This is a genomic window from Stutzerimonas sp. LR2 (assembly GCF_055755175.1).
Window position 1 is genome coordinate 440238 of sequence record NZ_JBVTRR010000002.1, and the last position, 54485, is coordinate 494722.

Annotated in this window: 61 protein-coding genes (2 of these 61 cut by a window edge); 53 read left to right on the top strand and 8 right to left on the bottom strand. The window is 63.7% G+C overall.

Annotated elements, in window-relative coordinates:
* Positions 1-77: the final stretch of a metallophosphoesterase family protein gene (locus ACVRRC_RS08535; protein ID WP_472996996.1), read on the top strand. Its footprint begins 1834 nt before the window's first position; 77 of the gene's 1911 nt are visible here — the last part of the coding sequence; its start codon lies beyond the left edge, outside the window; its stop codon occupies positions 75-77.
* Positions 78-94: 17 nt separating this feature from the next.
* Here the strand turns inward: ACVRRC_RS08535 and ACVRRC_RS08540 are convergent, their stop codons facing one another.
* The 4 genes from ACVRRC_RS08540 to ACVRRC_RS08555 form a co-directional block, all read right to left on the bottom strand.
* Positions 95-742 carry a cation efflux transmembrane domain-containing protein gene (locus ACVRRC_RS08540; protein WP_011912781.1) on the bottom strand — a complete coding sequence of 216 codons (648 nt, stop codon included), beginning with the start codon at positions 740-742 and terminating at the stop codon, positions 95-97.
* 97 nt (positions 743-839) lie between these two features.
* The gene (locus ACVRRC_RS08545) at positions 840-2762 is read right to left on the bottom strand and encodes a methyl-accepting chemotaxis protein (RefSeq protein WP_048328833.1); all 1923 of its coding nucleotides are present in this window, start codon (positions 2760-2762) and stop codon (positions 840-842) included.
* Between the two features lie 180 nt (positions 2763-2942).
* A complete protein-coding gene (locus ACVRRC_RS08550) occupies positions 2943-4244 on the bottom strand; it encodes an SLC13 family permease (protein WP_048328834.1) in 1302 nt (433 codons plus the stop codon).
* Between the two features lie 31 nt (positions 4245-4275).
* The gene (locus ACVRRC_RS08555; protein WP_048328835.1) at positions 4276-5109 is read right to left on the bottom strand and encodes an amidohydrolase family protein; all 834 of its coding nucleotides are present in this window, start codon (positions 5107-5109) and stop codon (positions 4276-4278) included.
* A gap of 177 nt (positions 5110-5286) precedes the next feature.
* Between ACVRRC_RS08555 and ACVRRC_RS08560 the strand changes: the two genes are divergently transcribed.
* The 4 genes from ACVRRC_RS08560 to ACVRRC_RS08575 all read left to right on the top strand — a co-directional run bounded on the left by ACVRRC_RS08560 (position 5287) and on the right by ACVRRC_RS08575 (position 6945).
* Positions 5287-6024 carry a GntR family transcriptional regulator gene (locus ACVRRC_RS08560; RefSeq protein WP_048328836.1) on the top strand — a complete coding sequence of 246 codons (738 nt, stop codon included), beginning with the start codon at positions 5287-5289 and terminating at the stop codon, positions 6022-6024.
* Positions 6025-6070: 46 nt separating this feature from the next.
* On the top strand, positions 6071-6508 hold the full coding sequence (locus tag ACVRRC_RS08565; RefSeq protein WP_048328837.1) for a MerR family transcriptional regulator: 438 nt from the start codon (positions 6071-6073) through the stop codon (positions 6506-6508).
* 43 nt (positions 6509-6551) lie between these two features.
* On the top strand, positions 6552-6695 hold the full coding sequence (locus ACVRRC_RS08570) for a hypothetical protein (RefSeq protein WP_013982396.1): 144 nt from the start codon (positions 6552-6554) through the stop codon (positions 6693-6695).
* Positions 6696-6816: 121 nt separating this feature from the next.
* Positions 6817-6945, top strand: coding sequence for a hypothetical protein (locus ACVRRC_RS08575; RefSeq protein ID WP_019407085.1), 129 nt, complete (start codon positions 6817-6819; stop codon positions 6943-6945).
* A gap of 57 nt (positions 6946-7002) precedes the next feature.
* Here ACVRRC_RS08575 and ACVRRC_RS08580 read toward each other — a convergent pair whose 3' ends face one another.
* Positions 7003-8190 (bottom strand): benzoate/H(+) symporter BenE family transporter, encoded by a 1188-nt coding sequence (locus ACVRRC_RS08580; protein ID WP_045158433.1) that lies wholly within the window; start codon positions 8188-8190, stop codon positions 7003-7005.
* 246 nt (positions 8191-8436) lie between these two features.
* Between ACVRRC_RS08580 and fliE the strand changes: the two genes are divergently transcribed.
* The 18 genes from fliE (at position 8437) to flhB (ending at position 23918) form a co-directional block, all read left to right on the top strand.
* Entirely contained in the window at positions 8437-8766 is a 330-nt protein-coding gene (fliE, locus tag ACVRRC_RS08585) for a flagellar hook-basal body complex protein FliE (RefSeq protein ID WP_011913702.1), read from the top strand.
* A gap of 13 nt (positions 8767-8779) precedes the next feature.
* Positions 8780-10564, top strand: a complete 1785-nt coding sequence (gene fliF, locus ACVRRC_RS08590) for a flagellar basal-body MS-ring/collar protein FliF (RefSeq protein ID WP_013983230.1) — start codon at positions 8780-8782, stop codon at positions 10562-10564.
* Entirely contained in the window at positions 10557-11573 is a 1017-nt protein-coding gene (fliG, locus tag ACVRRC_RS08595) for a flagellar motor switch protein FliG (protein WP_472996859.1), read from the top strand. The genes fliF and fliG overlap by 8 nt, the downstream gene beginning before the upstream one ends.
* Before the next feature lie 19 nt (positions 11574-11592).
* Positions 11593-12369 carry a flagellar assembly protein FliH gene (fliH, locus tag ACVRRC_RS08600; RefSeq protein ID WP_011913699.1) on the top strand — a complete coding sequence of 259 codons (777 nt, stop codon included), beginning with the start codon at positions 11593-11595 and terminating at the stop codon, positions 12367-12369.
* On the top strand, positions 12359-13717 hold the full coding sequence (gene fliI / locus ACVRRC_RS08605) for a flagellar protein export ATPase FliI (protein ID WP_014597067.1): 1359 nt from the start codon (positions 12359-12361) through the stop codon (positions 13715-13717). The genes fliH and fliI overlap by 11 nt, the downstream gene beginning before the upstream one ends.
* Positions 13718-13720: 3 nt before the next feature.
* Entirely contained in the window at positions 13721-14173 is a 453-nt protein-coding gene (fliJ, locus tag ACVRRC_RS08610) for a flagellar export protein FliJ (RefSeq protein WP_011913697.1), read from the top strand.
* A 262-nt stretch (positions 14174-14435) separates the two neighbouring features.
* Entirely contained in the window at positions 14436-14741 is a 306-nt protein-coding gene (locus ACVRRC_RS08615; protein WP_011913696.1) for an STAS domain-containing protein, read from the top strand.
* Between the two features lies 1 nt (position 14742).
* Complete coding sequence (locus ACVRRC_RS08620) at positions 14743-16434, top strand: ATP-binding SpoIIE family protein phosphatase (RefSeq protein ID WP_196298790.1); 1692 nt, start codon at positions 14743-14745, stop codon at positions 16432-16434.
* 27 nt (positions 16435-16461) lie between these two features.
* Positions 16462-16812 carry an Hpt domain-containing protein gene (locus ACVRRC_RS08625; RefSeq protein WP_011913694.1) on the top strand — a complete coding sequence of 117 codons (351 nt, stop codon included), beginning with the start codon at positions 16462-16464 and terminating at the stop codon, positions 16810-16812.
* A gap of 158 nt (positions 16813-16970) precedes the next feature.
* Positions 16971-18200 (top strand): flagellar hook-length control protein FliK, encoded by a 1230-nt coding sequence (locus ACVRRC_RS08630; protein ID WP_045158431.1) that lies wholly within the window; start codon positions 16971-16973, stop codon positions 18198-18200.
* A 246-nt stretch (positions 18201-18446) separates the two neighbouring features.
* Positions 18447-18980 (top strand): flagellar basal body-associated protein FliL, encoded by a 534-nt coding sequence (gene fliL, locus ACVRRC_RS08635; protein ID WP_011913692.1) that lies wholly within the window; start codon positions 18447-18449, stop codon positions 18978-18980.
* Between the two features lie 13 nt (positions 18981-18993).
* Positions 18994-19965, top strand: coding sequence for a flagellar motor switch protein FliM (gene fliM / locus ACVRRC_RS08640; protein ID WP_013983226.1), 972 nt, complete (start codon positions 18994-18996; stop codon positions 19963-19965).
* Positions 19966-20005: 40 nt separating this feature from the next.
* Positions 20006-20488 (top strand): flagellar motor switch protein FliN, encoded by a 483-nt coding sequence (gene fliN, locus ACVRRC_RS08645; protein ID WP_013983225.1) that lies wholly within the window; start codon positions 20006-20008, stop codon positions 20486-20488.
* 1 nt (position 20489) lies between these two features.
* Positions 20490-20909 carry a flagellar biosynthetic protein FliO gene (gene fliO, locus ACVRRC_RS08650; protein WP_011913689.1) on the top strand — a complete coding sequence of 140 codons (420 nt, stop codon included), beginning with the start codon at positions 20490-20492 and terminating at the stop codon, positions 20907-20909.
* A complete protein-coding gene (gene fliP, locus ACVRRC_RS08655; protein WP_013983223.1) occupies positions 20909-21685 on the top strand; it encodes a flagellar type III secretion system pore protein FliP in 777 nt (258 codons plus the stop codon). Before fliO ends, fliP begins: the two co-directional genes overlap by 1 nt.
* 12 nt (positions 21686-21697) lie before the next feature.
* Positions 21698-21967 carry a flagellar biosynthesis protein FliQ gene (gene fliQ / locus ACVRRC_RS08660; RefSeq protein ID WP_011913687.1) on the top strand — a complete coding sequence of 90 codons (270 nt, stop codon included), beginning with the start codon at positions 21698-21700 and terminating at the stop codon, positions 21965-21967.
* A 4-nt stretch (positions 21968-21971) separates the two neighbouring features.
* Positions 21972-22748 (top strand): flagellar biosynthetic protein FliR, encoded by a 777-nt coding sequence (fliR, locus tag ACVRRC_RS08665; RefSeq protein ID WP_011913686.1) that lies wholly within the window; start codon positions 21972-21974, stop codon positions 22746-22748.
* A gap of 33 nt (positions 22749-22781) precedes the next feature.
* Positions 22782-23918, top strand: a complete 1137-nt coding sequence (flhB, locus tag ACVRRC_RS08670) for a flagellar biosynthesis protein FlhB (RefSeq protein ID WP_011913685.1) — start codon at positions 22782-22784, stop codon at positions 23916-23918.
* Positions 23919-23957: 39 nt separating this feature from the next.
* Here flhB and sodC read toward each other — a convergent pair whose 3' ends face one another.
* Positions 23958-24479 carry a superoxide dismutase family protein gene (sodC, locus tag ACVRRC_RS08675; protein ID WP_011913684.1) on the bottom strand — a complete coding sequence of 174 codons (522 nt, stop codon included), beginning with the start codon at positions 24477-24479 and terminating at the stop codon, positions 23958-23960.
* 218 nt (positions 24480-24697) lie between these two features.
* Here sodC and flhA point away from each other — a divergent pair, with 218 nt between their 5' ends.
* The 15 genes from flhA to ACVRRC_RS08750 all read left to right on the top strand — a co-directional run bounded on the left by flhA (position 24698) and on the right by ACVRRC_RS08750 (position 39390).
* Positions 24698-26818, top strand: a complete 2121-nt coding sequence (gene flhA / locus ACVRRC_RS08680; protein ID WP_017243981.1) for a flagellar biosynthesis protein FlhA — start codon at positions 24698-24700, stop codon at positions 26816-26818.
* A gap of 15 nt (positions 26819-26833) precedes the next feature.
* Positions 26834-28126 carry a flagellar biosynthesis protein FlhF gene (flhF, locus tag ACVRRC_RS08685; RefSeq protein WP_061373191.1) on the top strand — a complete coding sequence of 431 codons (1293 nt, stop codon included), beginning with the start codon at positions 26834-26836 and terminating at the stop codon, positions 28124-28126.
* Positions 28127-28217: 91 nt separating this feature from the next.
* Positions 28218-29045: a flagellar synthesis regulator FleN gene (gene fleN / locus ACVRRC_RS08690; protein ID WP_017243982.1), complete on the top strand. Its 828-nt coding sequence runs from the start codon at positions 28218-28220 to the stop codon at positions 29043-29045.
* 17 nt (positions 29046-29062) lie between these two features.
* Positions 29063-29788 carry an RNA polymerase sigma factor FliA gene (gene fliA, locus ACVRRC_RS08695; RefSeq protein WP_013983217.1) on the top strand — a complete coding sequence of 242 codons (726 nt, stop codon included), beginning with the start codon at positions 29063-29065 and terminating at the stop codon, positions 29786-29788.
* Between the two features lie 74 nt (positions 29789-29862).
* Positions 29863-30237: a chemotaxis response regulator CheY gene (locus tag ACVRRC_RS08700; protein WP_011913679.1), complete on the top strand. Its 375-nt coding sequence runs from the start codon at positions 29863-29865 to the stop codon at positions 30235-30237.
* 23 nt (positions 30238-30260) lie between these two features.
* Positions 30261-31055: a protein phosphatase CheZ gene (locus tag ACVRRC_RS08705; RefSeq protein ID WP_011913678.1), complete on the top strand. Its 795-nt coding sequence runs from the start codon at positions 30261-30263 to the stop codon at positions 31053-31055.
* Between the two features lie 11 nt (positions 31056-31066).
* Positions 31067-33304, top strand: coding sequence for a chemotaxis protein CheA (locus ACVRRC_RS08710; RefSeq protein ID WP_472996862.1), 2238 nt, complete (start codon positions 31067-31069; stop codon positions 33302-33304).
* A gap of 50 nt (positions 33305-33354) precedes the next feature.
* Entirely contained in the window at positions 33355-34473 is a 1119-nt protein-coding gene (locus tag ACVRRC_RS08715; RefSeq protein ID WP_011913676.1) for a protein-glutamate methylesterase/protein-glutamine glutaminase, read from the top strand.
* Positions 34473-35213 (top strand): flagellar motor protein, encoded by a 741-nt coding sequence (locus ACVRRC_RS08720; RefSeq protein ID WP_013983215.1) that lies wholly within the window; start codon positions 34473-34475, stop codon positions 35211-35213. The genes ACVRRC_RS08715 and ACVRRC_RS08720 overlap by 1 nt, the downstream gene beginning before the upstream one ends.
* A 5-nt stretch (positions 35214-35218) precedes the next feature.
* A complete protein-coding gene (gene motD, locus ACVRRC_RS08725; RefSeq protein WP_013983214.1) occupies positions 35219-36055 on the top strand; it encodes a flagellar motor protein MotD in 837 nt (278 codons plus the stop codon).
* Between the two features lie 86 nt (positions 36056-36141).
* A complete protein-coding gene (locus ACVRRC_RS08730) occupies positions 36142-36930 on the top strand; it encodes a ParA family protein (RefSeq protein WP_011913673.1) in 789 nt (262 codons plus the stop codon).
* An 86-nt stretch (positions 36931-37016) separates the two neighbouring features.
* On the top strand, positions 37017-37847 hold the full coding sequence (locus ACVRRC_RS08735; RefSeq protein ID WP_017243985.1) for a CheW domain-containing protein: 831 nt from the start codon (positions 37017-37019) through the stop codon (positions 37845-37847).
* A gap of 81 nt (positions 37848-37928) precedes the next feature.
* On the top strand, positions 37929-38408 hold the full coding sequence (locus tag ACVRRC_RS08740; RefSeq protein ID WP_003296576.1) for a chemotaxis protein CheW: 480 nt from the start codon (positions 37929-37931) through the stop codon (positions 38406-38408).
* A gap of 3 nt (positions 38409-38411) precedes the next feature.
* Complete coding sequence (locus ACVRRC_RS08745; protein ID WP_011913671.1) at positions 38412-38825, top strand: DUF2802 domain-containing protein; 414 nt, start codon at positions 38412-38414, stop codon at positions 38823-38825.
* 124 nt (positions 38826-38949) lie between these two features.
* Complete coding sequence (locus tag ACVRRC_RS08750; protein ID WP_011913670.1) at positions 38950-39390, top strand: rhodanese-like domain-containing protein; 441 nt, start codon at positions 38950-38952, stop codon at positions 39388-39390.
* Here ACVRRC_RS08750 and ACVRRC_RS08755 read toward each other — a convergent pair.
* Both ACVRRC_RS08755 and fliK read right to left on the bottom strand, forming a co-directional pair.
* The gene (locus ACVRRC_RS08755) at positions 39371-39703 is read right to left on the bottom strand and encodes an EscU/YscU/HrcU family type III secretion system export apparatus switch protein (protein WP_045158424.1); all 333 of its coding nucleotides are present in this window, start codon (positions 39701-39703) and stop codon (positions 39371-39373) included. The genes ACVRRC_RS08750 and ACVRRC_RS08755 overlap by 20 nt on opposite strands.
* Positions 39700-41226, bottom strand: a complete 1527-nt coding sequence (gene fliK, locus ACVRRC_RS08760) for a flagellar hook-length control protein FliK (RefSeq protein WP_472996866.1) — start codon at positions 41224-41226, stop codon at positions 39700-39702. Before fliK ends, ACVRRC_RS08755 begins: the two co-directional genes overlap by 4 nt.
* Before the next feature lie 136 nt (positions 41227-41362).
* On the opposite strand from fliK, the gene ccmA reads away from it, so the two are divergent.
* From ccmA to ACVRRC_RS08835, 15 genes are all read left to right on the top strand, one after another.
* Positions 41363-41998 carry a cytochrome c biogenesis heme-transporting ATPase CcmA gene (ccmA, locus tag ACVRRC_RS08765; RefSeq protein ID WP_011913667.1) on the top strand — a complete coding sequence of 212 codons (636 nt, stop codon included), beginning with the start codon at positions 41363-41365 and terminating at the stop codon, positions 41996-41998.
* A complete protein-coding gene (gene ccmB, locus ACVRRC_RS08770; protein WP_011913666.1) occupies positions 41995-42666 on the top strand; it encodes a heme exporter protein CcmB in 672 nt (223 codons plus the stop codon). The genes ccmA and ccmB overlap by 4 nt, the downstream gene beginning before the upstream one ends.
* Before the next feature lie 87 nt (positions 42667-42753).
* Positions 42754-43509, top strand: coding sequence for a heme ABC transporter permease (locus tag ACVRRC_RS08775; RefSeq protein ID WP_011913665.1), 756 nt, complete (start codon positions 42754-42756; stop codon positions 43507-43509).
* Positions 43506-43682: a heme exporter protein CcmD gene (ccmD, locus tag ACVRRC_RS08780; protein ID WP_011913664.1), complete on the top strand. Its 177-nt coding sequence runs from the start codon at positions 43506-43508 to the stop codon at positions 43680-43682. Before ACVRRC_RS08775 ends, ccmD begins: the two co-directional genes overlap by 4 nt.
* Positions 43679-44146, top strand: a complete 468-nt coding sequence (gene ccmE / locus ACVRRC_RS08785; RefSeq protein WP_011913663.1) for a cytochrome c maturation protein CcmE — start codon at positions 43679-43681, stop codon at positions 44144-44146. The genes ccmD and ccmE overlap by 4 nt, the downstream gene beginning before the upstream one ends.
* Positions 44143-46116 (top strand): heme lyase CcmF/NrfE family subunit, encoded by a 1974-nt coding sequence (locus ACVRRC_RS08790; protein WP_472996869.1) that lies wholly within the window; start codon positions 44143-44145, stop codon positions 46114-46116. The genes ccmE and ACVRRC_RS08790 overlap by 4 nt, the downstream gene beginning before the upstream one ends.
* A gap of 1 nt (position 46117) precedes the next feature.
* Positions 46118-46648 carry a DsbE family thiol:disulfide interchange protein gene (locus tag ACVRRC_RS08795; RefSeq protein ID WP_014597050.1) on the top strand — a complete coding sequence of 177 codons (531 nt, stop codon included), beginning with the start codon at positions 46118-46120 and terminating at the stop codon, positions 46646-46648.
* Positions 46645-47118: a cytochrome c-type biogenesis protein gene (locus ACVRRC_RS08800; protein ID WP_011913660.1), complete on the top strand. Its 474-nt coding sequence runs from the start codon at positions 46645-46647 to the stop codon at positions 47116-47118. Before ACVRRC_RS08795 ends, ACVRRC_RS08800 begins: the two co-directional genes overlap by 4 nt.
* Positions 47115-48335, top strand: a complete 1221-nt coding sequence (gene ccmI, locus ACVRRC_RS08805; RefSeq protein WP_472996870.1) for a c-type cytochrome biogenesis protein CcmI — start codon at positions 47115-47117, stop codon at positions 48333-48335. The genes ACVRRC_RS08800 and ccmI overlap by 4 nt, the downstream gene beginning before the upstream one ends.
* Positions 48336-48352: 17 nt before the next feature.
* Positions 48353-48793 (top strand): hypothetical protein, encoded by a 441-nt coding sequence (locus ACVRRC_RS08810; protein WP_011913658.1) that lies wholly within the window; start codon positions 48353-48355, stop codon positions 48791-48793.
* Positions 48794-48933: 140 nt separating this feature from the next.
* On the top strand, positions 48934-49230 hold the full coding sequence (gene fliT, locus ACVRRC_RS08815) for a flagellar protein FliT (protein WP_011913657.1): 297 nt from the start codon (positions 48934-48936) through the stop codon (positions 49228-49230).
* A 377-nt stretch (positions 49231-49607) separates the two neighbouring features.
* Entirely contained in the window at positions 49608-51074 is a 1467-nt protein-coding gene (locus tag ACVRRC_RS08820) for a sigma-54 dependent transcriptional regulator (protein WP_014597048.1), read from the top strand.
* Positions 51075-51206: 132 nt separating this feature from the next.
* A complete protein-coding gene (locus ACVRRC_RS08825) occupies positions 51207-52394 on the top strand; it encodes a sensor histidine kinase (RefSeq protein WP_272884492.1) in 1188 nt (395 codons plus the stop codon).
* Between the two features lie 4 nt (positions 52395-52398).
* Positions 52399-53793 (top strand): sigma-54-dependent transcriptional regulator, encoded by a 1395-nt coding sequence (locus tag ACVRRC_RS08830; protein ID WP_019406803.1) that lies wholly within the window; start codon positions 52399-52401, stop codon positions 53791-53793.
* Between the two features lie 56 nt (positions 53794-53849).
* Positions 53850-54485: the 5' portion of a thiopurine S-methyltransferase gene (locus ACVRRC_RS08835; protein ID WP_472996871.1), read on the top strand. The gene runs 24 nt beyond the window's last position; the window shows 636 of its 660 coding nt (coding positions 1-636); it begins with the start codon at positions 53850-53852; its stop codon lies off the right edge, out of view.

Genomic DNA, 54485 nt, shown 5'->3' on the forward strand with positions numbered 1-54485 from the left:
TCCTCCAGCTGAACGCCGATGGCTCGGCTCCGGTGGCCTTCCTCCACGAGCGCAGCCGGTCGGGCTGCGATCGGTAGAGAACGCGAAGCCTGCGTCAGGCGCCTCGCTCCATTTGCCTGACGGCCATTCGCTCGGTGCGCAGCTCGTCGAGGGCGTGGCGGGTGATCTGCACGGCTGCGCTGATCGACAGCAGCGCCATGATGCTGGCCACGATCAGGTCCGGCCAGCCCGCCCCAGTGCCGAACACACCCAGCGCCGCCAGCATCACGGCGATATTGCCCAGCGCATCGTTGCGGCTGCACAGCCAGACACTGCGCATGTTGCTGTCGCCTTCACGGTAGGCATAGAGCATGAGCGCCACGGCGACGTTCGCCAGCAGTGCGATGGTGCCGACGATGCCCATCGTCGTGGCCTGGGGCACGCTGGCATCGATGAAGTTGTCGATCGCGACTACCAGGATGAACAGGCCGAACAGACCCATGGTCAGTGCCTTGGCCAGCGACGCCCTGGCCCGCATGACCACGCCCATGCCCAGCACGAACAGGCTGACACCGTAGTTGGCCGCATCGCCGAAGAAGTCCAGCGAGTCGGCCAGCAGCGAGACCGAACCGGCCCGCACGCCGGCGCCGATCTCCACCGCGAACATCGCCAGGTTGATCAGCAGCGCGATCCAGAGAATCCGCCGATAGCGCCCGCGCACCGCTGCGCTGGCGCAACCACTGTTGCAGCAATTTCCTGCCATGTACGTCGCCTCGGAATGTCGATGGCATTACGCTAAACCCTGTAGCAACTACAGGGTCAAGCGCCGCTCCGACGTGAGTGCGCATCGTGGTCCGGCGTCAGACGCGAAAGCGGCTGACCAGCATCTGCAGTTCGTTACCCAGGCGTGCCAGCTCGATACTGGACGCCGCGGTTTCATCGCTGGCCGTTGCGGTCTGCTCGGAGATGTCGCGTACATTCACAACGTTACGGCTGATCTCTTCCGCGACGGCGCCCTGTTCCTCGGCGGCCGCTGCGATCTGCTGATTCATTGCCTGGATGTCGGAGACCTTGCTGGTGATGTCGCTGAGTGCCAGTCCCGCCCTGCGTGTGAGTTCGACGCTGCTTTGAGTCAGGGTGTGGCTGCTCTGCATTGCTGCTGCGGCCTGCTGAGTGCCGTGTTGCAGGGCGGCGACCAATTGCTCGATTTCCTCGGTGGATTTCTGCGTCCGTTGCGCCAGACTGCGCACTTCATCGGCGACGACCGCGAAGCCGCGTCCCGCTTCGCCGGCCCGCGCGGCCTCGATGGCGGCATTGAGTGCGAGCAAGTTGGTCTGTTCGGCGACCGCCTTGATCACATCCATTACGCTGCCGATGCGGTTGCTTTCCGCTTCCAGGCTGGTCATCGCTTCGGCCGAGCGAAGCATTTCCCGGGAGAGTCGCTCGATCTGTTCGATCGCCTCGCCGACGACCGCATCGCCCGCGCGCGCATCGCGGTCTGCCGCATTGGCTGCCTGCGATGCCTGCTCGGCGTTGCGTGCCACTTCCTGCACGGTAGCGGACATCTCCTGCATGGCCGTTGCAACCTGGTCGGTTTCGGCGCGCTGGCCGTTCATCCCGACACTGGTCTGCTCTGTGACTGCCGACAGCTGCTCGGCGGCGCTGGCCATTTGCGTGACGCTGTCGCGGATGCCGCTGATCAGCTCGCGCAAGGTCGCCGACATGCCCATTACCCCGCGCTGCAGCGCACCGATCTCATCCTGACGGCGGATGTCCCGCTGGTCGGTCAGGTCACCGGCGGCGATATTCCTGACCACGGCAAGCGTTTCGGCGAGGGGATGCGTGATCTGGCGGGTAATCAGCCAGGCCGCCAGTAGACCGATAAGAAGGGCGAACGCGGTAACCAGCGCCTGGGTGAGTTTCGATTGCGCCGCCTCGTGCTCGCGGCTTGCGCTCTGCGCCTGGGTCAGGGCGCGGGCCAGGCCTCTGATCTCGCCGGCCTGGCTGGCCATGTCCTGGCGTGCTGTGCTGATGGCTTCGGTCTGCGCGACGACGGCGTGGAGTGCCGCCAGGTAGCCATCCAGCGCCTGTTCGGTTACCGCGACCTGAGCGGAATACGCCTGGCCAAGCACTGTCTGCACGCGTGCAGCGGACTGTCGGGCCAGCTTGATCTGCTGTCCGACCTTGGCCGCCATTTCCGGCGTTGGCGTTGTGTTGTAGCCACGCATCTCGTAGCGCACCAGCTGCCAGTTCATGCGCAGCTCCGCAATCGCCTCGATGCCCGTGTAGCGATTCTCGGCGTGCTCCGGCATCTGCGCCACAGCCTTGCCCATCGCCGCGATCGGCTCGCTGGCGAGAGCGGCCTGCTTGCCCATATCCGCCCTGGCGGCATTACCGGCGGCATAGGCTTCACGCATTCTGCTCAGCGTGGCGCGATAGCGCTGTATCTGTTCGCCCTGCTTTTGTAACAGCATCCGGTTTTGCGGATCACGAAAGGCCGGCGCGATGTCCCGGTGCTGCGCCGCAAAGTGGTCGAGGGCCTCGGTTACCGCCTCGGCTGACTTCGCGTCGCCGTTGTCCAGCATGTATTGGAGGCGGGCCACCCTGAGTTCGTCCAGCGCTTCGTTCAGCGCGGCGATCCGTTCCATCAGTTCGCTGCGATGGATGACGCCGCTCAGGCTGAGCCAGCCGGAGATCGCCAGTGCGATCGTCAGCAGCAGCACCGCGCCAAAGCCGATCGTCAGTTTCCTGGTCATGCTGATATCGGCGAACCAGTTCTTCATGAGTCCTTTCTCCTTGTCGAAAGTTGGCTGCGGTATCGGGACCACAGCCGAGGGCCTCGCCGTCGCGCCTTGGCGTCGGTTGGCTGATAGCGCAGCTGCTGACCGGCGGGCGGATCAGCGTTGCGCTCGAACACGATTGGCTGCCGGCGCCATGGCACGCTGTCGGGCCATGGCGGTGGGTCAGTAGAGGACGGTCAGCAGCACGTTGAATATCAGCGCCGCGACGAACCCCAGCGGGGCGGCGCGGAACAGCAGCTGCGGGAACAGCACGGTGCGGCTTTGCTCGGTGGGGCAGGAGCCGAGGATCAGGCTGCCTCCTGAGGAGAATGGCGAGATCGAGGTCGCCTGCGAGCCGACGACGATGGCTACGAACAGGATCAGCGGGTCCAGCCCCAGTGCCGAGGCGATCGGCGGCACCATCGGAAACAGCGCGGGCGTGACCACGCCCAGGGTGCTGGAGAACAGTGACATGAATGCCGCGACGATGCCGAACACCAGCGGCACCAGAATCGGCGGAATACTGTTGCCCATCCACGACGCCAGGATGTCGATGGTGCCGGCCTTGATCGCCACCGAAATCAGCATTCCGACGCCGCAGATCATGATCAGCGTGGCCCAGGGTACCGATGCCATCGCTTTGCGCTCGTCGCCGAGCTTGAGGAGTAGCGCGATCACCGAGAACAGGCTGGCGATCAGACCGATGTCCATCTTCGAGTTGACGAGGCGGGCTGTCGGGTTGTCCGGCAACATCAGGTAGGCGATTGGTGCCGCTAGGACGATGGCCATCATTGCCAGCGTCAGCCACAGCGTCATCCGCTGCTCACGGTTCAGCGGCGTCGGTGGTGTCGCGGCGAAGACCGAAGCCTTCATGGCTTTACCGTGTCCGGTCAGAAAGACCAGCACCGAAATCACCAGCAACGGGATCACCAGCGTGCTGACGAAGATGCCCGCGGTATTGATGAAGGCCTCGTTCTCCGTGATGCCGGCGTTGACCATAAGGCCGCGGAAGATGATGCCGCTTTGGCTGGATACGAAGTTGGCTCCGCTCAGGGCTCCATAGTTCACAGCCATCCCGCCGGCGATCAGGCTCATGCCGGTACGCTCACAGAGCAACAGGGTGATCGGTGCCATGAACGCCAGTACGGTGTAGTAGCCGGCGCCCATCGCGGAGATGAGCGTGGCGGTGAAGAACACTGCAAAGGGGAGCAGTTGTGGCACCGATCGACAGTGGTAGATCAGGTGTTCGGCAAGTTTCTCCAGCGTTCCGTTGACCGTTGCGAAGCTGTAGAAAAGGCAGACGGAGAAGATCACGAAGAAGATCTTCAGCGGCCACATGGCGATGATTTCGGAAGGGCTGAGCCCCATTCCGAACGCGCCGATCAGGTAGGCGAACGCGATGGCGAACAGACCGATGTTGATCTTGGTTTTGTAGCCGAGGGCGACTGCGACAACGATAGCCGCGACGACGAGCAGGCTCATCATGATGGATATGTCCTGTTGTGTGACGGATCGTTTAGTTGCACGTCGCAAAGCCGAACAGCTTTGCCGCGTTGGTCAGCAATACCTGAGTCCGCTCACGAGTATCCGGCAGCAGGATGTCGATGAGGGAAAGCTGCTCGGTGTAATCGGTCTGGCTTTCGAACTGGGTGTTGGGCCAGTCGCTGCCCCAGACGAATCGCTCGATGCCACCGGCTGCATGGCGTGCCTTGGCCAGCACCGTTGCCGCTTGCGCGATGTCGGATTGGCTCCGATACGCGGCGGAGAGCTTGAGCCAGACCTGTGGGTTGGCCAGCGATTGCAGGAATGCCTGGTGATTGGGTTTCCCGGCATCGATTCCGCCGGTAGGCAGCCCGAAATGATCGATCACCACCGTCACTCCGCAAGCCAGCAGGCCGGGAATGACCAGCGCCACATCGTCGATGCCGCGCTGGATTTCGACCTGCCAGCCACGGGCACCAAGCCGAGCGAATAGCCCCATCCATTCAGCGCTGGCGTATTCGGTCAGCGCCTTTCCGATGAGATTCAGCCGGATGCCTACCACGCCGGCTTCTTCCAGCTCGTCTAGCTGCGTATCGCTGATGCTTGCGTCCACCACCGCAACGCCCCTCAGTCGCTGCGGATAACGGCGTAGCGCGTCAAGCATGAAGTGATTGTCGGTACCGAGAAAGCTCGGCTGGATCAGCACGCCGTGGGAAAGCCCGTGGCGATCGAGATGCGCAAGATACTGTTCGACCAGTGCATCGTAATGCGGGCTGTAGCGTCGGTTGGAAACCATCGGCAGGTCTTGCCGGAAGACATGGGCGTGGGTGTCGACGCCAGTGATCGCAGGCGGGTGAAGGCCGGTCATTGTGATAACCCTGATTGTTGTAGTGATGGAGAAGCGAGACGCGTAATGGGACTGTACGGTCTTTATGGTTTCATCTAGTCATATATATGAATAGATGACCATATAGTTAGCTCAGCCTCTCTGTCAATCGCTGGGCCGGTGGTACAGTTGTGCCGGGTCAATGAACGAATCGATGAAATGAACACCCCGATACTCGGATACGACGAGCGCCTGCCGCTCTATCAGCGGCTGCGCGAAGAGATGCTGGCGAAGATCGCAGCAGGCGAGTGGATGCCCGGCGCGCCCATCCCCACCGAAGCGGAGCTGACCAGGCTTTATGGCGTGGCGATCGGCACCGTGCGCAAGGCTGTGGACACGTTGGTGAACGAGGGATTGCTGCTGCGTAGCCAGGGCCGCGGCACCTTCGTGCGCCGCCCGAATTTCGATGCCTCGCTAGCGCGTTTCTTTCGCCAGGTGGATGCCAGCGGCGGGCGCGAGATCCCGGGCAGCCGGATTCTGGCCAGGACAGTTGAGGAACCAGCGGATACGGTGTCGGCTGCACTCAGGCTGCAGGATGGCGAAAAGGTCATTCACCTTGAGCGACTGCGGATCATCGAGGGGCGGACGCTTTTTCACGAGGACATCTGGTTGCCTGCCACCCGCTTTGCTGCGCTGCTGGAAGTCGACATCGAGGGGTTTGGCGAGCTGCTGTATCCGTTCTACGAAACCCAGTGCGGCCAGTGTGTCGCCTCGGCGAAGGAGACGCTGACGGTGGGGGAGGCCGATGGCGCCATGGCCAGGTTTCTGGCGATCAAGGAGGGTGCGCCGATGGTGATCATCGAGCGGGTCGCCCTGGGCTACGACCGAAGCCCGCTCGAATACCGCATTTCTCGTGCTGCTGCCGATGGGTTCCGTTACCAGATCGATATTTCCTGACGGTTGCCTTCAGCCATATCCGATTGCCGCGAGCCAGGATCTAGCCATGTCTATCACCATCGGCAAACTCAGCCAGGCCACGGCTGTGAACGTGGAGACCATCCGCTACTACGAGCGCATCGGCCTGCTCGCGGCGCCGTTGCGGACGTCGTCCGGCTATCGCAGCTACACGGCTCAGGACGTGGCGCGGTTGCGGTTCATCAAGCGGGGGCGGGAGCTGGGCTTCTCCCTTGATGAAATTCGCACGCTGGTCGAACTGGCCGATCAGCCGGGTCACGCCTGTAGCGATGTCGATCGCCTGGTTCAGACTCACCTGGTCGAGGTGCGCCAGCGCATCGCCGACCTGCAGCGGCTCGAGGCGGAGTTGCAGCGCCTGGCCGGTTGCAATCAGTCGTCGGTGAAGGACTGCCGCATCATCGAAGCGCTCTCGGCAGCGGTACCGCAGGCCGGGTCCACTGTCGACGATCGCAGAACGACCAGCTAGTACGGCACTCCAACGCACTGAACCCACTGCCGAGGACGCTGCCATGATCGATCCAGACGACCCGCTCAAGGATGGACTGACCCCGCCCGATTACGACGAATACGGCGACGTGCCGGATTCCGGCGAGAACGCTGACGACAGCCAACCGAGTGACGAGCCGAACGCGGGAGAAAGCCCGCTGGGATAACGCCTGCTGCCGGCATGCTCGGCCGACATGACTGGACAATTCTCCCCGCCCGGCCTAAAAAGCGCGCTGCGCCGGCCGCCCTGAGGCCGGTGCGGCATCCTTGGCTGAAGGCAGACCTACCGTGAAAAAGAAGAAGCCCGTCGACCCCATCCGGCAAGCCGAAAAGAACCGCGCCCACCGAATCGGCTGGCTGATCGCCCTGGCGGGCATCGCCGCCGGTTTCGCGCTGGTGATGATCAAGCCGGCCTAACAGCGAACGTGCCCGTTGCCTTCGCCGCGCGCCGATGCACCCCGCGCGGCATACCAGCTAGCTGCGTGGCTTGAGGATCAACAGCGTCAGCACGCCGGCGATCAGGCCCCACAGCGCCGCGCCGATGCCGAACAGCGTCAGCCCCGATGCCGTCACCATGAAGGTGATCAGCGCCGCTTCGCGCTCGTTGGGTTGCTGCATCGCCTGGGTCAGCCCCGAGCCGATCGAGCCGAGCAGGGCCAGCGCCGCGATGGACAGCACCAGCGCGGCCGGAAAGGCCGCGAACAGCGCCGCCAGCGTCGCACCGAAGATACCGGCGATGCCGTAGAACACGCCGCACCAGGCTGCTGCGGTGTAGCGTTTGCCTGGGTCGGGGTGCGCCTCCGGGCCGGCGCAGATCGCCATGGTGATCGCCGCCAGATGGATGCCGTGGGAGCCGAATGGGGCTAGCAGCACCGAGGCGATGCCCGTTGTCGAGATCAGTGGCGAAGCCGGCACCTGATAGCCCTCGGCGCGCAGCACGGCGAGCCCCGGCATGTTCTGCGAGGCCATTGCGATAACGAACAGCGGGATGCCGATGCTGAATACGGCAGCGAAAGAGAACGCCGGGGTGGTCCACACCGGCACCGCTATCTGCAGGCTGAAGCGCTGGAAATCCAGCAGGCCGGTAACCCCGGCGATCAGGCAACCCACCAGCAGTGCGGCCAGCACTGCGTAACGTGGCTGCAGGCGCTTGGTCAGCAGGTAGCTGAAGAACATGCCGAGCACCAGCACCGGCTGGACACCAACGGCGCGGAAGATTTCGCTGCCGATGTTGAACAGCACGCCTGCCAGCAGCGCGGCGGCCAGGGACGCCGGTACCCGCCGCATGAGGCGGTCGAAGCTGCCAGTGATGCCGCACAGCGCGATCAAGGCCGATGCGAAGATGAAGGCGCCGATCGCTTCGGCATAGGGAACGCCGGGCAGGCTGGTGATCAGCAGCGCGGCGCCGGGCGTCGACCAGGCAACCACCACGGGCGTGCGATAGCGCAACGACAGGCCGATGCTGCAGATCGCCATGCCGATGGACAGCGCCCAGATCCACGACGAGATCTGTCCGGCGCTCAGCCCGGCCGCCTGGCCCGCCTGGAACATCAGCACCAGTGAACTGGTGTAGCCGGTGAGCATGGCAATGAAGCCGGCGACGACAGTGGATGGCGAGCTGTCGCTCAGAGGACGCAGGGCGCTGCGACTGATTTCGTTCATTCTTTGCTGTTCTTCTGCTGAGCGATGGGAGGCCGACGGCTGCCGCGGCCTATGGTACAAGCCTAGGGGGCTGCGCTGGCCAGCGTCCCGGTACAGCCAAAGGCGCGTTGGGCGTAACAGTCGGCAATGACTGCTGCCTGTCATCGCCCCGCCAGGCGCTTCACCTGCGAACTGGCACCCTTGTTGCTATCTAGTCTTTGCTCGCCGCGCGATGCGTCAAAAAAACCGCGGCTGTTGGAGGATTAGATGAGTCAGGGCGTTCAATTCAATCGCTTGATGCTGGAAATGCGGGCCATGCAGACCGATGCCATGGCGCGTTCCAAGCCGGAGGTCCAGACCCAGGAGGTCGGCGCGCCGAGCTTTTCCGACATGCTTGGCCAGGCGGTGAACAAGGTGCACGAAACCCAGCAGGTTTCGAGCCAGCTCGCCTCTGCCTTCGAGATGGGGCAGGGCGGCGTCGACCTGACCGAAGTGATGATCGCCTCGCAGAAGGCCAGCGTTTCCTTTCAGGCCATGACCCAGGTGCGCAACAAGCTGGTTCAGGCTTACCAAGACATCATGCAGATGCCGGTGTGAGGCGGATTGAATCATGGCTGAAGCGGTGAGCAACGTTCCGGTGCCGGCAACCCCCGAGGGTGGCAAGAAGCCCTTGCTGGGCCTGTCGTTCCTGGAAAACCTTTCGGAAATGTCCATGCTGCGACAGATCGGCCTGTTGGTCGGGCTGGCGGCCAGCGTGGCGATGGGTTTTGCCGTGGTGCTCTGGTCGCAGCAACCCGATTACCGCCCGCTGCTCGGCAGCCTGGCGGGAATGGATGCCAATCAGGTGATGGAAACCCTCGCTGCCGCGGACATCGCCTATACCGTCGAACCCAATTCCGGCGCCCTGCTGGTCAAGGCCAATGATCTGGCGCGTGCCCGCCTGAAGCTCGCAGGCGCCGGCATCGCGCCGGCCGACAGCAACATCGGTTTCGAGATTCTGGACAAGGATCAGGGCCTCGGCACCAGCCAGTTCATGGAGGCGACCCGTTATCGCCGTGGCCTCGAGGGTGAGCTGGGTCGTACCATTTCCAGCCTGAACAACGTCAAGGGTGCTCGTGTGCACCTGGCGATTCCGAAAAGCTCGGTATTCGTGCGCGACGAGCGCAAGCCCAGCGCTTCGGTTCTGGTGGAACTCTATCCAGGGCGAGCGCTGGAGCCGAGCCAGGTGATGGCCATCATCAACCTGGTCGCCACCAGCGTGCCGGAGCTCAACAAGTCGCAGATCACCGTGGTCGACCAGAAGGGCAACCTGCTCTCCGACCAACAGGAGCTGACCGAGCTGAGCATGGCGGGCAAGCAGTTCGACTACAGCCGCCGCATGGAAAGCCTCTATACCCAGCGTGTGCACAATATCCTGCAGCCGGTGCTTGGCAGTGGCCGCTACAAGGCGGAAGTCTCGGCGGATGTGGATTTCAGCGCGGTTGAATCCACCTCGGAGACCTTCAACCCGGACCAGCCGGCACTGCGCAGCGAGCAGAGCGTCAATGAACAGCGCCAGAGCAGCCTGCCGCCGCAAGGTGTGCCGGGTGCCCTGAGCAACCAGCCGCCGGGCCCGGCTTCGGCTCCCGAGCAGGCCAATCAGGCTGCTGCGGCCGCCGGTGCCGTGGCGCCCGGCCAGCCGCTGGTGGACGCCAACGGTCAGCAGATCATGGACCCGGTGACCGGCCAGCCGATGCTGGCGCCGTTCCCGGCAGACAAGCGCGAGCAGGCCACGCGCAATTACGAGCTCGACCGTTCCATCAGCTACACCAAGCAGCAGCATGGCCGCCTGCGCCGCCTGTCGGTGGCGGTGGTGGTCGACGACCAGATGTCGCTCAATGCGGCTGGCGAGATGGTGCGCGTGCCGTGGAATGCCGACGATCTGGCGCGCTTCACCCGGCTGGTACAGGACGCCGTTGGCTTCGACGCCAGCCGCGGCGACAGCGTCAGCGTGATCAATACCGCCTTCGTCGCCGACAGCTTCGGTGAAACCTTCGAGGAGATTCCGTTCTACTCGCAGCCCTGGTTCTGGGATGTCGTCAAGCAGGTGCTCGGCGTGCTGTTCATCCTGGTGCTGGTGTTCGGTGTACTGCGCCCTGTGCTCAAGAGCCTGACCAATCCGAACGCCGGTAAAGAACTGCAGGTGGCCGGCATGCCCGGTGAACTGGGCGAGGACGAAGGTCTGGATGGCGGCCTGGCCAACGACAGGGTCAGCCTGAGCGGTCCGCAGAACATCCTGCTGCCAAGCCCCAGCGAGGGATATGAAGCCCAGCTGAACGCGATCAAGAACCTGGTGGCCGATGACCCGGGACGGGTAGCCCAGGTGGTGAAAGAGTGGATCAACGCCGATGAGTGACAATCGAGTTCCAGCCAAGCTCAACAAGGTCGACAAGGCTGCCATCCTGCTGCTCTCGCTGGGCGAGACCGATGCGGCGCAGGTGCTGCGCCACCTCGGCCCGAAAGAGGTCCAGCGCGTCGGTACGGCCATGGCGCAGATGCGCAACGTGCAGAAGGCACAGATCGAGCAGGTGATGAGCGAGTTCGTCGAGATCGTCGGCGACCAGACCAGTCTGGGCGTCGGCTCCGACGGCTACATCCGCAAGATGCTCACCCAGGCACTGGGCGAGGACAAGGCCGGCGGCCTGATCGATCGTATCCTACTGGGCGGCAACACCAGCGGTCTGGACAGCCTGAAGTGGATGGAGCCGCGCGCCGTGGCCGATGTGATCCGCTACGAGCATCCACAGATCCAGGCCATCGTGGTGGCCTATCTCGATCCGGATCAGGCCGGCGAGGTGCTGTCCCACTTCGACCACAAGGTGCGCCTGGACATCGTGCTGCGCGTGTCTTCGTTGAATACCGTGCAGCCCGCCGCCCTGAAGGAATTGAACCTGATCCTGGAGAAGCAGTTCTCCGGCAGCACCAATACCAGCCGCGCCAGCCTGGGCGGCGTGAAGCGGGCGGCCGACATCATGAACTACCTGGACAGCTCCACCGAAGGTCAGCTCATGGACGCCATCCGCGAGGTGGACGAGGACCTGTCTAGCCAGATCGAAGACCTGATGTTCGTCTTCGACAATCTCGCCGAGGTCGACGACCGTGGCATCCAGGTGCTGCTGCGTGAGGTATCCTCCGACGTGCTGGTGATGGCGCTCAAAGGCGCCGACGACGGCATCAAGGAGAAGGTCTTCAAGAACATGTCCAAGCGCGCCGGTGAGCTGCTGCGCGACGATCTGGAGGCCAAAGGGCCGGTACGTGTCAGCGACGTGGAAAATGCCCAGAAGGAAATTCTCACCATCGCTCGTCGCATGGCCGAGGCCGGGGAAATTGTCCTGGGCTCCAAGGGCGGCGAAGAGATGATCTAACCAGGACAACACCTCACACATGGCGAAGGACAACCCCAGCGACCTCATTCGCGCGAAAGACGTCAGCCTGTTCGATCGCTGGTCGCTGCCCAGTTTCGACCCGCAGGGCGAGGAAGAGGAGCTGCCGTCAGCGCCCAGCGTGGAGGAAACGGTCGAAGAGTTGGCGCGTAGCGAGGACGTGCCGGTCGAGGAAGTCAAACCGCTGACGCTCGATGAGCTCGAGGCGATTCGCCAGCAGGCCTATAACGAAGGCTTCGCCACTGGCGAGAAGGATGGCTTCCATGCGGGCCAGCTCAAGGCCCGGCAGGAGGCCGAGGCGTCTCTGGCGCCGCGGCTGCAGAGCCTGGAGCGGCTGATGGAGCAGCTGCTCGAACCGATCGCCGATCAGGACCGCAACCTCGAGCATGCCATGGTCACGCTGGTCAGCCACATGGCGCGTGAGGTGATCCAGCGCGATCTGCTGATCGACTCCAGCCAGATTCGCCAGGTGCTGCGCGAGGCGCTGAAGCTGCTGCCCATGGGTGCCAGCAACGTGCGCATTCACGTCAATCCGCAGGACTTCGAGCTGATCAAGGCGCTGCGCGAACGCCACGAGGAAAGCTGGCGCATCCTCGAGGACAGCAGTCTGTTGCCAGGCGGCTGCCATATCGAAACCGAGCACAGCCGTATCGATGCCAGCATCGAAACGCGCCTGACCCAGGCCATCAAGCAACTGTTCGAGCAGCAGCGGGAGAACGCCACCCATCCGCCGGCTGCCGACCTGAATGTCGATCTGGACGTGTCCGATGCGCCTTGAGCGGGTCAGTTTCGCCAAACGTTTCGAAACCTATGAAGCGGCGATCAAGCTGCCCAGCCAGCCGCTGCTTGAGGGCCGTCTGCTGCGCATGGTCGGCCTGACACTGGAGGCCGAGGGGCTGCGGGCGGCGGTCGGCAGCCGTTGCCTGGTGATCAACGACGACAGCTATCACCCGACCGAGGTCGAGGCCGAGGTGATGGGCTTCTCCAGCGGCAAGCTGTATCTGATGCCGGTCGGCAGCCTGGCCGGTATCGCGCCAGGCGCGCGGGTCGTGCCGCTGGTCAACACCGGACGCCTGCCCATGGGCATGTCCATGCTCGGTCGTGTGCTCGATGGCGCTGGGCGCGCCCTGGATGGCAAGGGCGGCATGCGCGCCGAGGACTGGGTGCCGATGGATGGTCCGGTGATCAACCCGCTCAAGCGCCATCCCATCAGCGAACCGCTGGATGTCGGCATCCGCAGCATCAATGGGCTGCTCACGGTCGGGCGCGGCCAGCGCCTCGGGCTGTTCGCCGGCACGGGTGTCGGTAAGTCGGTGCTGCTGGGCATGATGACGCGCTTCACCGAGGCCGACATCATCGTCGTCGGGCTGATCGGTGAGCGTGGTCGCGAGGTAAAGGAATTCATCGAGAATATCCTCGGCGAAGAGAGCATCAAGCGCTCGGTGGTGGTCGCCTCGCCGGCCGACGATGCGCCGCTGATGCGTCTGCGCGCCGCGCAATACTGCACACGTATCGCCGAGTACTTTCGCGACAAGGGCAAGAACGTGCTGCTGCTGATGGACTCACTGACCCGCTACGCCCAGGCCCAGCGTGAAATCGCCCTGGCCATAGGCGAGCCGCCGGCAACCAAGGGTTATCCGCCGTCGGTATTCGCCAAGCTGCCCAGCCTGGTCGAGCGCGCCGGAAATGCCGAGCAGGGCGGCGGTTCCATCACCGCGTTCTATACCGTGCTCTCCGAGGGCGACGACCAACAGGACCCGATCGCCGATGCCGCGCGCGGTGTACTCGACGGCCATATCGTGCTGTCGCGTCGGCTGGCGGAGGAGGGCCATTACCCGGCCATCGACATCGAGGCTTCCATCAGCCGGGTGATGCCGCAGGTGGTAAGCGCCGAGCACGTTCGCGCTTCGCAGCGCTTCAAGCAGCTCTGGTCCCGTTATCAGCAGAGCCGCGATCTGATCAGCGTCGGCGCCTACGTGCCGGGTGGCGATCCGGAAACCGACATGGCCATTGCGCGCCAGGCCGAAATGGTCAGCTACCTGCGTCAGGGGCTCGATGAAAGCGAGGGGCTGAGCCAGAGTGCCGCGCAATTGGCTGCGGTGTTCGCCCCCCGGCAGGCGGGCTAATCGATGGCGGCCAGTCGGGCGGCGCGCCTGGCGCCGGTCATCGAGATGGCCGAGCGCGCCGAGCGCGACGCCGCGCGGTTGCTGGGGCAGGCACAGACCCAGCTGACGCAGGCCGAGGGCAAACTGGCCGAGCTCGAGCAGTACTTCCGCGACTATCAGCAACAGTGGATGCAGCAGGGCAGCCAGGGCGTATCCGGCCAGTGGCTGATGAACTACCAGCGCTTCCTGTCCCAGCTCGAGTCGGCCATCGGCCAGCAGCAGCGTAGTGTCAACTGGTATCGCGACAACCTGCTCAAGGTGCGCCAGCAGTGGCACCAGCGGCACGCGCGGGTGGAAGGGCTGAGCAAGCTCATCGAGAGCTATCAGCGCGAAGCCCGTATCGCGGCGGACAAGCGCGAACAGAAACTGCTCGACGAATTCGCCCAGCGTCTGGCCGGTCGTTCACGGGAACACTGAGCGGCACCGGCTCTGTTTCGCGGCAGCACGAGGCGGCTCCGGCGGGATTCGTGCTTGCCGCGCCGAGGCTTGAATGATAAATCTTCACCCGTTCAACGCGGCGGTCGCCGATCGGGTTATGAATAGCGGTTCGGTCCCGCCCTGTCAGTTCGCTGGCCTGGATCGCTGCCTTTTCAGCCGGTGTGCGGCTGCCCAACTCGCATAATCAACGATGGCTGCCAACGAAGCGGCCGTCGAGATGTTCCGGATCAGGGAGTGCCACATGACCATTACCTCGCAGCCTTCGGCAGATGGGCAGGAGCTGACCATAGCCATCAGCGGACGCTTCGACTTCAATGCGCATCAGGCCTTCCGCGACGCCTACCAGCGTCAGGACGTGAGCCCGCAGCGTTATGTGGTCAATCTGCAGGGCACCACCTACATGGACAGCTCGGCGCTGGGCATGCTGCTGCTGTTGCGCGACCATGCCGGCGGCGACGAAGCCGACATCCGCCTGCTCAACTGCAGCCCGGACGTACGCAAGATCCTTTCGGTTTCCAACTTCGAACAACTGTTCGTGATCGCCTGACATGCCCATGCGGCTGTCGATCCTGATCGCCGAGGACAGCCCGGTCGATCGGATGCTGCTGTCCACCATCGTCGGCAAGCAGGGGCACAGGGTGCTCACCGCCGCCGATGGGCAGGAAGCGGTGGCCCTGTTCCAGCAGGAGCGTCCGCAACTGGTGTTGATGGACGCCTTGATGCCGGTGATGGACGGCTTCGAGGCAGCGCGGCAGATCAAGCGGTTGGCCGGTGACGAACTGGTCCCGATCATCTTTCTCACCTCGCTCAGCGAGAACCAGGCATTGGTCAGCTGCCTGGAGGCGGGCGGTGACGATTTCATCGCCAAGCCGTACAACCCCATCATCCTCGAAGCCAAGATCCAGGCCATGCATCGCCTGCGCCGTCTGCAGGCCACGGTGCTCGAGCAGCGCGATCTGATCGCCCGACGCAACCAGCAGCTGCTCGACGAGCATCGTGCGGCCAAAGCGATCTTCGACAAGGTCGCTCACGCCGGTTGCCTGAGTGCGCCGAACATCCGCTACCGGCAGTCCCCGCAGGCGCTATTCAACGGCGATCTGCTGCTGGCGGCCCACGCGCCGGCTGGGCAGATGTTCGTGCTGCTCGGCGATTTCACCGGCCATGGCCTGCCGGCAGCGATCGGCGCGATGCCGCTGGCCGAAACCTTCTACGGCATGGCCGCCAAGGGCTATTCCAGCACCGACATCCTTCGCGAGATCAATGCCAAGCTCAAACAGATCCTCCCGGTGGAGATGTTCTGCTGCGCCACTCTGCTGGATATCGACGCCAAGCAGGGCACCCTGCGCGTGTGGAACGGCGGGCTGCCGGATGGCTACCTGATTTCGGCCGATGGCCGGCGTACCGCGCTGGTTTCCCGGCATCTCCCGCTGGGCGTGGTGTCCGCGACGGCGCTCGATGACAAGTTCGAACACTACCCGCTGGCCCCCGGCGATCGCCTGCTGCTGCTTTCCGACGGCGTGGTGGAGAGCCGCAACGCCGCCGACGAGCTGTTCGGCGAGCAGCGGCTGCTGGCCGCCCTGGAAGCCAATCGGGATCCCGCGACGGTGTTCGACGAGATCGAACAGGCGCTCCTGGATTTCCATGGGCAGCCGCACGACGACCTCAGTCTGGTCGAGGTCGTGGTGAGCCGGGACGCGCTCCCTATGCCGCCGACTGTCTCGGCCACGGCGCATCGCTCCCGGCCAATGGACTGGTCGATCCGCGTCGAGCTGCGGGCCGAGAGCCTGCGCAACGGCAATCCACTGCCTTCGCTGCTGCAGATCCTGTTACAGGTCAACCAGCTGCGCTCGCGTGCCGGTGCCATCTACACGGTACTGGGCGAGCTGTATTCCAACGCGCTGGAGCACGGCGTGCTGGGGCTGGACTCGTCCCTCAAGTGCGACGCCGAGGGCTTCAAGCGTTACTACGAGCAGCGCCAGCAACGCTTGCAGTCGCTGGTGAACGGGCATGTTCATCTCGAGCTGACGATCAAGACCGACAGCACAGGCGGTCGCCTGCGCATCTGCATCGACGACAGCGGTGCAGGGTTCGATGTCAAAAAGGCGCTGCAAGTCCAGCTCGGCACCGATCGTTTCAGTGGCAGGGGGCTGCATCTGGTACGCCGGCTGAGCGACGGATTCGACTGGCAGTCGGATGGGCGCGGGCTGAGCGTGGAGTTCGTCTGGCAGGCTGAGGCATAATCCACCGCTTTCGACTGGAGTGCCGCGGTGTCCAACGCTCATCTCGACAGCGCCGTGCTGGCCACGCTGCAGGATGTAATGGAGAGTGAGTATCCGGCGCTGCTGGATACCTTTCTCGCCGATTCCGAAGAGCGGGTTCGGCTGCTTCGCCAGGCATGTCAGGCTGACCAGGCCGAGGCGCTGCGCCGTGCCGCACACAGTTTCAAAGGCAGCTGCAGCAACATGGGTGCGACCCTGCTGGCCGAATTGTGTCAGGAGCTGGAAACCGCGGCTCGGGAGGAGCAGCTGGGCAAGGCGCCGGCGCTCATCGAGTCCATCGAGCGCGAGTTCGCCATCATCGGCATCCTGTTTCGTGCCGAGCGTCAGCGCTACGGCTGAGCGGCCAATTCTCTGACGCAGTCGCCCGTCGCCGGCCAGGCGATGCGGCGAACCTGCCCGTCAAGCACGCGGTCCAGCTTGTTCCGACAGGGCATCGCTACGCTGGCCCGGAACTTGCTCCGTTTCCCGCCACGATCCATCCGTAGCGGAATCTCCTCATGGCCGTTTCCCCCGACCTGTTGCTCAAATCCCCGACCGTCGATGCGCGACCCAAAGCCGCGACCAAGGCGCCTGACACGCCGCGCGACGGTCGGGACAACGGCAACGCCAGCTTTTCCGATGTCTACGCCAAGGAGCGCCAGGCCAAGCCGGTCGACCGACCCGCGCGCAACGATGGCGCCCGTGACAAGTCCGTCGAGGACAAGGGGCGGCAAGAGGCCGCCGGCGCAACCAGTGACGAAAAGCCGGCGGTTGCCGAGAGCGGCAACACCTTGCCTGCCGAAACGGTGACGGACGAGGCGCCCGACAGCGAGCTCGACCCATTGCTGCTGCTCGGTCTGGGCGCCCAGCTGGTGCCCGCGGAAGACGTACAACCGGTGACGGATGCAGGCGGTGAGACGCTTCTGTCCGGCTTGCCGGTCGCGCAGCCGCCGATTGCTGCCGCCATCGATCAGACGATGGAGGAGACACTCTCTGCGGGGCTGCCGACGCTGGACGAAGCGTCGAGCGCGCTGCCGAAGGCCGTCCAGGCACAACCACAGAACCCGCTCGTGGACGCTCAGGCGAAAGCCGAAGCGGATGACGGTTTCGCCAGTCTATTGGCCGGCCAGACCGCCGATACGCCTGAAGAGCCAGAGCTGGAGCTGGCAACCAAGGAGCTTCTGGAAAGCCTCGAGGGGCCGAAGGAGAGCCGCAGCTCGAGTTCCGCAGACCCAGCTGCGGCTCGCCTGAACCCGTTGAGCCAGGCCATCGCCCAGCAGGTCCAGCAGCCGCAGCGACCGGCCCTGGTTCCTGGCCAGCCGGTGCAGATGCAGCAGGCCGGCTGGAGCGAGGCAGTGGTGGATCGGGTGATGTGGCTGTCCAGCCAGAACTTGAAGTCGGCCGAGATCCAGCTCGATCCGGCTGAGCTTGGTCGCATGGAAGTGCGGATCGATCTGACCAAGGATCAGGCCCAGGTGACATTCCTCAGCCCTCATGCCGGTGTGCGTGACGCCCTTGAAGGCCAGATGCAGCGCTTGCGCGAAATGTTCACCCAGCAGGGCATGAACCTGATGGATGTCAACGTCTCCGATCAGTCCCTGGCCCGCGGCTGGCAGGGCGGTGGCGAGGGTGGTTCGTCGCGCGGCGGAGCTTCGGCAGAGTCCGAAGAAGAACTGCAGGTCGGTGTCAGTGAGATCGCCAGCAACCGGGCCACGGGCGATCGTGGCCTGGTGGATTACTACGCCTAAGGCGCCCCCCCGCCAATATCTTCCGACGCCGGCGTAGCCTCGAGGCTGGCGCCGGCCTGTCGCCGCCCGTCGTGCTTGTCGCTGTCCCGGGCCTGGCGCAGAGGTTGCCGTCTTCGATTTCCTGATACCTTGTCCGAGCCGCATTTGGCTGGCGCCGTAGCCGTGCCGGTGAAAGGACGTTGGCACAGCTGTTGCTCCGAACTCGCAAAACCCACAACGAAACGCTGTTGATGACGGATATTTGGCATGGCTAAGAAACAGGCTCCCGCAGCGGTGCCGCCCACCGGGCCGGATGCGGCGCCAGCGGGCAAGGGGCGACTGAAACTCATCATCCTGATCGTGGTCGCCATGTTGGTGGCCGTAGGACTTTCCGTGGGCGGCACCCTGTACTTCATGAGCAAGGGCGACGATCTGGAAGGCAGCAAGACGCAGGAGGCGGCGACTACCGTTTCCGGCAAGCAGCCGGCCATCTACGAGGTGCTCATGCCGGCGTTCGTGGTCAACTTCAACCACAAGGGGCGGCAGCGCTACATGCAGGTGAGCATCGCTTTGATGTCACGTGATCAGGCGGCGCTGGATGCGCTCAAAGTGCACATGCCGCTGTTGCGCAATCGTCTGGTCATGCTGCTGTCCAGCCAGGATTTCGAGGCGTTGAAAACGCCGGTAGGCAAGGAGATGCTGCGTCAGCAGGCGACTGCCAGCGTGCAGGAGCTGGCGCAGAAGGAAATTGGCAAGCTTGCCATCGAGCAAGTGCTTTTCACCAACTTCGTATTGCAATAGAAGGCTGCCGCAGATGGCTGTTCAAGACCTGCTCTCGCAAGACGAGATCGATGCGCTCCTGCACGGGGTCGACGACGGTCTGGTGGATACCGAAAGCGATTCCGAGCCGGGGTCCATCAAGAGCTACGACCTGACCAGTCAGGACCGTATCGTGCGCGGGCGCATGCCCACGCTGGAAATGATCAACGAGCGTTTCGCCCGTTATACCCGCATCAGCATGTTCAACCTGTTGCGCCGCTCGGCCGATGTCTCGGTGGGCGGCGTCCAGGTGATGAAGTTCGGCGAGTACGTGCATTCGCTGTACGTGCCGACCAGCCTCAACCTGGTGAAGATGAAGCCGCTGCGTGGCACGGCATTGTTCATCCTCGACGCCAAGCTGGTGTTCAAGCTGGTGGACAATTTCTTCGGAGGTGACGGGCGCCACGCCAAGATCGAGGGCCGCGAGTTCACCCCGACCGAGCTGCGCGTCGTGCGCATGGTGCTGGATCAGGCCTTTGCCGATCTGAAGGAAGCCTGGCACGCGGTGCTGGACGTCAACTTCGAGTACGTCAACTCAGAGGTGAACCCGGCGCTGGCCAACATCGTCAGCCCCAGCGAGGTGGTGGTGGTGTCCACCTTCCACATCGAGCTGGACAGTGGCGGCGGCGATCTGCACGTGACCATGCCCTATTCGATGATCGAGCCGATCCGCGAGATGCTCGATGCCGGTTTCCAGTCCGATGTCAGCGACCAGGACGAGCGCTGGGTAAAGGCCCTGCGCGAGGACATCCTGGACGTCAATGTACCGCTGGGCGCGACGGTTGTGCGCCGCCAGCTCAAGCTGCGCGACATTCTCAACATGCAGCCCGGCGATGTGATTCCCGTGGAAATGCCGGAAGACATGATCATGCGCGCCAATGGCATGCCGGCCTTCAAGGTCAAGCTGGGTGCCCACAAGGGCAACCTGGCATTGCAGGTGCTGGAACCCGTGGTTCGCCCACGCTGAACCAGCCCTTTACTCAATTCGAGCCGATCGAGGATTAGCGATGGCAGACGAACGCGACACTACATCTCCCGAGGAACAGGCGCTGGCCGACGAGTGGGCCGCGGCCCTGGCCGAGGCGGGCGATGCCTCCCAGGACGATATCGATGCGCTGCTGAACCAGGGGCCGGCAGCGGCGGCGCCCGCCGCACCCGCGGCGCCGCGCGCGCCGCTGGAGGATTTTGCCAGTGCGCCGAAATCCAATGGTATGCAGCTGGGGCTGGACGGCCCGAACCTGGACGTCATCCTCGACATTCCCGTATCGATTTCGATGGAGGTCGGCAGTACCGAGATCAGCATCCGCAATCTGCTGCAGCTCAATCAGGGCTCGGTGGTGGAGCTCGATCGACTGGCCGGCGAGCCACTGGACGTACTGGTCAATGGAACGCTGATCGCCCACGGCGAAGTGGTGGTGGTCAACGAGAAGTTCGGTATCCGGCTGACCGATGTGATCAGCCCCACCGAACGCATCAAGAAGTTGCGCTGACATGCGTGGCCTGGCAATTCTGGCCGCGCTCGTGGCGCTTCCGGTGTGGGCGGCGGAGCCGGCAACGAGCATGAGCAGCGCGGGCATGGGTGCGCAGCTGAGCAAGCTGTTGCTCGGCCTGCTGCTGGTGATCGGTCTGATCTTCCTGCTGGCCTGGCTGCTGCGCCGTGTACAGCAGCTCAATCCGCGTGGCGCCCAGGTGATCAAGCTGGTCTCCAGTCAGGCGCTGGGGCCGCGTGAGCGGCTGGTGCTGGTGCAGGTCGGTGGTGAGCAGATTCTCGTCGGCCTGAGTGGCGGGCGCATCACGCCGCTGCATGTGATGCGCGAGCCGGTGCACCTGCCGGATGCCGAGCCGGCCAACCCTGAATTCGCCCAGCGTCTGATGGAGCTGCTCGGCAAGGATCACAAGGACAAGCCTTGATGTTGCGCATTCTGCTGCTGGCCACGCTGATGCTGGTCGGCCCTCTGGCCATGGCACAGGAGCCTTCCGGCATCCTGGCGCAGGGCAACAATCCGCTGTCGATCCCGGCGATCACCCTGACCACCGATGCCGAGGGGCAGCAGGAGTATTCGGTCAGTCTGCAGATCCTGCTGATCATGACGGCGCTGAGCTTCATCCCGGCGTTCGTCATGCTGATGACCAGCTTCACCCGGATCATCATCGTCTTCTCGATCCTGCGTCAGGCGCTGGGGCTGCAACAGACGCCGTCGAACCAGATCCTCATCGGCCTGACGCTGTTCCTCACGCTGTTCATCATGGCGCCGGTGTTCGACCGGATTAACCAGGACGCGCTGCAGCCCTATCTGAGCGAGCAGATTCCGGCACAGGAGGCGATCGCCCGCGCCGAAGTACCGCTGAAGAACTTCATGCTGGCGCAGACCCGCGAGAGCGACCTGGAGCTATTCGTGCGGCTGTCGCAGCGCACCGACATCGCCTCGCCGGAAGCCGCACCAATGACCATCCTGGTCCCGGCGTTCGTGACCTCCGAGCTGAAAACAGCGTTCCAGATCGGTTTCATGATCTTCATTCCGTTCCTGATCATCGACATGGTGGTGGCCAGCGTGCTGATGGCGATGGGCATGATGATGCTGTCGCCGCTGATCATCTCGCTGCCGTTCAAGATCATGCTGTTCGTGCTGGTGGACGGCTGGGGGCTGATCATCGGCACCCTGGCCGGCAGCTTCGGCACGCTTTAGGGAAGGACGCAGATGACTCCAGAAGTGGCGGTGGACCTGTTTCGTGAAGGCCTCTGGATGACCGCGATGATCGTCGGCGTGCTGGTGGTGCCCAGCCTGCTGGTCGGTCTGGTGGTGGCGATGTTCCAGGCGGCGACGCAGATCAACGAGCAGACCCTGAGCTTTCTGCCGCGCCTGCTCGTCATGCTGTTGACGCTGATCTGGGCCGGCCCGTGGCTGGTGCGCGAGCTGATGGAGTACACCCAGAACCTCGTGCACAACATTCCGTTGCTGATCGGGTAGGCGCGTGCTTGAGCTGAGCAATGCGCAGATCGGCGGCTGGGTAGGGCAGTTCCTCCTGCCGCTGTTTCGCATCGCCGCGTTGCTGATGAGCATGCCGCTGATTGGCACCCAGCTGGTGCCGGTGCGCGTGCGGTTGTATCTGGCGCTGGCCATCGCCCTGGTTCTGGTGCCGACCCTGCCGCCGATGCCGGTGGTCGAATCCCTGAGCCTGGCTTCGCTGCTGTTGATCGCCGAACAGCTGCTGATCGGCGTGATGTTCGGTTTCGTCCTGCAGCTGTTCTTCCATGTCTTCATCGTCTCGGGTCAGCTGCTCGCCATGCAGATGGGCCTGGGCTTCGCCTCCATGGTCGACCCGGCCAACGGCATCTCCGTGCCGGTGCTCGGCCAGTTCTTCAACATGCTGGTGATCCTGCTGTTCCTCTCGGTCAACGGTCATCTGGTGGTGCTGGAGATCCTCGCCGAGAGCTTCGTCACCTTGCCGGTGGGGGGAGGTCTGTCGACCAATCACTTCTGGGAAGTGGCGGGCAAGCTGGGCTGGGTGCTGGGCGCCGGGTTGCTGCTGGTGCTGCCGGCGATCACCGCGCTGCTGGTGGTTAACCTGGCGTTCGGTCTGATGACCCGGGCCGCGCCGCAACTGAATATCTTCTCCATTGGCTTTCCGCTGACCCTGGTGCTCGGTCTGATCATCGTCTGGATCGGCATGGCCGATATCTTCGCGCAGTACCAGATATTCGTCAGCGAGGCGCTGATGATGCTGCGCGAGCTGGCGGGTGCGCGCTGATGAGCCGTGCCCTGCATCTGACGGAGGTCGCTCATGGCTGAGAGCGAAAGCGGCGCCGACAAAAGCGAGGAACCCACAGAGAAACGCCTGCGCGAATCCCGCGAGAAAGGGCAGCTGGCGCGTTCCCGCGAACTCAGTACGGTGGCGGTGACGTTGGGCGGCATCGGCGGGCTGCTGGCGTCCGGTGGCGGCCTGGCGCAAACCCTGATGGCGATGATGCAGGGCACCTTCGAACTCAGCCGGGAAACGCTGCTGGACGAGGGCGCCATGGTGCGCCTGTTGATGGGCAGCGGGCTGATGGCGCTGGAGGCGATCATGCCGCTGTTGATCGCGCTGCTGATCGCGTCGATCGTCGGCCCGGTAGCGCTGGGTGGCTGGCTGTTTTCGGCCAAGGCGATGGCGCCCAAGGTCAGCCGGATGAACCCGGCCGCCGGCCTCAAGCGGATGTTCTCCACCAAGGCGCTGGTGGAGCTGCTCAAGGCGCTGGGCAAGTTCCTCGTCGTGCTCGGCGTTGCGCTGCTGGTGCTGTCGGCGTATCAGGATGACCTGCTGTCCATCGCCAAGCAGCCGCTGGACCTGGCCATCATGCACAGCGTCGAGATCGTCGGCTGGTGCGCCCTGTGGATGGCCTGCGGGCTGATCATCATCGCGGCGGTGGACGTGCCGTTCCAGCTTTGGGACAACAAGCAGAAGCTGATGATGACCAAGCAGGAGGTCAAGGACGAATACAAGGACTCCGAGGGCAAGCCGGAGGTCAAATCGCGGATTCGCCAGCTGCAGCGCGAGGCTGCGCAGCGGCGCATGATGCAGGCGGTGCCCGAGGCCGACGTGGTGATCACCAACCCGACGCACTTCGCCGTCGCGCTGAAATACGACGGCGACAAGGGCGGTGCACCGCGGCTAGTGGCCAAGGGTGGCGACTTCGTGGCGCTGAAGATTCGTGAAATCGCCCAGGAGCACAAGGTGACGGTGCTGGAATCGCCGGCGCTGGCGCGGGCGGTGTATTACTCCACCGAACTTGACCAGGAAATCCCGGCTGGTCTCTACCTGGCGGTGGCGCAGGTGCTGGCGTACGTCTATCAGTTGCGTCAGTACCGCTCGGGCAAGGGACGCCGCCCCGACCCGTTGAACAATCTGCCGATTCCCCCCGACCTGCGTCGCGACGAGTGATCCGGCCAGGCGACTGGCGGCGTCGCCCGGCCACTGCGCTTATTCGATTACGCCGCAGGCGACACGTGCGCCGCCACCGCCCAGGGGCTGCGGATGGTCGGAGTGATTGTCGCCGCCCTGATGGACCATCAGCGCCAGGCCCTTGATGTCACCCAGGCTCTTCAGGCGCGGCGCCAGTACCGGTTGGCTGGCCTTGCCGTCACTGTCGACGTAGAGCGCTGGCAGGTCGCCCATGTGCCCGTCACCCCAGGGCTCGCCATGCTTGCCGGTGTTCTTCGGATCCCAGTGGCCGGCGGCGGCACCGGCGGCAGTCGGCTTGCCGTCTACCTCGGCCGGCTCGCAGCTGCCTTTGGCGTGGATATGAAAGCCGTGCAGGCCGGCCTGCAGCCCGGTCAGCTCGGGGCGAAACACCAGGCCGTACTCGCTGCTCTCGATCTTTACGCTGCCCACGGATTCGCCAATTCCCTGGGCGGTAACGGCGTTGACCTTGACGCTCAGGGTTTCCGCCTGGGCGGCGAGGGCGGTGCAGCCGGCCAGCGCGGCGATGATCCACTGTTTCATCTGAAAGCTCCTTTGCACGAACGGCGACGGGCTGTCGCCGGTTGCTAGTGTGACTGCCAGTTGGCGGTCGCGTTCGGCTGACTGCGCCTTCGCCCTACGACCGCCGGGCCGGCCGCTGGCGCGGACCGCAGCGCAACCGCGAAGTTGGACCCCTTCTTGCTATAACCCGGTCGGGACGCATGTCGCGTCAAGAATTCGTTCTGTATTCCGGGGTTTCTGTGGATCGCACGCAACTCATCAATATTCGCAACGGCCTGGCAGGCGCGGGGCGCGGCAATCTCGGCGTACCGCTGCTGTTGCTCGTGATGATGGGCATGATGATGCTGCCGGTGCCGCCGTTCCTGCTGGACGTGCTGTTCACCTTCAATATCGCGCTGTCGATCGTCGTGCTGCTGGTCAGCGTCTATGCACTGCGGCCGCTGGATTTCGCCGTGTTCCCGACGATTCTGCTGGTCGCCACTCTGATGCGTCTGGCATTGAACGTGGCGTCTACGCGAGTGGTGCTCATCCACGGTCATGACGGCGGCAGCGCGGCTGGTCACGTGATCGAGGCATTCGGCAATGTGGTGATCGGCGGCAACTACGTGGTCGGTGTGGTGGTGTTCGCCATCCTCATGATCATCAACTTCGTGGTGGTGACCAAGGGTGCCGGGCGCATCTCCGAGGTCAGCGCACGCTTTACCCTGGATGCCATGCCGGGCAAGCAGATGGCGATCGACGCCGACCTGAACGCCGGCCTCATCGACCAGGAAGAAGCCAAGAAACGTCGCTCCGAGGTGTCTTCGGAAGCCGACTTCTACGGCTCCATGGACGGTGCCTCGAAGTTCGTCCGCGGCGATGCGATCGCCGGCCTGCTGATCCTGTTCATCAACCTCATCGGTGGTATCGCCATCGGTATCGCGCAGCACCAGATGAGCTTCAGCGAGGCCGGCCAGGTGTACGCGCTGCTGACCATCGGTGACGGTCTGGTGGCGCAGATTCCATCGCTGCTGCTGTCGACGGCGGCGGCGATCATGGTTACCCGCGTGACCAGTTCCGAGGACATGGGGCAGCAGGTGCAGCGGCAGATGTTCGCTTCCCCCAAGGCGCTGGCCGTGTCGGCGGCGATCATGATCGCGATGGGCCTGGTGCCGGGCATGCCGCATTTCTCCTTTCTGAGTCTCGGGGCGGCTGCCGCCGCTGGCGCCTACTGGATCTGGCATCGGCAGAAGCAGGCGGTCAAGAAGACCGAGCAGGAAGTGCAGAAGCAGCAGGAGATGTTGCCGGCCCAGCGCGCGGCCGAGACCAAGGAGCTTGGCTGGGACGATGTGACTCCGGTGGACATGGTCGGTCTGGAAGTGGGTTATCGCCTGATTCCGCTGGTGGATCGCAACCAGGGTGGCCAGCTGTTGGCGCGCATCAAGGGCGTTCGCAAGAAGCTTTCGCAGGATCTGGGTTTTCTCATGCCGTCGGTGCATATCCGCGACAACCTCGACCTGCTGCCCAACGCCTATCGACTGACGCTGATGGGTGTGAGCCTGGCCGAAGCCGAGGTCTACCCGGATCGCGAGCTGGCGATCAACCCGGGGCAGGTGTTCGGTCCGCTCAACGGTATCGCCGCCAGGGATCCGGCGTTCGGTCTGGAGGCTGTCTGGATCGAAGCGAGCCAGCGAGACCAGGCGCAGTCGCTCGGCTATACCGTGGTGGATGCGAGTACCGTCGTCGCCACGCACCTCAACCAGGTTCTGCACAAGCATGCCCATGAGCTGCTCGGGCATGAAGAGGTCCAGCAGCTGCTGCAGCTGCTGGCCAAGAGTTCGCCCAAGCTGGCCGAGGAGCTGGTGCCGGGCATGGTGTCGCTTTCGACGCTGCTCAAGGTGCTGCAGGCGCTGCTGCAGGAGCAGGTGCCGGTACGCGACATCCGCACCATCGCCGAGGCCATCGCTAACGTGGCCGCCAAGAGTCAAGATCCCGCCGCAATGGTGGCCGCGGTCCGTGTCGCGCTGTCGCGCGCAATCGTGCAAAACGTTGTGGGACTAGAGCCGGAGCTCCCTGTGATCACCCTCGAGCCCCGGTTGGAACAGATCTTGCTCAATAGCTTGCAGAAGGCCAATCAGGGCTCCGACGACGGCATTTTGCTCGAGCCCGGAATGGCCGAAAAGTTGCAACGGTCCCTGGTAGAAGCGGCACAGCGTCAAGAAATGCTCGGCAAGCCAGCGATTCTGCTGGTGGCCGGCCCGGTCAGGGCGATGCTGTCGCGATTTGCGCGTCTGGCGGTGCCGAACATCCATGTTCTGGCCTACCAGGAAATACCGGACAACAAGCAGGTCACCATCGTCTCGACGGTGGGTCAGAATTAACCGAGGGTGCAGGCCATGCAGGTCAAACGTTTCTTCGCCGCCGATATGCGCATCGCCATGAAAATGGTGCGTGACGAGCTGGGCGCCGATGCCGTGATCATCGGCAATCGCCGGGTCGCCGGCGGCGTCGAGCTGACGGCTGTCCTCGACTACCCGATGCAGTCCGCGCCGGCGGCAGCCAAGCCGAATGCCGCGCTGGAGGCCGAATTGCGCAAGACGCAGTCGCGCCTGGCCAGTGCCCATGCCGAGCTGAGTGCCGCACCCCGCGCGAAGATGCAGGATCGTCAACTGGTTGACGAGAAGCTAGCCGCTGCGGCGAGCAAGCCGCAACCTGCCGCGGTGGCCGAGCCGGCCGCTGCGGTGGACGCCCGCGCGATCGAGGCGATGTATTCGGAACTGCACGGCCTGCGCGAGCTGATCGAAGTGCAGCTCGGTTCGATCGCCTGGGGCCAGGAGCAGAGCCGCCGCCCGCAGCAGGCAGGCCTGTGGCGTCGCCTGCAGCGTCTGGGTCTGCCGGCGGAACTGTCGCGCAGCCTGCTGGACAAGGTCGCCGCCATCACTGATGCGCGTCAGGCCTGGCGGATGGTTCTGGCGCATCTGGCGCAGGCCATCAAGGTCAGCAAGAACGAGCCGCTGGAAGAGGGCGGGGTGATTGCCCTGGTCGGGCCCGCGGGCGTCGGCAAGACCACCACGCTGGCCAAGCTTGCCGCTCGCTATGTGCTGAAGTACGGCGCGCAGAGCATCGCTCTGGCGAGCATGGACAACTACCGCATCGGCGCCCAGGAGCAGCTCAAGACGCTTGGCCGCATCCTTGACGTACCGGTGCTGCAACTCGATCCGAGCGAGCCCCTGAGCAAGTCGCTGGCTTCGCTGGCGCGCAAGCGGGTGATCCTGATCGACACTGCCGGCCTGCCCGCCAGCGATCCGACGCTGCGCATGCAGCTGCAGGCGCTTTCGGACAAGGGTGTCAAATCGAAGAATTACCTGGTGCTGGCGGCAACCAGCCAGAGCCAGGTGCTCAAGGCGGCATGGCACAACTATCGTCGTTGCGGCCTGGCTGGCTGTATTCTGACCAAGTTGGATGAGGCGGGCAGCCTCGGTGATGTGCTCGGGCTCACAATCAGCCAGCACTTGCCGATAGCCTACCTCGCGGACGGCCCGCGCATTCCGGACGACCTGCATCTGCCGCGTAGCCATCAGCTGGTGAGCCGTGCGGTGAGTTTGCAATCCGGCGAGGAACCGAGCGAGGAAACCATGGCCGATATGTTCGCCGGGTTGTACAACGGTTCGTCACGGCGGGCTGGATGATGTGGCGACAGCGGTACCAGAATGAATCAGATGCGTGCCCTGCGTGCGCATCGCCGGCCGAAAGGCCCCAGCAAGATATAGGCGTGTGAACATGGGTATGCATCCCGTACAGGTGATTGCGGTGACCGGCGGCAAGGGTGGCGTCGGCAAGACCAACGTGTCGGTCAATCTGGCGCTGGCCCTGGCCGATCTCGGTCGGCGCGTGGTGCTGCTCGACGCCGACCTCGGCTTGGCCAACGTCGACGTGCTGCTGGGTCTGACCAGCAAGCGCACCCTGGCCGACGTAATTGCCGGCGAGTGCGATCTGCGTGACGTGCTCATCCAGGGGCCAGGTGGCATTCGCATCGTGCCGGCAGCGTCCGGTACCCAGAGCATGGTGCAACTGTCGTCCCTGCAGCACGCAGGGCTGATCCAGGCATTCAGCGAGATGGGCGACGAGATCGACGTGCTGATCATCGACACCGCGGCCGGTATCGGCGACTCGGTAGTCAGCTTCGTGCGCGCCGCGCAGGAGGTGCTGCTGGTGGTCACCGACGAGCCGACATCGATCACGGACGCCTACGCGCTGATCAAGCTGCTCAATCGTGACTACGGCATCAGCCGCTTCCGCGTGTTGGCCAACATGGCCCATGCGCCGCAAGAAGGTCGCAACCTGTTCGCCAAACTGACTAAGGTTACCGAACGGTTTCTCGATGTGGCGCTGCAGTACGTTGGCGCCGTGCCTTACGACGAGGCCGTGCGCAAGGCGGTACAGAAACAGCGTGCGGTCTACGAGGCCTATCCGCGCTCGAAATGCGCGCTGGCCTTCAAGGCCATCGCACAGAAGATCGATACCTGGCCGTTGCCCGCAACACCGCGCGGCCATCTCGAATTCTTCGTGGAGCGCCTCATCAGTCCCGCTTCTCAAAGTCACGAATGACAGGTGCCGGATCCGCTATGTATTACAGCAAGGCTCAGGCAAAGGATGCGCAGTACCGCCTGATCGATCAGTACGCCCCGTTGGTCAAGCGAATCGCTTACCACCTGTTGGCGCGCCTGCCTGCCAGTGTGCAGGTGGACGATCTGATCCAGGCTGGAATGATCGGACTGCTGGAAGCAGCGAAGAAATACGACGCCGGCAAAGGTGCCAGTTTCGAAACCTACGCCGGTATCCGCATCCGCGGCACCATGCTCGACGAAGTGCGCAAGGGAGACTGGGCGCCGCGCTCGGTGCACCGCAACTCGCGCATGGTCAGCGAGGCGATCCGCGCCATCGAGGCGAAAACCGGGCGTGACGCTAAAGATCACGAGGTTGCGGCCGAACTTAAGCTTAGCCTCGACGAGTATTACGCCATTCTCGGCGACACGCTGGGCAGCCGCCTCTTCAGCTTTGACGATCTGCTGCAGGAAGGCGAGCACGGCGAACTGCAGGAAGACGCGAGCAGCACCCATCCGGAACCGTTTCGCGATCTGGAGGACGAGCGTTTCCAGCAGGCGCTGGCCGATGCCATCGGTAATCTGCCCGAACGCGAGAAGCTGGTGCTGTCGCTGTATTACGACGAAGAGTTGAACTTGAAGGAAATTGGTCAGGTGCTGGGAGTCAGCGAGTCGCGTGTGAGCCAGTTGCATAGCCAGTGTGCTGCGCGCTTGCGTGCACGCCTCGGCGAATGGCGCGCCAATTGACAATTGTTTGCGGTATGACGTGCTCGGTTTGCTGAGGCATTTTGGGACTTACGGAGGTCGACTTGGACAAGAACATGAAAATCCTCATCGTCGATGACTTCTCGACGATGAGACGAATCATCAAGAACCTCTTGCGTGATCTGGGGTTCACCAACACCGCCGAGGCGGACGACGGCACCACCGCACTGCCGATGCTGAAAAGCGGCAGCTTCGATTTCCTGGTCACCGACTGGAACATGCCGGGCATGAGCGGTATCGATCTGCTGCGCACAGTGCGCGCGGACGAGCGCCTCAAGCATCTGCCGGTACTGATGGTGACCGCCGAGGCGAAGCGCGATCAGATCATCGAAGCGGCCCAGGCCGGGGTCAATGGCTATGTGGTCAAACCCTTCACCGCCCAGGTGCTCAAGGAAAAGATCGAGAAGATCTTCGAGCGCGTCAACGGCTGAAGCAGTAACGCCGCGAGGGCACTATGACGCAAGCAGACCAAAGCCTGGCAGAGTTCGAAGCGACTCTGAAGGCCAATGCACCCCGCCTGATTGAAAGCCTGCAGCAAGGCCGCTTCGATGAAGCGACGCAGATGTTCAACGAGCTCAATCAGGTGCGCAACAACGGGCTCTATCAGGAAGTGGGCAAGCTCACGCGCGAGCTGCACAACGCCATCGTCAAGCTCGAGATGGACACCTGCGCCACGGGCGGCGACCCGTCACCGATCACCGATGCCACCGACCGTCTGTCCTACGTGGTGGAAATGACCGAGAAAGCCGCCAATCGCACCATGGACCTGGTCGAGGAATCGGCCCCGCTGGTGAACTATGTCAGCTACGAGGCCCAGAGCCTGACGGCCGATTGGCAGCGCTTCATGCGCCGTGACATGAATGCCGAGCAGTTCCGCGATCTGGTCAAGCGCATCGACCAGTACCTGCAGCGCAGCATGAACGATGGCAGCCAGCTTTCGCAGAATCTCAGCGAGATCATGCTGGCCCAGGACTTCCAGGATCTAACCGGCCAGGTGATCAAGCGGGTGACCCGACTGATCACCGAGCTTGAAAGCAACCTGCTCAATCTCGTCCTCATGGCGGGGCAGGTGGACCGCGTTGCCGGCATCCAGCACGACCGCGATGCCATGCGCGCCGAGCAAGAGAAGAAAAAACAAGAAAAAATGCCTTCCAACGGTGAAGGTCCGCAGATGCATGCCGATATGCGTGAAGACGTCGTTTCCGGCCAGGACGATGTCGATGATCTGCTTTCAAGCCTGGGCTTTTAGGGGAAGTGAATATGAGCTTCGACGCCGATGAAGAAATCCTCCAGGACTTCCTGGTAGAGGCCGGCGAGATTCTCGAACTATTGTCCGAGCAACTCGTGGAGCTGGAAAGCAGCCCCGATGACATGGCGTTGCTCAATGCGATTTTTCGCGGGTTCCACACGGTCAAGGGCGGTGCAGGCTTCCTTCAGCTTCATGAGCTGGTGGAGTGCTGCCATATCGCCGAAAACGTCTTCGACATCCTGCGCAAGGGTGAGCGTCGCGTCGATTCCGAACTGATGGATGTCGTTCTGCAGGCGCTGGACGCCGTGAACGAAATGTTCAGTCAGGTCCGCGAACGCGTCGAGCCGACGCCTGCCTCACCCGAGCTGCTGGCTGCGCTTGCGCGCCTCGCCGAGCCCGCTTCCGCCGATGCAGCGCCAGTCGTTCCGGCTGCCCCGCAGGTGGTCGCCGAGCCTGAGGCCGAGCCCGCTGGCGCCGATAGCGAGTTCGAGCAGTTGCTCGACGCCATCCAGCCGGCTGCGAGCGAGACGGCTGCGAGCGAGGCCGAACACGGCCCCGTCACCGACGAGATCACCGACGACGAATTCGAGTCGCTGCTCGATCAGTTGCATGGCAAGGGCCAGTTCTCGGCACCGGCTAGCGCCGCAGCGCCTGCGGTACCTGTTGCGCCAGATGCAGCCGCTGCAAAGACCGGTGATGAAATCACCGATGAGGAATTCGAAGCACTTCTCGACCAGCTGCACGGCAAGGGCAAGTTCGAGCCAGTCGGCTCGGTCGCCGGCTCGTCGGCCGACGCGGCCGAAGCGGCCGGCGCCGAGTCCGCCAAGGACAGTGCGCCCGCGGCGTCCAGCGACGAAATAACCGACGACGAGTTCGAAGCGCTGCTCGATCAGCTGCACGGCAAGGGCAAGTTCGAGCCGGCGGTCGCCGATGCGTCCCCGGCCGAGCCCGTTGCGGCAGCCCCGGCAAAGGCGGCACCCAAGGTGGAGCCCGCACGTGCCGCTGCGCCAGCCAAGCCGGCCGCGGCAGCGAGCAAGGCGGCCGCTCCGGCACCGGCCGCGGCGGACAAGGCTCCGGCCGAAGTCGAGACGACCGTGCGTGTGGATACCGCGCGCCTCGACGAGATCATGAACATGGTCGGCGAACTGGTGCTGGTCCGTAACCGCCTGGTGCGCCTGGGTTCCAATAGCGGCGACGAGGCGATGGCCAAGGCCGTTTCCAACCTCGACGTGGTCACCGCCGACCTGCAGAGCGCGGTGATGAAGACCCGCATGCAGCCGATCAAGAAAGTGTTCGGTCGCTTCCCGCGACTGGTTCGCGATCTGGCGCGCAGCCTGAAGAAAGAGATCAACCTGGAGCTGGTGGGCGAGGAAACCGACCTTGACAAGAACCTGGTCGAGGCCCTGGCCGATCCGCTGGTGCACCTGGTGCGCAACGCCGTCGACCACGGTATCGAGATGCCGGAGGAGCGCGAGGCCGCCGGCAAGCCGCGTACCGGTCGAGTGGTGCTGTCCGCCGAGCAGGAAGGCGACCATATCCTGCTGGTCATCAGTGATGACGGCAAGGGTATGGATGCCAACATCCTGCGTGCCAAGGCTGTGGAAAAGGGCATGCTGGAGAAGGATGCCGCAGACCGCCTGAGCGATCTGGAGTGCTACAACCTGATCTTCGCGCCGGGCTTTTCGACCAAGACCGAGATTTCCGACGTGTCCGGCCGCGGCGTCGGCATGGACGTGGTCAAGACCAAGATTTCCCAGCTCAACGGTACGGTCAACGTGTTCTCCACCAAGGGCCAGGGCTCGAAGGTGGTGATCAAGGTGCCGCTGACCCTGGCAATCATGCCGACGCTGATGGTGATGCTTGGCAACCAGGCGTTCGCCTTCCCGCTGGTCAACGTCAACGAGATCTTCCACCTGGACCTGTCGCGTACCAACGTCGTCGACGGTCAGGAAGTGGTGATCGTGCGCGACAAGGCGCTGCCGTTGTTCTACCTCAAGCGCTGGCTGGTCCATGACGCCGCTCAGGAAGAGCAGCGCGAAGGTCACGTGGTGATTCTCAGCGTCGGCAACCAGAGCATCGGCTTCGTCGTCGATCAGCTGGTTGGCCAGGAAGAGGTGGTCATCAAGCCACTGGGCAAGATGCTGCAGGGTACGCCCGGCATGTCCGGCGCGACCATCACCGGCGATGGCCGCATCGCTCTGATTCTCGATGTGCCCAGCATGCTCAAGCGGTACGCGCGCAGGGTTTGATTCGGTCAGGCAGCGCCGCCTGTGTGCGGCGCTGTCGCTAGGAGTGATGTATGGCAGTCAAGGTCCTGGTCGTCGACGATTCCGGTTTCTTTCGCCGGCGTGTCTCGGAAATCCTTTCCTCTGATCCCAATATCCAGGTCGTCGGCACCGCCACCAACGGGCGCGAGGCGATCGATCAGGTGCTGGCGCTGAAGCCGGACGTCATCACCATGGATTACGAGATGCCGATGATGGACGGCATCACCGCGGTCCGGCAGATCATGCAGCGCTGTCCCACGCCGGTGCTGATGTTTTCCTCGCTGACGCACGAAGGCGCGCGGGTCACCCTCGATGCGCTGGATGCCGGCGCGGTGGACTATCTGCCGAAGAACTTCGAGGACATCTCGCGCAACCCGGACAAGGTCAAGCAGCTGCTGTGCGAAAAGGTGCATACCGTCTCGCGCAGTAACCGCCGCTACAGCACCTTCTGCTCTTCAAGCGTTGGTACGCCTTCGACTTCACCGCGTGGCACGGCTTCGGCGCTGCCCGCTTCGACTGCGCCTCGTGCGGGCAGCGCAGCGGCAACGCCTGCGCCTGCGGCCAGCCGCTCTCCCGCGCCCAAGCGCAAGGCCTACAAGCTGGTGGCGATCGGTACTTCCACCGGTGGCCCGGTGGCGCTGCAGCGTGTGCTGACCCAGCTGCCGGCCAACTTTCCCGCGCCGATCGTGCTGATCCAGCACATGCCGGCGGCTTTCACCAAGGCCTTCGCCGATCGCCTGGACAAGCTCTGCCGTATTCGCGTCAAGGAGGCCGAGGACGGCGATGTGCTGCGCCCAGGGCTCGCATTGCTGGCACCCGGCGGCAAACAGATGATGATCGACGGGCGCGGCGCCGTGCGCATCCTGCCCGGCGATGATCGCCTGAACTACAAGCCCTGTGTCGACGTGACCTTCGGCTCGGCGGCCAAGTCGTTCCACGACAAGGTGCTGGCGGTGGTGCTGACCGGCATGGGCGCCGATGGCCGTGAAGGCGCGCGTCTGCTCAAGCAGAGCGGCAGCCAGGTGTGGGCGCAGGATGAAGCCAGCTGCGTGATCTACGGCATGCCGATGGCGGTGGTGAAGGCCAACCTCAGCGACGCCGTGTACGGTCTGGATGACATCGGCCGCAATCTGGCCGAGGCCTGCATCTGATGGACGTACTCAGCCTTATCGGGCTGTTGCTTGCGTTCGTCGCCATTGTCGGGGGCAACTTTCTCGAGGGCGGCCATATCTCGGCGTTGCTCAACGGACCGGCAGCATTGATCGTGCTGGGCGGTACGCTGGGCGCGGTGTTGCTGCAGACGCCGATCGCGGTGTTCATGCGGGCGATGAGCATCGGCCGCTGGATCTTCTTTCCGCCGCGCATCGATCTGGCGCGCGGCATTCTCATGGTGACCACCTGGAGCAACACGGCACGCAAGGAGGGGCTGCTCGGCCTCGAGCCCGTCGCCGAGACCGAGCCCGATCCGTACGCGCGCAAAGGCCTGCAACTGCTGGTCGACGGCGCCGAGCCGGAGGTGATCCGCAGCATTCTCGAGGTTGATCTCTATACCCAGGAGGGCCGCGACCTGCGCGCCGCCAAGGTCTACGAGAGCATGGGCGGCTACTCGCCGACCATCGGAATCATCGGTGCGGTGATGGGGCTGATCCATGTGATGGGCAACCTTGCCGATCCCAGTCAGCTGGGCAGCGGTATCGCCGTGGCGTTCGTTGCCACCATCTATGGCGTCGCCTTTGCCAACCTGCTGGTGTTGCCGGTCGGCAATAAGCTCAAGAGCATCGTCCAGCGGCAGACGGCCTACCGCGAGATGCTGCTGGAGGGGGTCCTGTCGATCGCCGAGGGTGAGAACCCGCGCTCCATCGAGATGAAGCTGCAAGGCTTCATGGACTGAGCGCCATGGCCAGACGCAGAGCGCCGGAAGAGCACGAGAACCACGAACGTTGGCTGGTCTCGTATGCTGACTTCATCACCTTGCTGTTCGCCTTTTTCGTGGTGATGTATTCCATTTCCTCGATCAACGAAGGCAAGTACAAGATCCTCTCCGATTCGCTGGTCGGCGTGTTCAACCAGGTCGACCGTTCGGTCAAGCCCATTCCCATCGGTGAAGAGCGACCGCGCACCACCGAGCCCGACGTTTCGCAGGTCGAGGATCTCACCGGTCCCGGCTCCGGGGAGCCGACGCTCGATCCGCTGGAGCGCATCGCACAGAGCATGCGTGAGACATTCGGCGAGCTGATCGCCAATGACCAGCTGACGATTCGGGGCAACGAGCTGTGGATCGAGATAGAGCTCAGCTCCAGCCTGCTGTTTCCCAGCGGCGATGCGTTGCCCAACGATCAGGCGTTCCAGCTGATCGACAAGGTTGCCGGAATTCTGGCTCCGTTCGACAACCCGGTCCACGTCGAAGGCTTCACCGACAATCTGCCCATCAGTACCGACAAGTTTCCGACCAACTGGGAGCTGTCTGCCGCGCGTGCCGGCAGCGTGGTTCGAATGCTGGCGGCACAGGGCGTCAATCCGTCCAGGTTGGCCGCGGTGGGGTATGGTGAGTTTCAGCCTGTGGCGGACAATGCGACTGCCGAGGGACGGGCGCGGAACCGCCGTGTGGTGCTGGTAGTGTCGCGCAATCTCGATGTGCGGCGCAGCGTGACCGGCGTAGGCAGCGGCAACGCCCGGCCGAACGAAGCCTTGCGTCGTGCTGGCACACAATCTGCACCAGCCGGGTCCATGTAAGCGCTTCCGGGCGCAGTCGTCAAAACACCGTCGCTCTGCCATTTTCAGGCGGAGCCGTTCCGGTCCATTCGCCGGGTGGATAAGCAATGAGAGTCTGGGCTGTAGCCAATCAAAAGGGTGGAGTGGGCAAGACCACCACGTCGGTCGCGCTGGCAGGTCTGCTGGCCGACTCCGGTAAACGGGTCGTGGTGCTGGATCTGGACCCGCATGGTTCGATGACCAGCTATTTCGGCCACGATCCCGACAATCTGGAGCACAGCGTGTTCGACCTGTTCCAGCATCAGGGGACCGTTCCGGAGGGGCTGCCCTGGCAGTTACTGCTGGCCACCAGCCACGAGCGCATCTCGCTGATGCCGTCGAGCACCGTGCTGGCGACACTGGAGCGCCAGTCCCCGGGGCAGAACGGTCTCGGGCTGGTGATCGCCAAGAGCCTTTCCCAGCTCTGGCAGGATTTCGATTACGCGATCATCGACAGTCCGCCACTGCTTGGCGTGCTGATGGTCAATGCCCTGGCGGCGAGCCAGCAGCTGGTGATTCCGGTACAGACCGAGTTCCTGGCGATGAAGGGGCTGGAGCGGATGGTCAGCACGCTGGCGATGATCAACCGGTCGCGCAAGCAGGCGCTGCCGTACACCATCGTGCCTACGCTGTTCGATCGCCGGACCCAGGCGTCGATGAACACGCTCAAGGTGCTGCGTGCCGGTTATGCCGATCACCTGTGGCCGGCCTTCATCCCGGTCGATACTCGCCTGCGCGATGCCAGCCGCGCCGGCCTGACGCCGTCGCAGTTCGACCCGGCCAGCCGGGCGGTGATTGCCTATCGTGCCCTGCTCAAGCATCTGCTGGCGTCGCAAGCCTCACCGCAGGTGGCATGAATGGCATGCCGCTCGGCGGCTGATGGCTCAAGTTTGTCGCGCACATGGCCGATAGCCTGTTCAGATTCTCATCACGAGTTCGCTCCATGAACCGCACCGTTCTCACCGAAACCCGATCCCAGCAGGCGCTGCAGTCCTATCTCGATGGGCTGCTGCAGGATGCTGCCATCGAGCTGGCGGATTCGGTCAGTCAGGATGAATTCAAGGCCGCGGTGCTCGAGGAGCAGCTGCGCGATATCCGGCAAAGCCAACCTCCGCGGCTGGAAATCGTGCCGTCCGCGCCGCCGGTTGCCGTCCCCGAGACGGCTCCTGTCGCTCCGCCCCTGGTCGTTGCCGAAGCAGTAGCGGCGCCAGCGGCCCCCGAACCGGTCGTAGAAGTGCTGGTGGCACCGCCGCCTGCCAGCGAACCGCTGGAGGTTCCGGCACAAGCACATCCGGGTTGGGGTGATGAGCCCTTCGAGTGCCTGCTGTTCGATGTCGCCGGGCTGACGCTGGCGGTACCGCTGGTGTGTCTGGGTTCCATCTATCCGCTGGCAGGGCAGGAACTGACCCCGCTGTTCGGTCAGCCCAGCTGGTTTCTTGGCATACTGCCGAGCCAGGCGGGCAATCTCAAAGTACTGGATACCGCGCGTTGGGTGATGCCGGACCGTTATCGCGACGATTTTCGTGAGGGCCTGCAGTACGTGATCTCTGTCCAGGGCTACGAGTGGGGGCTGGCGGTGCACCAGGTGAGCCGCTCGATTCGCCTGGACCCTAGCGAGGTGAAGTGGCGCACCCAGCGTAATCAGCGCCCCTGGCTGGCCGGCACGGTGATCGAACACATGTGCGCACTGGTCGACGTGACTGCGCTGGCCGAGCTGATTGCCAGCGGTGCGGTCAAGCATATGCACGACGCGGCGAAGCCGAAAACACATTGACACAACCAACGAGGGGGCCGTGCTTTGCGCGGCCCCACGATAGAATCGACCGCCAAAGCGGTAACTAGAGAAGGTGGGACTATGAAGATGACGTCTGCGCAGGGTTCCGAAGATCCTGTTCTGCAATGGGTGACCTTCCGTCTGGACAACGAGACGTATGGCATCAACGTGATGCAGGTTCAGGAAGTGTTGCGCTATACCGAGATCGCTCCGGTGCCGGGTGCACCTAGCTATGTGCTGGGCATCATCAACCTGCGCGGAAACGTGGTCACGGTCATCGATACCCGCCAGCGCTTCGGTCTGGAGCCGGCGCCGGTGTCGGACAACACCCGCATCGTGATCATCGAAGCCGACCGCCAGGTCATCGGCATCATGGTCGATAGCGTTGCCGAGGTGGTCTACCTCCGCCAGTCCGAGATCGAAACCGCGCCGAACGTGGGCAACGACGAATCCGCCAAGTTCATTCAGGGCGTTTGCAACAAGAACGGCGAGCTGCTGATTCTGGTCGAACTCGACAAGATGATGAGCGAAGAAGAATGGGCCGAGCTTGAGAGCATCTGATACATGCTGATCGCGTCGCTGGTCGCATCGCTGGTTGCGCTGGCCTTCTGCTGTCTGGGACTGCTGGGGTTCTGCCTGTGGCTGCTCAGACGGCAGCGCCTGCTGGCCGAGCAACAGCAGCAGCGTGACGCCAGCAGGGACAAGCGAATCAAGGAGCTGAGCAGCCGTCTGGATGCCTATCTGGAGGGCAGCCTGCGCATGGGCGACGAGCTACGCGAACTGAGCCGTACCGTTGCCCCGTTGCCGGACAAGCTCACTCAGCTGGAGCAGCGCGATCCCAACAACTTCGCGCTGTCCCAGGCCGCCAAGCTGGTCGGCATGGGCGCCAGCATCGACGACCTGACCCAGTCCTGTGGGCTGTCGCAGTCCGAAGCCGAGCTGATGAGCAAGCTGCACAAGGCCCGTCAGAAGCCCTGATCCCGGCTGATCGAGCCCCTCGTCGGCCTGATCGGAACCTCCTGAATCCCCCATATTCCAACACCGTATCGGCTTGGCTTAGCTGAGCGCATCCATGTCCCGGCCTGGGACGAGGAGGGCAAAGATGCGGCGCATACTGGTTGTGCTGTTGGTCGTGGTTTCGTTTGGCGCGCATGCTGCCGAGGCCCCGGACAATGTCGACGGGGCGATGACCGTCAACGTCTTTCAGGCCAAGCGACTGCACGAGCTGGGCGCAGTGTTCATTGACGTCCGTGCTGATCGGGAATGGCTGTGGGGACATGTGGAAGGCGCCGTACATTTCGATCTCGCCAGTGACTTCGTGAGCCTGGCCGGGCCGGAATGGCCCCGCGAGCTGCCGCTGGTGATCTACTGCGACAGCGAAGTCTGCCCGCGCAGCGCGGAAGCGGCGCGCATGGCTGTCAGCTGGGGCTACACGCGGGTGTTCTACTTCCGCTCGGGCTATTTTGCCTGGCAGCTGCACGATTTCCCGCAGGTCACCGGAGAAGACCGGGCGGCCGCCACGCTCAATGCCCAGGCCCACTGAGCAGCGGCAGGTTCGCCGTAGAACCGGAGTCGGACGCTGTCTGAAAACCGGGTGGATACTTGCCCTTGAGATACCAGGCGAACGCGATGATCTCGGCGATGGTCCGGTACAGGGCCTCGGGAATCTCGTCGCCCAGCTCCAGTCTCGCCAGCAGTTTTACCAGGTCGGCGTTCTCGTAGATCGGCACCTCATGTTCCCGAGCGATCGCAAGAATCGCCTCGGCCAACTCATCGTCACCCTTGGCGCTGAGGCTCGGCGCGTTGACGCCGTCGTAGCTCAGGGCGATGGCTTGGCGCGGCTGCTTGTCGGTCATGCTTTTTCGTCCACGAAACGTTGTTCCAGCGTGGTGCTGGGACCCTGCGGCGGTGTGCCCTGGCGGCAGCTCAGTTCGCCTACGCTCAGCCCGGCCGCTTGCAAGCGCTCGCGCAGATGAGCTAGTTCCTTGGCGACCAGCTGGGCGGTGGCGCTGCGCTCGGCCCAGAGCTGGCTGGACAGCGTTCCGCGCGTCAATTGGGCCTGAACCTGCAACGGGCCGAGCGGAGCGACGTCGAACGCCAGTTCGATCTTCCACAGCGGATCACCGCGCTCCTTTTCCTGTCGTTTCGGCTGGTCTTCGCGCTGCAGCTTGATCTGCAGTGGCACGATGTCGCGGTGGTCCCGCATCGGCAATTCCAGCTGCCAGGTGGTGACCATAGTGCCGTCGGGCCCGACCTGTGTCTGCGCCAGGCTGGAAAGCTGGTGGGTCTGGAGCCTCGATACGGCAGCGGCAGCGAGCTTGAGCAGCATTTCCAGATCGGCTTCTTCCTCGAGACCGGGCGGTAACCTGGCCGGCAGCGGAAAGCCGAGCGCGAGCTGACGCGGACTGTTCTGCGCCAGCGAGCCCAGCGCTTGCCGCGCGAAGGCGGGCAGTGCCTGGCCGATGGCGCCGGCCTGCGCTCCCCCCAATGGCGTACTACCCGGCAGATTGGGCATCTGCGCCAGCAGGCGCAGCAGTCCGGCCTTGAGGTCGCCTTGCAGCCCATCGGTATGGCCGGCAAGCAGGCGGGCCTCCAGGAACACGCCGCTCCGAGCCAGCGCTGCTGCCAGCGCCTTGGCGTCGCCCAGCTGCTGCATCTCCGGAATCAGCCCGAGCAGCTTCTCCGCCGCGCCGCGCAGCCCTTCCGGGAGCGCGCCCGGCGCGCCCTGCAGCGCCCTGAACAATCCTTCCAGCGAAGCCTGTCGGTTCTGCTGCGCGCCCAGTTGCTCACCGACATGCAGTTGATCGAGCCGACCGCTCAGTGGCAGAAACGCCAAGGACTGGCTGTCCTTGACCTGCGCCGTCAAAAGACTGCCGAGCGCCAGCGGGTTGGCCGATTCGATGCTGAGTTTCTGCCCGGCGACGGGTGAGTTGAGCAGGCTGACAACGATCTTGAAAGACGTTTGCCCATCCTCCGTGCGCTGCTGGCTGGTCGCCACGACGCGGCCCTGGATCACGCTGCCTACCGGAAGCTGCTGCAGATCGATCATCGAGGCTGGCTGGCGTCCGGCCGCTTGCGGCGTGGCCAGCAGACGGGTATCGGACAATGCGGTGACGACCAGCGCCGTGCCGGCCGCGGCGGGTTTGTTGCTGCTGACTTCAACCGTGGCCTGGCGTCCGCTGCCCATGGTCAGGCGCAACACCAGGCGGAACGCTTCGGCGGCCTCCCGGATGCTGACCACTTCGGCTTCGATCTGCTCGCCAGCTGCCAGCAGGTTCTGCATCGGCTGCAGCACCTTGAGGGCGAGATCCTGTGCCGCTACAGCCGGACGTGTCGCGCTGGTCGGGGGCAGGGCAGTGGTACTCTTGATCTCGGTCATCTTTCCTCAAATGCTCTTACAACCTTTCGCGTTTGCGGCCCTCGGCACCTGGGGTTGCCATGTATAATTCCGCCCGCCTGGCCCTGATGCCTGAGTATAGCGGCCGGGCCTTTTTCATCTTGAGGTGTCGCCAGCCGTGTCAACTCCCTTTCTCGAAGCTGTAGCGCTCGCCTGCGAGCGGGATTGGCGGCTGTTATTCGACAAGCTCGATCTCCGTCTCGAGCGCGGCGAGATGCTGCAGATATCGGGCCCCAACGGCAGCGGCAAGACCAGCCTGCTACGCCTGCTTTCCGGTTTGATGCAGCCGACCTCCGGCGAGGTGCGGCTCCAGGGGCAGCCGCTGGATGCCCAGCGTGGCGAATTGGCGCGCAACCTGTTGTGGATCGGTCATGCAGCCGGAATCAAGGGGCTGCTGACTGCGGAAGAAAATCTCACCTGGCTCTGCGCTCTGCATCAACCCGCGGGCCGCGACGCGATCTGGCAAGCCCTTGCCGAGGTAGGACTGCGGGGCTTCGAAGACGTGCCCTGTCACACCCTGTCCGCCGGTCAGCAGCGTCGCGTCGGCCTGGCTCGGTTGTATCTCTCGCCGCCGCCCTTGTGGATCCTTGATGAACCCTTCACCGCGCTCGACAAGCATGGCGTGGCGCAGTTGGAACGGCATCTGGCAGCCCATTGCGAGCAGGGCGGGCTGGTCGTGCTGACCACCCACCACAGCCTGACGGAGAAGCCCATCGGCTATCGTGAGCTGGATCTGGGGCAGCGGGCCGCATGAGCAGCGTCTTCACTCTCCTGCTGGCGCGCGAGACTCGCCTATTGTTCCGCCGCCCAGCCGAACTGGCCAACCCGCTGGTCTTCTTCGCCATCGTCATCGCGCTGTTTCCTTTGGCGGTCGGGCCGGAAACGCAATTACTGCAGACGATTTCGCCGGGACTGGTCTGGGTTGCCGCGCTGCTTGCGGTTCTGCTTTCGCTGGATGGCCTGTTCCGCAGCGATTTCGAGGATGGTTCCCTGGAGCAGTGGGTCGTTTCGCCGCACCCGCTCGCGCTTCTGGTGCTCGCCAAGGTGCTGGCACACTGGGCATTTTCCGGCTTGGCGTTGGTCTTGCTGGCGCCCCTGCTGGGGTTGATGCTCGGCCTCCCGATTGGGACCATCCCGGTGTTGCTGGTATCGCTGCTGCTGGGAACGCCGATCCTCAGCCTGCTCGGTGCGGTCGGTGCGGCGCTTACGGTTGGGCTCAAGCGCGGCGGTTTGCTGCTGGCGCTGCTGATCCTGCCGCTCTACATCCCGGTACTGATCCTTGGCAGTGGTGCACTGCAGGCGGCGCTGCAAGGCCTGCCGGCGGTCGGACACCTGCTCTGGCTGGCCAGCCTGACCGCGTTGGCCGTTACTCTTGCACCCTTTGCGATAGCCGCCGGGCTGAAGATCAGCGTCGGCGAATAGCGATACCCAGATGGCCGGCATGTGCCGGTCGATGTAACGAATTCGAGGCCTGATCCATCAGGGCCTCGCTGGACGACGAGTCATCCGATGAACTGGACATGGTTTCACAAGCTGGGCTCACCGAAGTGGTTCTACGAGATCAGCGGGCGCTGGTTGCCCTGGCTGGCCTGGGCAGCCGTGTTGCTGGTCAGCGTCGGCGTGGTCTGGGGCCTGGCGTTCGCTCCCGAGGACTACCAGCAGGGCAACAGCTTCCGGATCATCTACATTCATGTCCCCGCCGCATTCCTGGCCCAGTCCATCTACGTGATGCTCGCCGTCGCCGGCGTGGTGGGACTGGTCTGGAAGATGAAGCTGGCTGACGTTGCGCTGCAGCAGGCGGCGCCGATCGGCGCGTGGATGACTTTCATCGCACTGCTCACCGGCGCGGTCTGGGGCAAACCGACCTGGGGCGCCTGGTGGGTGTGGGACGCGCGGCTGACCTCGATGCTGATCCTACTGTTCCTGTACTTCGGCATCATTGCGCTGGGCCAGGCAATCAGTAACCGTGACAGCGCGGCCAAGGCCTGTGCGGTGCTGGCGATCGTCGGCGTAGTGAATATCCCGATCATCAAGTACTCGGTGGAGTGGTGGAACACGCTGCACCAGCCAGCGACCTTCAAGGTGACCGAGAAACCGGCCATGCCGATGGAGATGTGGCTGCCGCTGCTGGTGATGGTGATCGGCTTCTATTGCTTCTTCACCGCGGTGCTGCTGATGCGCATGCGCCTGGAAGTGCTGCGCCGCGAGTCGCGTGCAAGCTGGGTGAAGAACGAGGTCAAGGCTCTGGTGGGAAATAACTCGTGAACTTTTCATCCTTCGCCGATTTCATCGCCATGGGCAATCATGGCGTGTACGTCTGGACCGCATACGGCATCAGCCTGGCGGTGCTGATTCTCAACGTTGCGCTGCCCGTACTGGCGCGTCGGCGTTACCTGCAAGATGAGGCGCGTCGTTTGCGCCGGGAGGAGTCGAAGTGAATCCGGTGCGCAAGAAGCGTCTTTTCATCGTCCTGGCGATTCTCGCCGGTGTCGGTATCGCCGTGGCGCTGGCGTTGTCCGCCCTGCAGCAGAACATCAACCTGTTCTACACGCCGTCCCAGATCGCTGCCGGCGAAGCGCCGGAGGGCACCCGAATCCGCGCAGGCGGGCTGGTGGAAGAGGGTTCGGTCAAGCGCACCAACGATTCGCTCAGCGTCGCCTTCCGTGTCACCGATGGCGCTCAGGCGATCACCATCACCTATCAAGGCATCCTCCCGGATCTGTTCCGTGAAGGGCAGGGTATCGTCGCACTGGGCCGGGTCAACGCCGACGGCGTGCTGGTCGCCGACGAGGTCCTGGCCAAGCACGATGAGAACTACATGCCGCCGGAAGTGACCCAGGCGCTGGAGAAGAGCGGCATGATGAAGCATTACGAGGGCGGCAAGCAGGAGTACGCGAAATGATTCCGGAGCTCGGCCATCTGGCAATGATTCTGGCCCTGTGCCTGGCCGTGGTCCAGGCCACGCTGCCGCTGATCGGTGCCTGGCGCGGTGACCGGCAATGGATGGGCCTGGCGCAGCCGGCGGCCTGGGGGCAGTTCGCGTTTCTCGGTTTCTCCTTTGCCTGCCTGACCTACGCCTTCATGGTCGACGATTTCTCCGTCGCCTATGTGGCGCACAACTCCAACAGCGCCTTGCCCTGGTACTACAAGTTCAGTGCCGTGTGGGGTGCCCACGAAGGTTCGCTGCTGCTGTGGGCCTTCATTCTCGCCGGCTGGACCTTCGCGGTGGCGATCTTCTCCCGTCAGCTGCCGGAAGACATGTTGGCGCGCGTGCTCGGTGTGATGGGCCTGATCAGTATCGGTTTTCTGCTGTTCCTGATCGTCACCTCCAACCCGTTCGAGCGGTTGCTCCCGCAGGTGCCGATGGATGGCCGGGATCTCAACCCGCTACTGCAGGACTTCGGTCTGATCGTGCATCCCCCGATGCTCTACATGGGGTACGTCGGTTTCTCGGTTGCCTTCGCCTTCGCTATCGCCGCGCTGCTCGGCGGGCGTCTGGATGCCGCCTGGGCGCGCTGGTCCCGTCCATGGACGCTGGTGGCCTGGGCGTTCCTCGGTCTGGGCATCGCGCTGGGTTCCTGGTGGGCCTATTATGAGCTCGGCTGGGGTGGCTGGTGGTTCTGGGACCCGGTGGAAAATGCCTCGTTCATGCCCTGGCTGGTCGGTACCGCGTTGATCCACTCGCTGGCCGTTACGGAGAAACGCGGCGTCTTCAAGAGCTGGACGGTGCTGCTGGCGATCGCGGCCTTTTCGTTGAGCCTGCTCGGCACCTTCCTCGTCCGTTCCGGTGTACTCACTTCCGTTCACGCCTTCGCCACCGATCCCGAGCGCGGCGTGTTCATCCTGGTGTTCCTGCTGATGGTGGTCGGTGGCTCGCTGACCCTGTTCGCCCTGCGCGCGCCGGTGGTCAAGAGTCAGGTCGGCTTCGGCCTCTGGTCGCGCGAAACCCTGCTGCTGGTCAATAACCTGCTGCTCGTCGTGGCGACCGCGATGATCCTGCTGGGTACGCTGTATCCGCTGCTGCTGGATGCCCTGTCTGGCGCCAAGCTGTCGGTCGGGCCGCCGTACTTCAATGCCATGTTCGTGCCGTTGATGGCCGCGCTGATGCTTACGCTGGGTGTCGGGATCATGGTGCGCTGGAAGGACACGCCGGTGAAGTGGTTGCTCGGCATGCTCACGCCGGTGCTGATTACCAGCGTGGTACTCGGCGGGCTCGGCTCGCTGCTGTTCGGTGACTTCAACTGGGCCCTGCTCGCGGTATCCCTGCTGGCGGCATGGGTGGTCATCGCCAGCGTCCGCGATCTGCTCGACAAGACCCGCCACAAGGGCCTGTTGAAGGGGGCACGGAGCCTTGCACCGAGTTATTGGGGCATGCACCTGGCGCACCTGGGCCTCGCTGTCTGTGCGATCGGTGTGGTGTTGACCAGCCATCAGAGCTCCGAGCGTGACCTGCGCCTGGCGCCGGGCGAGTCGCTGTCGCTGGGTGGTTACGAGTTCGTCTTCGAGGGGGCGGTGCACCATGAGGGGCCGAACTTCACCTCGGACAAGGCCACCATCCGGGTTTTCGACGGTGACAAGCAGATCGCCACCCTGCATCCGGAGAAGCGCCTGTACACCGTGCAGCAGATGCCGATGACCGAGGCGGGCATCGACGCCGGCTTCACTCGCGACCTCTATGTGGCCCTCGGCGAGCCGCTGGGCGACGGTGCCTGGGCAGTGCGCGTGCATATCAAGCCGTTCGTGCGCTGGATCTGGTTGGGTGCGCTGATGATGGGCCTGGGCGGTGCCCTGGCCGCCAGTGATCGTCGTTATCGTGTCAAGGTAAAGACCCGCGTGCGCGAAGCATTGGGTATGGCGGCGCAAGGAGCCTGATGTGAAAAGACTGCTGATGTTGCTGCCACTGGCGATTTTTCTGGTGGTGGCAGTGTTCCTCTACCGGGGGCTTTTTCTCGATCCGTCCGAGCTGCCTTCGGCGCTGATCGGCAAGCCGCTGCCCGCGTTCTCGCTGCCCTCGGTGGAAGATGAGCAGCGCCTGATCACCGACGCAGATCTCAAGGGCAAACCCGCACTGGTCAACGTGTGGGCAACCTGGTGTGTCGCCTGCAAGGTCGAACACCCGGTACTCAATCGCCTGGCCGCGCAGGGCGTGGTCATCCATGGCGTCAACTACAAGGATGACAACGCAGCGGCGCAGAAATGGCTGAAGGAATTTCACGATCCCTACCAGCTGAACATTCGTGACGAGCGCGGCAGCCTGGGCCTGGACCTGGGCGTATACGGCGCGCCCGAGACCTTCTTGGTCGACAAGCAGGGCGTCATCCGTCACAAGTTCGTCGGCGTGATCGATGATCGTGTCTGGCGCGAGCAGCTCGCAGCGCTCTATCAGGAGTTGGTGGACGAATGAAACGATTGATCCACGCTGCGCTGCTGGGGCTGTTCCTGGTTTCCACGGCCCAGGCAGCGATCGACACCTACGAGTTTCGCGATGAGGCCGAACGCGAGCGCTACCGGACGTTGACCGAAGAGCTGCGTTGTCCGAAGTGCCAGAACCAGAACATCGCCGATTCCAACGCGCCCATCGCGATGGATCTGCGCCAGGAAATCTTCCGCATGCTGGAGGAGGGGCAGAGCAACGACCAGATCGTCGATTACCTGGTGGACCGTTACGGCGACTTCGTTCGTTACAACCCGCCGGTGAATGCGAAGACTCTGCTGCTCTGGTACGGCCCGGCGGGCCTGCTGGTGCTGGGCTTCGGTGTTCTGGCCGTGATCCTGGTACGTCGCCGCCGCGTCGAGAAGGCGCCTGCATCGAACACCCTTTCCGAGACCGAGCGCGAGCGTCTCGCCAAGCTGCTGGATAAAAAAGACTCATGACCGATTTCTGGATAGCCGCCAGCGCTCTGCTGCTGGTGGCACTGGCCTTCCTGCTGCTCCCCATCCTGCGTGGTCGTCGCGCCCAGGCCGAAGAAGACCGTACGGCGCTCAACGTTGCGCTCTACGAGGAGCGCCTGGCTGAACTCACCGCCCAGCACGCGGCGGGAACACTGAGCGATGCCCAGCTCGAGGCGGGGCGTGCGGACGCGGCGCGCGAGTTGTTGGAAGACACCGAAAACAGCGACAGCCCCAAAATCGCCAAGTTGGGTCGTAGCGTGCCGCTTATCGCAGCCGTGCTGGTGCCCCTGGTGGGCTATGGGTTGTACATGCACTGGGGGGCTAGCGACAAGGTGCAGATGGCTCGTCAGTTCTCGGAACAGCCACGCACCGTCGAGGAAATGACGGCTCATCTCGAGCAGGCCGTGAAGGAGCAGCCCGACTCGGCCGAAGCCTGGTATTTCCTCGGGCGCACCTACATGAATCAGGAGCGCCCGGCCGATGCGGCCAAGGCATTCGCGCGCGTGGTAGAGCTTGCCGGACGCCAGCCCGAACTGCTTGGCCAGTGGGCTCAGGCGCAATACTTCGCCGGCGATCGGCAGTGGTCCGAACAGCTGCAGGCGCTTACCGATGAGGCGCTGCAGGCCGATCCGCAGGAACTGACCAGTCTCGGCCTGCTCGGCATCGCGGCATACGAGGAAGGTCGCTATCAGGATGCCGTGCGCTTCTGGGAGCAGCTGGTGGCTGCGTTGCCCGAGAACGATCCTTCTCGCGAAGCCATCCGCGGCGGCATCGAACGCGCCAGGCAGCAGGTCGATGGCGGTTCCGGCAACGCTGCAGCAGGCGAGGCTCCGGCTGCGGCGAGCACGCATGCCGCTGCGCTGCAAATCCAGGTGCAGCTGGATCCGAAGGTGGCGGAAACGGTATCGCCCGAGGACAGTGTTTTCGTTTTTGCGCGGGCAGTGAACGGACCGCCGGTTCCGCTGGCGGCCAAGCGCCTGACGGTCGGTGATCTTCCGGCGACCGTCACGCTGAGCGACGCCGATGCGATGGTGCCGTCCCTCAAGATCTCCAGCGTCGAGCAGGTGACGGTGATGGCGCGGGTTTCTCGTACGGGTGACGCAACAAAGGGTGAGTGGATGGGTCAAAGCGAGGCGCTCGAGACTCGCGGTGATAAAAACGCCGTGCGGTTGATGATCGATCGCGCCGAGGCGCCCTGATCCCAGTAGAGGTGGAGATGAACCTGAAGCCAACAGCGAACCCGTTTGCTCCTGCGCGCATTGTTCTGCGGGCCGCGCTGATTGGTCTGACGCTGTTGCTCGGCGCCTGTGCTGGGAATCCGTACGATTCTGCACCGCAGGCACCGGCACCTGCACCGGTTCCGCGGGCACCGGAGCCCTCCGGTCCGGTCATCGCGCCACCGCCTATCAAGGCGCCACCGGCACCCAGGGCTCCAGCCACGCAGAGAAGCCATCCGCGTTACGCGCCGCCGCCGCACGTGGCGGCTCATTGGGACAATCGCCTGGGTGTCTATGTGGTGGAGGGGCGCGAGCTGTACTATCGCGAGCGCCTTTACTATCGCTGGGATGGCGACTGGTTCTGCGCGGCGCGCCCGGATGGCCCTTGGGAACCGGTTGCACCGCCCAGCGTGCCGCCGGGGTTGCGCGAACGCTACTGAGCTGCACGCCGAGCAGTCTTTTTGCCGTTCGGTCTAAAGGCTGAGCGTCGATTGCCGATAAGGATTCAGCACCGTTGCTTTGCAACGTATCCGCTGGCTCGGCAAGACCGCCGCATCGGGCTCAGGCCCCGGAGTCGAACATGAATGCTTCCGTCAAGCGCCTAGAAGAAACCGGCACCGCACTGCGCGACGCGCTGACGCAGCAGGATTGGTCGGCCATCGGCATGCTCGACCGCGAGTGCCGCAGCGCTGTCGATGAGGCGATGCGCGAACATCAGCGTGATGATGGAGCTGTCCGGCAACGTTTGCAGGAGCTGCTCGATCTCTATCGCGAACTGGTCATGACCTGCCAGATCGAACAGGCCCGGGTGGCAGGCGAACTGCGTCAGCTCAATCAGTCGCAGCAGGGCGCCAAGGTCTACCAGCTGTTCGGTTGAATGCCGAACGCAACATGCTTGTGTGCAGCGTTCCCGACCGTCCTCGGCTCCAGTCACGACCTCTCGCTTTTTATCATTACAAAGTATGTGGCATTATGTCGCCAGTGCGGCGTTGGCGGTCATCTGTTTGACGCGTACTGCTTAGTAAATCCCTATCTTGTCCACGATCTTGCGCGCAACTGACCGGTTGAGCTGCTGGGCGTTTCACAACACTCTGATTTCCGGCTCGTTCTTTGGTCGTTAATTCACGCCATAAATTTGACTCAGTTCATTTTTTCATTAATCTACGTTTCATCTGCCATGAAGTGTGATCGCCTTTATTTCCATGGATGCGAGCGCAGGCTTTCTTTCAGCCTCTAAAGAGCCCTATAAACAAGATGTGGCGTGAAACCAAGATTTTGTTGATAGATGATGATCGTGACCGTCGGCGGGATTTGACGGTCATTCTGAATTTTCTCAGTGAGGATCATCTGGCTTGCTCCAGCAGTGAATGGCAGGACGCTGTCGCCGGCCTCGAGTCCAGTCGAGTCGTGAATGGCGTCATGCTGGGGGATGTGACCACCAGGGGGGGCGCCATCGAGCTGATCAAGCAGATGAGCAAATGGGATGAGAACGTCCCGTTGATGCTGATTGGCGAGCCGGCACCGGCCGACTGGCCCGAGGAGATTCGACGCCGGGTCCTCACCAGCCTGGAAATGCCGCCCAGCTACAACAAGCTGCTCGACTCGCTGCACCGGGCGCAGATCTACCGCGAAATGTACGAGTCCAAGACGCGCGGCCGGCAGCGCGAACCCAATCTTTTCCGCAGCCTGGTTGGCACCAGCCGAGCGGTGCAGCATGTCCGTCAGATGATGGAGCAGGTCGCCGATACGGAGGCCAGCGTGCTGATCCTCGGCGAATCCGGTACCGGCAAGGAGGTGGTCGCGCGTAACCTGCACTACCATTCCAAGCGGCGCCAGGGGCCGTTCGTTCCAGTCAATTGCGGTGCTATCCCGGCAGAATTGCTGGAAAGCGAACTGTTCGGACACGAAAAAGGCGCCTTTACCGGCGCGATCACCGCGCGGGCAGGGCGCTTCGAGCTGGCCGAGGGCGGTACGCTGTTCCTCGACGAAATCGGTGACATGCCGTTACCCATGCAGGTCAAGCTTCTTCGTGTACTGCAGGAGCGCACATTCGAGCGCGTCGGCAGCAACCGCACGCAGAATGCCGATGTTCGGATCATTGCCGCGACCCACAAGGATCTGGAAAAGATGATCGAAGAGGGGACCTTCCGTGAGGACCTCTACTATCGCCTGAACGTCTTCCCGATCGAAATGGCGCCGCTGCGCGAGCGTGTGGAAGACATCCCACTGCTGATGAACGAGCTGATCTCGCGCATGGAGCACGAGAAGCGCGGTTCCATCAGGTTCAACTCGGCTGCCATCATGTCGCTCTGCCGGCACGACTGGCCGGGCAACGTTCGCGAATTGGCCAATCTCGTCGAACGCATGGCGATCATGCATCCTTATGGTGTGATCGGTGTAATGGAGCTGCCGAAGAAGTTCCGGCACGTTGATGATGACGACGAGCAGTACGCAACCAGTCTGCATGACGAGATGGAAGAGCGTGCCGCCATCAGCGCGCCGATGGTGGTGCCTGAGGCGCAGGCCATGCTCCCTGTCGAGGGGCTGGACCTGAAGGAGTACCTCGGCAACCTTGAGCAGGGGCTGATCCATCAGGCGCTCGAAGACGCCGGTGGTGTGGTTGCCCGTGCCGCGGAGCGGCTGCGCATCCGGCGGACCACGCTGGTAGAGAAAATGCGCAAATATGGAATGAACCGCCGCGACGACGAACTGGGCGAGTAATATTCGTGCATGACAAAGGCCACCTTCGGGTGGCCTTTTGCGTTTCTGGGACGCATCAGCGGATGACGCCGCGGGCATGAACCTTGCTGGTTTCACTTGACCGACCATCTTTTGACAGGCGCAAGTGAATCAGTGAATTTCGTCACCAGGCCGTCCATAGCGTCCTTTGAGCCCACCGATGCCGTGGACCTCACAGGCTCGCTCGAGCGTTTCCGAGAGCTTGCCGGGCAGCTGGGCGAGTCCGAGGGGCTTTTGCAGGCACACGTCGCTGAGCTCCGGGACCAGCTTGCCGAGGCGGGGGCGCAGCGTCGCCACGAGCTCGAGGAGAAGGAGCGGCTCGCTCAAAGACTGCGGAACGTGCTGGACCTGCTTCCGGGCGGCGTGATCGTCATCGATGGCCAAGGGGTGGTGCGCGACGCCAATCCTGTGGCCTCGGAGCTTCTGGGTGAGCCCCTGGTGGGTGTCAACTGGCGCGATGTCATCGTCCGCAGTTTCGCCCCGCGCAAGGATGATGGCCATGAGATTTCCCTGCGCAACGGACGCCGTCTGTCGATCGCCACTCGTTCCCTCAGCGGCGAGCCCGGCCAGTTGGTGCTGTTGACCGACCTTACCGAAACCCGGCGTCTGCAGGATCAGTTGGCGCGCCATGAGCGCTTGTCGTCCCTGGGGCGAATGGTGGCATCGCTAGCCCATCAGATTCGCACACCGCTTTCCACCGCGCTGCTGTATGCAAGCCACCTTGAGCAAGGTGGCCTGAGCGAGCAACAGCAGCAACGTTTCGCCGGCAGTCTGAAAGCGCGCCTGCACGAGCTGGAGCACCAGGTTCGCGACATGCTGGTGTTCGCCCGGGGCGATCTGCCGCTGAACGACCGCGTGACCCCGGCCGAGCTGCTGTCCGCTCTTCGCGCGGCGGCGGAGCCGAAACTGGGAGATGTCGCCGTGCGCTGGCAGAACGATGCGCAAGGCGGCGAGCTTCTTTGCAACCGCGACACACTGGTCGGCGCACTGCTCAACCTTGTCCAGAACGCCTTGCAGGCCTGCAGTGGCGCATGTCGTTTGAAGATTCATCTGTATCGGCGTGATGCCACGCTGCACCTGTGCATCAGCGATAACGGCCGCGGCATAGAGGCTGGCATCCTGGGGCGGTTGGGCGAGCCGTTCTTCACTACCCGGGACAATGGAACCGGCCTCGGGCTTGCGGTCGCGAAGGCTGTCGCCCGTGCCCATCAAGGCGAGCTGCGCCTGCGTTCCCGGCCAGGTCGCGGCACTTGCGTCATCGTTGCGTTGCCGTTGATTCCTATCGTTCAGAAGGTCGTGTGAGCTGATGGCTGCGAAAGTACTGCTGGTCGAAGATGATCCATCCCTGCGAGAAGCACTGGGTATCACGCTCGAACTGGGCGGCTATGCACATCGAGCCGTCGACTGCGGCGAAGCCGCACTCATCGCACTGGAGCAGGAGCCCTTTGGTCTGGTCATCAGCGACGTGAACATGCCGGGTATGGATGGCCATGAGCTGCTCGCCTCGATTCGCAAACGTTATCCGCAGATTCCGGTGCTGCTGATGACGGCCTTTGGCGCCGTGGCGAAGGCGGTGGAGGCGATGCGTCAGGGGGCGGTCGATTACCTCGTCAAGCCCTTCGAGCCCGGCACACTGCTCGAACTGCTGGGTCGCCACGTCAACGGCGCCCTCGGTCCGGTGGAGGCACAGGGTCCGATCGCCTGCGAGCCGTCCAGCCAGCGGCTGCTGGATCTTGCTGCGCGCGTGGCGCAAAGCGACTCGACGGTGCTCATTTCCGGCGAGTCGGGTACCGGCAAGGAAGTGCTGGCACGTTATATCCACCAGCGCTCGCCGCGTGGTGCAAAGCCGTTCATCGCCATCAACTGCGCCGCTATTCCGGACAATATGCTGGAGGCGACGCTGTTCGGCCACGAAAAGGGCGCCTTCACCGGGGCCATCGCCAGTCAGCCTGGCAAGTTCGAGCAGGCCGATGGCGGTACGCTGCTGCTCGACGAGATTTCCGAGATGCCGCTCGCGCTGCAGGCCAAGCTGTTGCGGGTGCTGCAGGAGCGCGAGGTGGAGCGGGTTGGCGGGCGAAGGTCGATTGCCCTGGATATCCGGGTGCTTGCGACCACCAACCGCGATCTGGCCGCTGAGGTGGCCGCCGGGCGCTTCCGCGAAGACCTGTTCTATCGATTGTCCGTTTTTCCCCTGGCCTGGCCGCCGCTGCGCGAGCGTCCGGCCGATATCCTGCCGCTGGCCGAGCGCCTGCTGGCGGGCCATGCCCTAAAGATGCGACAGGTACCGGCTCGGTTGTCGTCGGCGGCGCAACGCTGCCTGCTCGAACACGGCTGGCCGGGTAACGTGCGTGAACTGGACAATGCCATTCAGCGTGCGCTGATCCTTCAGCAGGGTGGTGTCATTCAGCCCGAAGATCTCTGCCTGCTCGGCTCTGCTGGTGCTGTCGGTGCGCCGCTTGCCAGTAATCCAGCGCCACTGCCGAGCGAGGCCTCTGCCGCTGATGGCGAAGTCGGTTCCGCCTTGGGTGATGATCTGCGGCGGCGCGAATTCCAGTTGATCATCGACACGCTGCGCGCCGAACGCGGGCGTCGCAAGGAGACCGCCGACCGGCTGGGCATCAGTGCGCGAACCTTGCGCTACAAGCTGGCACAGATGCGCGACGCCGGGGTCGATGTGGAAGCGTTGCTCTACGCCAGCTGAGCCGGGGTCGCAATGGCTCTGCTAAGCTGCGGCTTTCATGCAGCGGAGGCGCGCAGGTGCACCAGAACTTCTGGCAAGAACGTTGGGCTCGCAACGAAATCGGTTTTCACCTCGAAGACGTCCATCCCGGCTTGCGCCGTCACTGGCCGCGGCTGGCTTTGCCCGAGGAAGCAGCTGTGCTGGTGCCGCTGTGTGGCAAGAGCCTGGACCTGGCCTGGCTCGCAGGGCAGGGCCATCGCGTACTGGGGGTGGAGCTGAGCCAGAAAGCCGTCGAGGCGTTTTTCGCCGAGCAAGGTCTGGAGGCGGAGATTTCGCAGGTCGGCGCATTCAAAGTCTATCGATCCGGCAGGCTTGAGATCCGTTGTGGCGATTTCTTTGCGCTGGCGGCGCAAGACGTTGCCGACTGCCGGGGCGTCTACGATCGCGCCGCGCTGATTGCGCTGCCGCCGGCGATGCGCCAGCGCTACGCCGCGTTGCTGACGAACATTCTGCCGGCCGGCTGCCAGCAATTGCTGGTTGCGCTCGATTACGACCAGGCGGAAATGGATGGCCCGCCGTTCGCTGTCAGCCATGCGGAAGTGAGCACGTTGTACGACGGCGCGTGGGACGTGCAGCAGCTGGAGGCCAAGGAAGTGCTGGAGCGCAATCCGAAGATGCGTGAGCGTGGGCTGCAGCGCCTGCAAGAACAGTTT

What these genes read in the sequence shown, in the direction of transcription:
- ACVRRC_RS08775 (WP_011913665.1), top strand. Translation starts at nt 42,754, where the DNA reads ATGAACTGGACATGGTTTCACAAGCTGGGCTCACCGAAGTGGTTCTAC.
- fliK (WP_472996866.1), bottom strand. Translation starts at nt 41,226, where the DNA reads ATGACCGAGATCAAGAGTACCACTGCCCTGCCCCCGACCAGCGCGACA.
- fliA (WP_013983217.1), top strand. Translation starts at nt 29,063, where the DNA reads ATGTATTACAGCAAGGCTCAGGCAAAGGATGCGCAGTACCGCCTGATC.
- fliQ (WP_011913687.1), top strand. Translation starts at nt 21,698, where the DNA reads ATGACTCCAGAAGTGGCGGTGGACCTGTTTCGTGAAGGCCTCTGGATG.
- sodC (WP_011913684.1), bottom strand. Translation starts at nt 24,479, where the DNA reads ATGAAACAGTGGATCATCGCCGCGCTGGCCGGCTGCACCGCCCTCGCC.
- flhF (WP_061373191.1), top strand. Translation starts at nt 26,834, where the DNA reads ATGCAGGTCAAACGTTTCTTCGCCGCCGATATGCGCATCGCCATGAAA.
- ACVRRC_RS08830 (WP_019406803.1), top strand. Translation starts at nt 52,399, where the DNA reads ATGGCTGCGAAAGTACTGCTGGTCGAAGATGATCCATCCCTGCGAGAA.
- ACVRRC_RS08620 (WP_196298790.1), top strand. Translation starts at nt 14,743, where the DNA reads ATGCCCATGCGGCTGTCGATCCTGATCGCCGAGGACAGCCCGGTCGAT.
- ACVRRC_RS08800 (WP_011913660.1), top strand. Translation starts at nt 46,645, where the DNA reads ATGAAACGATTGATCCACGCTGCGCTGCTGGGGCTGTTCCTGGTTTCC.
- ACVRRC_RS08700 (WP_011913679.1), top strand. Translation starts at nt 29,863, where the DNA reads ATGAAAATCCTCATCGTCGATGACTTCTCGACGATGAGACGAATCATC.
- fliI (WP_014597067.1), top strand. Translation starts at nt 12,359, where the DNA reads ATGCGCCTTGAGCGGGTCAGTTTCGCCAAACGTTTCGAAACCTATGAA.
- ACVRRC_RS08820 (WP_014597048.1), top strand. Translation starts at nt 49,608, where the DNA reads ATGTGGCGTGAAACCAAGATTTTGTTGATAGATGATGATCGTGACCGT.
- ACVRRC_RS08545 (WP_048328833.1), bottom strand. Translation starts at nt 2,762, where the DNA reads ATGAAGAACTGGTTCGCCGATATCAGCATGACCAGGAAACTGACGATC.
- fliF (WP_013983230.1), top strand. Translation starts at nt 8,780, where the DNA reads ATGGCTGAAGCGGTGAGCAACGTTCCGGTGCCGGCAACCCCCGAGGGT.
- fliM (WP_013983226.1), top strand. Translation starts at nt 18,994, where the DNA reads ATGGCTGTTCAAGACCTGCTCTCGCAAGACGAGATCGATGCGCTCCTG.
- ACVRRC_RS08580 (WP_045158433.1), bottom strand. Translation starts at nt 8,190, where the DNA reads ATGAACGAAATCAGTCGCAGCGCCCTGCGTCCTCTGAGCGACAGCTCG.
- flhB (WP_011913685.1), top strand. Translation starts at nt 22,782, where the DNA reads ATGGCTGAGAGCGAAAGCGGCGCCGACAAAAGCGAGGAACCCACAGAG.
- ACVRRC_RS08790 (WP_472996869.1), top strand. Translation starts at nt 44,143, where the DNA reads ATGATTCCGGAGCTCGGCCATCTGGCAATGATTCTGGCCCTGTGCCTG.
- ACVRRC_RS08550 (WP_048328834.1), bottom strand. Translation starts at nt 4,244, where the DNA reads ATGATGAGCCTGCTCGTCGTCGCGGCTATCGTTGTCGCAGTCGCCCTC.
- motD (WP_013983214.1), top strand. Translation starts at nt 35,219, where the DNA reads ATGGCCAGACGCAGAGCGCCGGAAGAGCACGAGAACCACGAACGTTGG.
- ACVRRC_RS08740 (WP_003296576.1), top strand. Translation starts at nt 37,929, where the DNA reads ATGAAGATGACGTCTGCGCAGGGTTCCGAAGATCCTGTTCTGCAATGG.
- ACVRRC_RS08705 (WP_011913678.1), top strand. Translation starts at nt 30,261, where the DNA reads ATGACGCAAGCAGACCAAAGCCTGGCAGAGTTCGAAGCGACTCTGAAG.
- ACVRRC_RS08730 (WP_011913673.1), top strand. Translation starts at nt 36,142, where the DNA reads ATGAGAGTCTGGGCTGTAGCCAATCAAAAGGGTGGAGTGGGCAAGACC.
- ccmI (WP_472996870.1), top strand. Translation starts at nt 47,115, where the DNA reads ATGACCGATTTCTGGATAGCCGCCAGCGCTCTGCTGCTGGTGGCACTG.
- fliG (WP_472996859.1), top strand. Translation starts at nt 10,557, where the DNA reads ATGAGTGACAATCGAGTTCCAGCCAAGCTCAACAAGGTCGACAAGGCT.
- ACVRRC_RS08615 (WP_011913696.1), top strand. Translation starts at nt 14,436, where the DNA reads ATGACCATTACCTCGCAGCCTTCGGCAGATGGGCAGGAGCTGACCATA.
- fliL (WP_011913692.1), top strand. Translation starts at nt 18,447, where the DNA reads ATGGCTAAGAAACAGGCTCCCGCAGCGGTGCCGCCCACCGGGCCGGAT.
- fliE (WP_011913702.1), top strand. Translation starts at nt 8,437, where the DNA reads ATGAGTCAGGGCGTTCAATTCAATCGCTTGATGCTGGAAATGCGGGCC.
- ACVRRC_RS08630 (WP_045158431.1), top strand. Translation starts at nt 16,971, where the DNA reads ATGGCCGTTTCCCCCGACCTGTTGCTCAAATCCCCGACCGTCGATGCG.
- fliJ (WP_011913697.1), top strand. Translation starts at nt 13,721, where the DNA reads ATGGCGGCCAGTCGGGCGGCGCGCCTGGCGCCGGTCATCGAGATGGCC.
- ACVRRC_RS08735 (WP_017243985.1), top strand. Translation starts at nt 37,017, where the DNA reads ATGAACCGCACCGTTCTCACCGAAACCCGATCCCAGCAGGCGCTGCAG.
- fleN (WP_017243982.1), top strand. Translation starts at nt 28,218, where the DNA reads ATGGGTATGCATCCCGTACAGGTGATTGCGGTGACCGGCGGCAAGGGT.
- ACVRRC_RS08555 (WP_048328835.1), bottom strand. Translation starts at nt 5,109, where the DNA reads ATGACCGGCCTTCACCCGCCTGCGATCACTGGCGTCGACACCCACGCC.
- ccmB (WP_011913666.1), top strand. Translation starts at nt 41,995, where the DNA reads ATGAGCAGCGTCTTCACTCTCCTGCTGGCGCGCGAGACTCGCCTATTG.
- ACVRRC_RS08750 (WP_011913670.1), top strand. Translation starts at nt 38,950, where the DNA reads ATGCGGCGCATACTGGTTGTGCTGTTGGTCGTGGTTTCGTTTGGCGCG.
- ACVRRC_RS08810 (WP_011913658.1), top strand. Translation starts at nt 48,353, where the DNA reads ATGAACCTGAAGCCAACAGCGAACCCGTTTGCTCCTGCGCGCATTGTT.
- ACVRRC_RS08560 (WP_048328836.1), top strand. Translation starts at nt 5,287, where the DNA reads ATGAACACCCCGATACTCGGATACGACGAGCGCCTGCCGCTCTATCAG.
- ACVRRC_RS08715 (WP_011913676.1), top strand. Translation starts at nt 33,355, where the DNA reads ATGGCAGTCAAGGTCCTGGTCGTCGACGATTCCGGTTTCTTTCGCCGG.
- fliP (WP_013983223.1), top strand. Translation starts at nt 20,909, where the DNA reads ATGTTGCGCATTCTGCTGCTGGCCACGCTGATGCTGGTCGGCCCTCTG.
- fliT (WP_011913657.1), top strand. Translation starts at nt 48,934, where the DNA reads ATGAATGCTTCCGTCAAGCGCCTAGAAGAAACCGGCACCGCACTGCGC.
- ACVRRC_RS08745 (WP_011913671.1), top strand. Translation starts at nt 38,412, where the DNA reads ATGCTGATCGCGTCGCTGGTCGCATCGCTGGTTGCGCTGGCCTTCTGC.
- ACVRRC_RS08755 (WP_045158424.1), bottom strand. Translation starts at nt 39,703, where the DNA reads ATGACCGACAAGCAGCCGCGCCAAGCCATCGCCCTGAGCTACGACGGC.
- ACVRRC_RS08710 (WP_472996862.1), top strand. Translation starts at nt 31,067, where the DNA reads ATGAGCTTCGACGCCGATGAAGAAATCCTCCAGGACTTCCTGGTAGAG.
- ACVRRC_RS08565 (WP_048328837.1), top strand. Translation starts at nt 6,071, where the DNA reads ATGTCTATCACCATCGGCAAACTCAGCCAGGCCACGGCTGTGAACGTG.
- ACVRRC_RS08540 (WP_011912781.1), bottom strand. Translation starts at nt 742, where the DNA reads ATGGCAGGAAATTGCTGCAACAGTGGTTGCGCCAGCGCAGCGGTGCGC.
- ACVRRC_RS08570 (WP_013982396.1), top strand. Translation starts at nt 6,552, where the DNA reads ATGATCGATCCAGACGACCCGCTCAAGGATGGACTGACCCCGCCCGAT.
- fliN (WP_013983225.1), top strand. Translation starts at nt 20,006, where the DNA reads ATGGCAGACGAACGCGACACTACATCTCCCGAGGAACAGGCGCTGGCC.
- fliH (WP_011913699.1), top strand. Translation starts at nt 11,593, where the DNA reads ATGGCGAAGGACAACCCCAGCGACCTCATTCGCGCGAAAGACGTCAGC.
- fliO (WP_011913689.1), top strand. Translation starts at nt 20,490, where the DNA reads ATGCGTGGCCTGGCAATTCTGGCCGCGCTCGTGGCGCTTCCGGTGTGG.
- ACVRRC_RS08720 (WP_013983215.1), top strand. Translation starts at nt 34,473, where the DNA reads ATGGACGTACTCAGCCTTATCGGGCTGTTGCTTGCGTTCGTCGCCATT.